This is a genomic window from Streptomyces sp. NPDC104371 (genome assembly GCF_055583785.1).
Genome location: NZ_JBVJNF010000008.1, coordinates 57672 through 113135, shown reverse-complemented (window position 1 = coordinate 113135; position 55464 = coordinate 57672). Strand labels below are relative to the sequence as shown.

Genomic DNA, 55464 nt, shown 5'->3' with positions numbered 1-55464 from the left:
ATCTGGACCTCGGGCGCCCATCTGGCCGACTACGTCCTGGGGTTGTTCCGGACCGGCGACGACAAGCACGGCGGTCTGACACAGTTCATCATCGAGCGGCCGACCGAGGGCCTGACGATCTCGCCGATCCCGTTCATCGACGGCGAGCCGCACTTCTGCCTGCTGACCTTCGAGGACGTGTTCGTCCCCGACACCCGGCGACTCGGCGAGGTCGGCTGGGGGTGGATGCAGAACCAGGAGGAGCTGGTCCTCGAACGCGGCGGTGTCGACCGGTGGATGTCGGCGATGCCCGTGCTCGAACGGTGGGTCCGACGCGAACTCGACTCGGACTCCACCCGGCTCAAGGACGACCTCGCGGGCATCGCCACCCGCTGCTGGGCCTTCCACGGCATGTCACTCGCGGTCGCCCGGATGGTGGACTCCGGTGAACTCCCCAAGACCGAGGCGGCGTTGGTCAAGGACATGGCCACCCGGTTCGAGCAGGAGTGCGTGGAGATCGTCGTACGGCATCTCGGGCGCATGCCCGACCCGACGTCCGAGGACCCCTTCGAGGTACTCCTCGCCACCGCGGTCCTGCACAAGCCGTCGTGGACCATCCGCGGCGGCACGACCGAGATCCTGCACAACCTCATCGCGAAGGAGCTGGGTCGATGAGCGACACCGCGAACCACACCGTGAACCACACCGCCGACACCGTCGCCGACCACGCCGCAGACAGCGCGAACGACGTCGAGGAGCTGGTGAACCGGCTCTTCGCGGACAAGGTCGGCCACAACTCGGTACTGGAGGCCGAGAGTTCGCCGTTGCCGCGCGATCTGTGGGACACCGTCGCGGGCCTCGGCCTGCCCGGGATCGGCATCGACGAGGCCGCGGGCGGGTCGGGCGGATCGCTCGCCGACGTCGTCACCCTGCTCACCGCCGCCGGGCGGCACGCCGTACCGCTGCCGTTGCTGGAGCACCACTTGGCGCTCTGGCTGGTCACGGTCTCGGGCGGGCAGGTCGAGGGGAGCGCCCCGTGGACGGTCGCGCCGCCGCCCGTGTCGCTGACCGTCGAGGGAACGACCGTCACCGGCACCTTGCGCGACGTGGCCTGGGGCGGTGCGGCGGAACGCGTCGTCGCACTGGCCGGGACCGGCCCGGAGGCGAAGGTACTGGTCCTCGATCCGGCCGACGCCGAAGTCACAGCCGGGCGCGATCTGGCGGGCCAGCCCCGCGACGTACTGACCTTCGACGGCGCCACCGCCGAGGTGCTGCCGAGCACGGTCGCGACGGATCAACTCGCCCAGCGCAGTGCGGTGTTGCGGGCCGCAATGATGGCCGGTGCGATGTCCGCCGTTCATGAACTGACGCAGCGTTACACCGCTGAGCGTGAGCAGTTCGGCCGACCGATCGGGACGTTCCAGTCGGTCAGGACGCATCTGGTCTTCCTCGCCCAGACGGCGGTGATGACACAGGTGAGCGTCGACCGTGCGGCGGCGGCCCTCGCGTCCGGACGCGACGCGTCCTTCGCCGCGTACGCCGCCAAGCTGCTGGCCGACCAGAACGCCGCCGTCAGCGTCAAGTCGGGCCACCAGGCACACGGCGCGATCGGCATGACCCGCGAGTACGCCTTGCAGGACTACACCTGTCGGCTCAACGCCTGGCGTGGCGACTGGGGTACCGAGCAGGCACTGGCCGACCGGATCGGCGCCGCGGTCATCGGCGCACGGGGCATCGCCACGATCGCCACGGACGAAGGGGTGCTGTCCGTATGCGTGAAGTGACCGCGAACGAGGCGTCCATGAGCAAGGTGACCCTGGAACTCGACGGCCATGTCGCCGTCGTGGAGATGCACGCTCCGCCCGCGAACTTCTTCGACCGCGAGATCCTCGCGGCGATCGCCGACGCCGGGGAACGCGCGACCGCCGAAGGCGCGCGGGCGATCGTCCTGTGCTCGGAGGGGCGGCACTTCTGTGCCGGCGCGCGACTGGCCGACGTCACCGGCACTCTCGATGCTCGCGCCTCTGCGGCGGCGGTCTACGAACAGGCCGTCCGTATCTTCCGGTTGGAGATCCCGGTGGTCGCGGCGGTGCAGGGCGCGGCCGTCGGCGGTGGGCTAGGGCTCGCCTGCGCCGCCGACTTCCGTGTCGCCGGGCCGAAGTCCCGCTTCGAGGCCAACTTCTCCCGGCTCGGCTTCCATTGCGGCTTCGCGCTCAGTCTGACCCTGCCGAGGATCGTCGGAGAGACCCGCGCCGAGCTGATGCTGTACACCGGCCGTTCGCTGAGCGGCGGGGAGGCCTACGCCGCCGGGCTGGCCGACCGGTTCGCGGAACTCGGCGAGGAGCGGGCCGTCGCCGTCGGACTCGCCCGCGAACTCGCGGGCGCCGCGCCGCTGGCGGTGCGCTCGATGCGCGCCACGATGCGCGCCGGACTGCTCGCACGACTGGAGGCGGCCCTCGAACACGAACTGCACGAGCAGGAGTGGCTCTGGCGCACCGAGGACGCCGCCACGGGGATCACGGCGTCCTTGGAGCGCCGCGACCCCGTGTTCCACGGACGCTGAGCTTCAGCGCACACCCTCAGGAGGACCAGATGATCCAGCGTGTGGTGATCAGCGGGCTCGCCGACGGCATGGGCCGCCGGACCGCTCTGTTGCTCGCCGATCAGGGCATGTCGATCGCGGGCTTCGACGTCGACGAGGCCGGGCTCGCGTCACTGCGGGCGGAACTCGACGCGAAGGGCACCGACCACCATCTGGTGCCTCTCGACATCCGGGACCGCGCGGGCGTACGGGCGTTCCGCGACGAGGTCCTGGAGAAGTGGGGGTACGTCGACACGGTCGTGTCCAACGTCGGCGTACCGTTCTTCGGGCCGTTCGAGGAGGTGGATCTCGACGCGGCCCTGCGCGCCTTCGAGATCAATGTGATCGGTGCCGCGGCCCTGTTCCAGTCCTTCCTGCCGGGTATGCGCGAACGCCGCCGGGGCAAGCTGGTCGCGGTCGCCTCACTGGTCGGGCGGATCCCTTTCCCGTTCGAGTCGATCTACTCCTCGACCAAGTTCGCCGTCGAGGGCATGGTGCAGTCGCTCAAGTTCGAGGTGGAGCCGTACGGCATCCGGGTCGCCCTCATCGAACCGGCCCAGGTGGCGACCGGCTTCGCGCAGAAGGCCCTCAAACTGCCAAAGAAGACGTCCCCTTACTACGAGCGCGCGATGCGCTTCGTCGAACGCGACAAGGAACTGGTCCAGAAGGCGCCCACCCCCGAGCAGGCGGCCACGAGGATCGCCGCCGTCGTCCTCGCGGACAAGCCGAAGCTCTTCAACCAGGTCGACACCATGAGTTCGCTCTTCTTCTTCCTCAACCAGCACTTGCCGACCAGGGTCCGCGACGCGATCCTGCTCAACCACATGGGGATCAGGGACCGTTGAGCCGCTGCCGGTACGCGCTTCGGAGCGGGTGACGCGAGGAGAGCGGTCTTCTTGCCGCTCTCGAGCTACAGCGTCAGGCGATACCGCCGTTGCTGTGCAGGACCTGGCCGTTCACCCAGCGTGCCGGTCCGGCGAGGAAGGCCGCGAGCTCGGCCATGTCCTCGGGGCTGCCCAGGCGTTCGAGCGGCGCGGCCTTGGTGAGACCATCGATGACCGACTGGTCCTTGCCCTCGAAGAGCAGCGGGGTACCCGTGGGACCGGGGGCGATCGCGTTGACGGTGATGTCCTTGCCGCGCAGCTCGCGGGCGAGTACCAGAGTGATCGCCTCCACAGCCGCCTTGCTCGTCACGTAGGCACCGTAGGCGGGGGTCTGTGTGCGGGTCATCGACGAGGAGAAGTTGATGATGGCGCCGCCTGCGCGCAACTGCCGGGCCGCCTGTCGGTCGACGACGAACGTGCCGCGGATGTTGGTGCGGTGGATCCGGTCGAGGTCGTTCAGGTCGAGGTTCGCGATCGGGCCGGGCCGCATGATGCCGGCGGTGTGTACCAGGACGTCGATGCCGTCGAATGCCAGATCGACTTCTTCGAAGGCCGCGGCCATCGCGTCCTCGTCGGCGACGTCACCGCCGACAGCGATCGCCCGGCCGCCGCATGACACGATCTCGTCGACCAGCCGGTTGGCCATGTCCTTGTTCTCGACATAGTGAACGCCGACGGAGAACTTGTCCTTCGCCAGTCGTCTGACGACAGCGCGGCCGATCCCACCGGAACCGCCGGTGACAAGGGCGACACGAGAGTAAGGGTTCTGGTCCATGGACTGTCTCCTCCTCGATGTCTTCGATGTCTTTGATGTCTTCGAACGTCCGATACCGGCCCGCACTCGGTCACGCGTCATGCCATGGAGTCAACTGCCGCGCCACTGTCGGCTGTTGTGTGTGAGATGTCCCAGGCCTGGGACATCTCCTCGAGGGCGTCGATATCCGATCCACAGACAGCCGACCGCAGAGCGTCGAACTTCTCCTCGCTCCACTGATAGATGTCCAGCGCGAGAAGCCGGTCGATGACCTCCGGCTCGAAGCGCTTCCGCACTTCCCGTGCCGGGCTTCCGGCCACCATGGTGTAAGGCGGCACGTCACGGGTCACTACGCTCTGCGCGGCGATCACGGCGCCCTCGCCAAGGGTCACACCAGGCATGATCATGGCGCGCATGCCGATCCAGACACCGTCCTTGATGACGGTGTCACCCTTTCCCTGATACGCGGCGGCGCGAATGTCACGGAAGGGGTAGAGACTGAACCAGTCCGCACGGTGAAGGTGATTGCCCCCCATGAGGATGACCACTTCGGCCCCGATGCATACGTAGTCGCCGATATACAACTGGTCGACGGTCCAGGCCGGTTCCGGGATGTTCGCTCGGCTGAAGGCATCGCCGTGGAGGTAACGCACCACGGAATCCTCGAAGCCGTCGGACCACGCGTGGCTGTAGTAGCTACGGGTCCCTCGCACATGGATGTTGGGATTGGTCACGGCCTCATGGAGGCTCTGCGGTCTCGACCAGTGATACCCGTTGGACATAGCGGCGCTACCTCAGGGCTTCGTTGATGATCAGGCACTAGTAGGTAGGGGTACCCGATCCCCGCGGACGCCTCCCGTTCCCTTTCCCATTCCACCCTAAGGAAGCAGCCGACGGCCTCGGGACCCTTCTCCTGGCGGCGTTCGCGACTGCTCTACCGGGCGGCCCCTTCCCCGCGGGCGACTGTCGCCGCCAGGCTTGAATCAACCCTTGCCAGACTGTTCGAATATCACCCCTATGGCCCCGGTGCATACGATCTGGAACAGTTCGAAGCATGACAACTGGCAGATGGAACACCGGAGTTGACCGCTCCGGACAGCCAAGATCAGCGGGCCGGTTACGTCGCCTGGCGGCAGTCCTCATCACCCTGCTGCTGTCCTGCGCCGGGGTGGCCGCGAGCAGTGGTGTGGCGCAGGCCGCGAACCCCGACAGCCATGTCGCGGCGACCTGGAACATGCAGGCGGGTCCGGACCGGTGGACCGGCGCGTACAACCTCGCCCGTACCCATGACGTCGTGGCCCTCCAGGAAGTGCCGCAGGGGCAGCCCGCCGGGTCGTACTACCAGGGCATGGTCAACGGCATCGAGCACTATCTCTGGGTGCAGGGCGACAACGGTCCGCTGCGGCATCTGTACATCCTGCGCACCACCACCCGCGACCTCGGGATGGTCACGGCGTGGCAGCCGGACAACGTCCTCGCCATCAACGGCGTCTACCGTCCCGCCCTCGGCGTGGTGAACCGCGCCGACGGCGTCCTGTTCGCCTCCGTCCACGCGGCCTCGGGCGGCGGGAACGACGCCGGATCCCTGCTGCGCCGGATCGCCCAGGCGGCGTTCTTCCAGGGCTTCCTGGACTGGGCCGCGCTGGGTGACTTCAACCGCGCCCCGCAGGATCTGCCCGCGCTCAATCTGCCCGCGGGCTCGCGGATCTACAACGGCGGACAGGCCACGCAGCAGTCCGGCAACGAGCTCGACTACATGGTCTCCGACATCGACACCGACCGCTGGCAGGCCACCGTGCTGCCCAACTACGGCAGCGACCACTGGCCCGTACGCTTCGGATCCCTCCAGGCAGCCGCCGGGCCCGCCGAGCTGACGATCCACGCGGACAACAGCGACCGGCTTCTGGACGTGTATCAGGGCGAGAGCGCCAACGGCACGCATGTGATCCAGTACCACGACAACGGCGGCGACAACCAGCGGTGGTATCTGCGCTGGCTGGGGATCCTCGGTGACACCGGCAAGCCGATGTACCGGATCGTGAGCAAGTCGAACGGCAAGTGCGTCGACGTCGCGAACGGCCAGGGCTCGCACGCGGGTGACTACCTGAACATCTGGGCGTGCCACCCCGTCACCGGCGAGCCCGGCAGCGGCGGCCCGCGCCGCGACACCCAGAACTTCACCCTGGAACATCCCAACCCGACGTTCCCGAACCTGACGGCCCTGCGGGACAACGCGACCGGGCTGTACGCGAACATCAACCACAACGAGACCGGCGACGGCACCTGGGTCATCCAGTGGCCCTACCAGCCGGGCTCCACCTGGCCGAACCCGGCGGCCAACGAGACCTTCTATCTGCACCCCCGGGAGTAGCTGGTGCCCCGGCGCTAGGCGACCGGCGCCGGGGTGTCCCGCAGGGTGACGTTGGCGTGGCTCTCCTGGAAGCTCTGCTCCGATACGAGGGTCAGCCGGGCCGTGGACCGGAACTCCGGCAGGGTGGTGGCGCCGCAGGAGACCATGGTGGTCCTGAGCTTGGCGATGGTCAGGGCAAGCCCTTCCTCCAGGTCACCCGCGTAGGGGACGTAGCCGTCCACGCCTTCCTCGAAGACCAGCTCCTGGCCTCCCTGTCCGTAGCGCTGCCAGTTACGGGCCCGGTTCGAGCCCTCGCCCCAGTACTCCTTGACGAAGCCGTCGCGGGTGGGCAGCTTCGCTCCCGCCGCCTGGTCGAAGCGGGCGAAGTAGCGCCCCATCATGACGAAGTCGGCTCCCATCGCCAGGGCCAGCGCCACGTGGTAGTCGTGCACCAGCCCGCCGTCGGAGCAGATCGGCACGTACTCGCCGGTACGTTCGCGGAAGGCGTCCCGGGCTGCCGCGACGTCGAGCACGGCGCTGGCCTGGCCGCGGCCGATGCCCTTCTGGTCGCGGGTGATGCAGATGGAGCCGCCGCCGACCCCGACCTTAACGAAGTCGGCCCCCGCCTCGGCTAGGAAGGTGAACGCCTCCCCGTCGACCACGTTGCCACCGCCGACCGGGATCTCCGGGTAGTGCTTCTTCACCCAGGTCAGCGCCTGCGCCTGCCAGTCGCTGTAGCCGTCGGAGGAGTCGAAGCAGAGCGCGTCCGCGCCCGCCGCCAGCAGGGCCGGGACACGGTCCTGGTAGTCGTGGGTGTTGATGCCCGCGCCCACGCGCAGGTGCTTGGCGGTGTCCACGAGTCGGTTCGGGAAGCGCTTGGAGTTCTTCACCTGGCGGACCGCCGCGACCTGGTCCTGGATCGGTTGGTTGTGGTGCAGGAAGCTGAGACCGCCGTTACGCGCGAGGGCGATCGCGAGATCGGGGGTGCTGACGGCCTGCATGATCGCCGAGGTGAAGGGGGACCGCAACTCGATCGCGGACTCCTCGCCCGCGGTGTACCGCACCAGGGGCGTGCGCAGGTCGACCGTGGCAGCCGAGCAGTCGGTCCGGGTCCGGTTCGGCAAGAGCAGGAACTCGTTGAACGTCCGTGAGACCTCGGCGATGATCTGTGCCACTCGTTCCTCCTGACCCGTCGGCCGGGGCCGACTGCCCCGCCGTGAGGATCGCCCCCCGTGTTCCAGAGGCCGGGCAGGCAGAGATCGGCACGGCGGCCGTGGAGGTGCCACGAGCCGCGGCAGAGCCCTGACCGGCCCGTGGATCGAACGGGTGCGGTCGGTGACCCCGCACCCTATCGGCCGACCCGTCCACCGCACGAATCGTCACCACCCCCAGAGGCGCACCCCCTTCCTGCTCTGGCGTCCGGTTCTCCGGCCGGGCAGGATCGGACCCATGTCCAGCCAACGTGAGATCGTGCTGCCGCCGAGCATTCGGTTGTCGGGAGACGGGTTGCTGCTGAGGGAGTGGGCCGAGGCCGACCTGTCGGCGCTGGTCGAGCTCTACGACGATCCCGAGATCGACCGGTGGACGCCGGTGCCCTCCCCGTTCGACTCCACGGCCGCGGGTGCATACCTGGCCAAGGCTCACGAGGGGCGTGCGGAAGGCCGTACGAAGGCGCAGTTGGCGATCACCACCGACGGTGAGCGGCCGCGGGGTGAGGTGATCCTCTTCCGCTGCCGACTCGACGCGCGGGACATCGAGTTGGCTTACGGTGTCGGCAGTCGGCACCGCCGCCAGGGCCTGGCCTCACGGGCCGTCAAGCTCGCGACGGACTACGCCTATCAGCACCTGGGGGCACGGCGAGTGCTGCTCCGTATCGAAGCGCGGAACTCCCCGAGCATGGCTGTCGCACGCGCAACTGGCTTCCAGCTCACCGACGATGAGCCTGTCACGCGCGAGGCCAAGGGACGCCAGGTGACACTGCACACCTGGTGCTGTCACCACGGCGGCGCGGACTCCGTTTCACCGTAAGCGACTTGACGGTGCCCGGTAGCTGGATCGGTGGACGGGGCACGCCGTCCGTGTCCGGGCACCCGGCACCGCTGTGGGGGCTCAACGCCGCTACAGGACCGGCAAGTCCGCGTGCGATACGCGGACTTGCCGGTCCTGGGACAACTAGGTGCTAGGCGCCGATGGCGGCTTCCAGCGGGCTGAGTGCGGCGGCCCGGCGGGCGGGCAGGGCGGCCGCGGCCGCGCCGACGGCGAGGGAGAGCAGGACCGTGAGGGCGAGCGTGCCCCAGGGGAGGGAGAAGGAGTACTGCGGGATGGCCCCGTTGGCCAGTCCGCTGACCTTCCATGCCCCGAACAGCCCGCCGACCAGCCCGAGCAGGGTGCCGAAGGCGGCGACGCAGACGGCCTCCAGACGGATCATGCCGCGGATGCCGGAGCGGTCCATGCCGATGGCACGCAGGACGCCGATCTCACGGGTGCGCTCCGAGACCGACATGGCGAGGGTGTTGACCATGCCGAGCGCGGAGATCAGTACGCCGATGGCGAGCAGACCGAACACCATGGTCATCAACTCACCGGCGGTGCCGGCCTGTTCCCGGACGAGCTGATCGCGGCTCTGGACCTTCAGCAGCGGGCTGTCGCTCACGGCGGCGCGCAGGCGCTTCTCCAGGTCCTTGGAGACCGTGCCGTCGGTGGTGCGGACCAGGACGCGCTGTACGGAGCCGCGCAGGTAGCTGTGCTTCTGCACTTCGGCGCGGTAGCCGAGGACGTCCTGGGCGGTGGGGTTGTCCTGGTAGACGCCGACAACGGTGTAGGGCTCGTCGCGGTCGCCGGTTCCGGGGCCGATGCTCGCCTTGAGCTGCTCGCCGGTGGTCAGGCGGTGGTCGCGGGCGTAGCTCTGGGAGACGGCGATCCTGCCGGGCCCGAGGTCCTTGGCGGAGCCGGTGAGGAAGTGGAGCCTCATCACGTCGTCCACGGTCTTCGGATCGACCCCGGAGATCGCCTTGCCGCCGGGAGTGATGACGGATTCCGCGACGGCGGAGGCGGTCCGTACACCGGGCACGTCGGCGACCCGCCGGACGGCGGCGGGGTCGATGGCGGTGGTGGAGTCGCGGGTGCTGATGACGTAGGTGGCGCTCAGCCCGGCGGCGGCCTGGGAGTCCAGGGCCTTGCTGGAGGAGTGGTCGATGGCGGCGAGGCCGGAGACCAGCGCAGTGCTGATCATCAGCGCGGCGGCGGTGGCGGCGGTACGGCGCGGATCGCGCAGGGTGTTCTCGCGGGCGAGGTCGCCCACGACGCCGAAGCGGGCGGTGAGACGGCCGAGCAGGCGGATCACCGGTCCGGCGAGCAGCGGGGCCAGCACGATCAGTCCGATCACGAGGATGCCGCACCCGAACAACGCGGTCTGCAGGTCGGCGTCGGTGGCACTGGTCGCGTCGCTCAGCGAGAACAGCAGGCCCGCGCCGAGGACGACCAGTACCAGGCCGACCGCGCCCCGGATCCGGGAGACCACGGCGGACGGCGGCTGCTCGGCCGTGCGCATCGCCTCGACAGGAGCGACCCGCGCCGCGCGGCGCGACGGCAGCCAGGCGGCGAGCACGGTGACGCCGACGCCCACGACGAGCGAGGCGAGGATCGTGGTCGGGCCGATCACCAGCGGCCCGCTGGGCAGCAGGTCGTCGGAGGTGTCCAGCACGCTCGGCAGCACGGTGGCCACCCCCAGACCCAGCACGAACCCGAGGACGGACGCGACGAGACCGACCAGGGCCGCCTCGGCGAGGACCGAGCGGACCACCTGGCGGCGGGTGGCGCCGATCGCCTGCAGCAGCGCGATCTCGCGGCTGCGGCGTGCCACGAGCATGGTGAAGGTGTTGACGATGAGGAACGTGCCGATGAACAGCGAGACCACGGCGAAGACCAGGGGCAGTCGCTCGTAGCTGTGGGTCGTGCTCGCGATGAAGACGGACTGTTGGTGGGCCAGGGCAGTACCGGTGGTGGCCTCAGCGTGGTCCTCCGGCAGCACGGCGGTGACCCGGTCGGACAGTTCGAACTCGCCGGTGCCCGGCGTGGCGGTCAGGTCGATCCCGTTGTAGTGCTCCGGGGCGGCGAACTGCTTCTGCGCGGTGGCCTTGTCGAACACCGCCAGGGTGCCGCCCGCGTTCACCCGGCTGTCCTCGGTGGTCACCAGGCCCACCAGGCGCATCTTGAGGACCGGTCCGTCATTGGCGAGCGTGACGGTGTCCCCCAGTCGGTAGCCCCCGGCTGCCGCGGTTCCGCGGTCCAGCGCGACCTCACCGCTGTCACGGGGGGCGCGGCCCGCGGTGAGCGGGTAGCGGCTGTCCTCGCCGTCGGCACCTGGAACGTAGGCGACACCGAACTTGCCCATCATGCTGTCGGCCCGCATCGGTGTGCCGTCCTTGGCGGACAGGGTGACCGAACCGTTCGCCGCCGGGCGCACGGAGGCGACGCCGGGAACGGCGGACAGCTTGCGTACCAGGGCGTCGTCCAGGGCACCGTACTGCTCCTCGGGGGAGGTTCCCGGAATGTATTTCGGGCTCACGCGCACGGCGGTGTCCGCGTAGGTGTGGGACATGGCGGCGCGGTAGGCGGCGGTGGTGGAGTCGGCGAAGACCAGGGAGCCGGTGATGAACGCGACCCCGAGGCAGACCGCGAGCACGGTCATGATCAGACGGGCCTTGTGCGCGAGGACGTTGCGCAGGGCTGTTCGCAGCATGGTGAGCTTTCGAAAGTATGAGAAGAGGTACGGGGAGGGGGAACGGCGGGCTGATGAGGAGTCAGCGCGTGCGGCCCTGGGCCTCGAACGCGAGCATCCGGTCGAGTACGCGGTCGGCGGTCGGGGCGTGCAGCTCGTCCACGAGTCGCCCGTCGGCGAGGAAGACCACACGGTCGGCGTGCGCGGCGGCGACCGGGTCGTGGGTCACCATCACCACGGTCTGGCCGAGTTCTCGCACCGAGTCGCGCAGGAACCCGAGGACTTCGACACCGGAGCGGGAGTCGAGGTTGCCGGTCGGCTCGTCGGCGAACACGATCTCCGGACGGGACACCAGGGCGCGGGCGACGGCGATGCGCTGCTGCTGGCCGCCGGAGAGCTGCGACGGACGGTGCGCGAGGCGCCCCACGAGCCCCACAGTGGCGACGACGGTGTCCAGCCATGCCGCGTCGGGCTGTCGACCGGCCAGGCGCAGCGGCAGCGTCATGTTCTCCAACGCGGTCAGGGTGGGCAGCAGGTTGAAGCCCTGGAAGACGAAGCCGACCTTCTCCCGCCGCAGTTGGGTGAGTTGACGGTCGTTCAGGGAGGCCAGTTCGACGTCGCCGATCCGGGCCGAACCCGAGGTCACCGGGTCCAGGCCCGCCATGCAGTGCATCAGCGTCGACTTGCCTGAGCCGGACGGACCCATGACCGCGGTGAACCGTGCCCGCGCGAACTCCACGGACACCGAGTCCAACGCGGTGACCTGGGTCTCGCCCCTCCCGTACACCTTGGTCAGGGCCGTGGCACGGGCCGCCGGTTCGGTGAGGGGGGCAGCCGGGGGAACGAGCGTCTGCGACATGAGTACTCCGTCTGGGGAACGACGGCCCGCGAGCGCCCCGCGGGCCGGAGGGACATTCCCATCCTCACGGCTCTCACCTGCGGAAACATCGACCTGGAGGCGGTCGTCGGGGTCTGCCGAAGGGGAGGGACGAGCTGTGTGGCCCTGCCCTTCGGCAGACCCCCGCGCCGACCCGTCTCTGCCTTTGGTCTGACTCGCGTCGCTCACTCAGGTACGGAAACCGGTCCGGGAGTCAGGGGCGCAGGCCTGCGCGGTGCGCGAGGAGGGCCGCCTGCACCCGGCTCGTCGATCCGGTCTTCTCCAGGATCGCGCCCACGTGTGTCTTCACCGTGCCGATGCCGATGGCCAGCCGTTCCGCGATGTCCTGATTCGACAGTCCCTCGCCGAGCATCGCCAGCACCTCCCGCTCGCGCCCGGTGAGCCGGGCGATCCGCTCGTCCTGCGGGGCCGAGCCGTCGGCATCCGCCGCGCCGCCGCGCAGCATCCGGGCGATCACCGACCCGGTGACCCCTGGGGAGAGCACCGCGTCACCGGCCGCCGCCGCCCGGACCGCGCTGATCAGCTCCTGCGGCCCCTCGTCCTTCAGCAGGAACCCCGAGGCGCCGTCCCGCAGCGCCCGCAGCACGTTCTCCTCGTCACCGAAGGTCGTCAGCATCACCACGCGCGGCGCCGGATCGAGCGCGAGCAGCGGCCGGATCGCGGCCAGCCCGTCGCACCCGGGCATCCGGATGTCCACCAGCGCCACATCCGGGTGGTGCGCGGCGGCCTCCTCGACCGCGCGGTGTCCGTCGGGAGCTTCGGCGACCACATCGATGCCGTCGGCGTGCCGCAGGATCAACCGCACCCCGTGCCGGATCATCGCCTCGTCGTCGGCGAGCAGGACACGGATCGGCCGGTTGGGCTCGGTCATGGGGTCTCCCAGGGCGGGGTGTCCCGTACGGACGGGACAGTGAAACGGTCGATGGAGATGAGGCGTTGTGAGGCATCGAAGCAGTAGCGGGTGACGGCGAAGACGCCGGGCCGGGGCCCGCGGCCGGCGGCCGGATAGACGCAGCCCACCGAGCCGACGGGCCGCGGCGGTTCGTGCCCGGTGGCCGCGGCGCGCGCAGCCGGGCTGTCGACGACTCCCTTCAGCTCCTGGTGCGTCATACCGAGGCGCGGCTGCTGAGGCGGGGCCACATGTCTGGGCTGGCTGTACACCAGGGCGATCGCGAACGCCAGCAGCACCCACAGCGCCGCCGCCCCGAGGGCGAACGTCAGCACCCCCGCGGTGCGCGGCTCGCGCGACAGCGCCGCCGTGTCGTCGACCGCCGTCTTGGAAGCCTGCGGGCCGCCGCCGAGCGGTCTCCTCGTGACGGCGTCGTCCGGTTCCGCCGGGATGGCCGCGACCACCTGGAATCCGCCGGTCGGCAGCGCGTCGGCCTCGAAGGTGCCGCCGAGCAGCTCGACCCGCTCGCGCAGGCCCGTCAGGCCGCGCCCCGTCCCGGCCTCGGACGGGGTGCCGGTCGAAGCGGGGGACGCGCCGTTGCGGACCGTCACCCGCACCGTCGGGTCGTCGTGCTCGACCCGCACGGTGACATGGGCGGCTGTCGCGTACCGGTGCACGTTCGTCAGGGTCTCCCGCACCACCCGGTGCACCGCGCGCCGTACCCGTGCCGGGCATTCGTCGAGGTCGGGGCCGCTCCATTCCAGCCGTACGCTGATTCCGCCGTCGCGGGACTCCGCGACCAGCGCCTCGACGTCGGCCCGGGTGCCGGTGGCGTCGGTGAACGCGTCCGGGCCGGTGTCCCCGCCGAGCGGGCCGAGCACCCCGAGGGCCTGCCGCAGTTCACGCATCGCGTCCCGGGTGGTCCGCCGGACCAGGACGGCCTCCTCGCGCAGTTCCGGCGCGGCGTGGTCGAGGGCGAGTTCCAGGCCGCCGGCGTGCAGCGAGATGAGACTGAGCCGATGGCCCACGAGGTCGTGCATCTCGGCGGCGATCCGGGCCCGTTCATGGGTACGGGCCTCGCTGTCCGCGAACCGGCGGGCCCGCTCGGCCGCGTCGCCCCGTTCGCGCAACGCGTGCAGCAGCCGGGCCTGCTGCCCGTACACCGTCCCGACCAGGCCGGGTACGACGACGGCGGTCACCGCCAGGGCCAGCCCGAGCTCCAGGCCGTACACGGCCGAGCCGGTGCCGATCGAGGGACCGGCCGCGATCGCGGATGCCGTGATCAGCAGGCTTCCGCCGCCGAGCAGCCGGGTGCGATGGCGCTGCCGGACGGTGTCGAGCGCCACCGTGTACGCGGTCGCCGCCGTCACCGGACCGACGACCGGCGCCGCCCCGGCGAGGACGGCGAGGATCAGGAGCGCGGTGTCGGGCCGACGCCGCCGCAACGGGAAGAGAGCGACGGCGACCGGGACCACGCACAGTTGCAACCCGGCGTGCGGCAGACTCCACAGCCGCTGGGCGACGGCGAACAGACACAGCGCGGCTACCGCCACACCGGCGGTCTCCGCGACGATCCGACCGACTACTCCCGGACGTGCGGGAGCGTCCGACCCGGGGTGGACGGAACGACGGAAACGGCTGATGAGAGGCACGTCGTCCAGTATTGACCGCGACGGACGCACGGGGCGTGGGCCTCAGGACCGATCCGCGACTCTGCCTTTCGGCAGAGCCCGGCGGATCACCCGGGCCCGGCATCTGTGCCCTCGGCACGGCCCCGGAGGCGGGTGACGGGAAGGCGAGGTTCGGCCAGGCGGCCCCGTCCTACCGGTGTTCGGCGGGACGGGGCCTGCGGGATCCGGGTAACAGCCGGGCCGAGGGCACATGGCCCCGGCTCACGCTCCGTGGATCAAGTCCTGCTGGTCGGGTACGACGGATCCGTCGTCGCGCAGGAGCGGGCCGAAGCCGCCCTCGGGGCGGTTCCAGGCGGCCGTGGCGCACGGGTAGGTGCCCTGCTTCCGCGGGAGCGGCTCGATGAACATGGGGTTGGCGACCCAGCGCCCGTCCGCGTTGTCGTAGGCGCGGCACATGATCTCGCTCTTGTTGCGGTTGAGGACGAGGTGTGCGCCGGTCGCGTCGTCGACGAAGGTCACGTCGGTGTCGGCGTCACCGCCACCGAGCGCGATCCGCTTGTCCCAACGCTGCTTCTCCCAGGCCGACTTCCCCTTGATGTGGAAGATCTCCTGGTTGATCCAGCAGCGCTTGCCGTCGATGTACGGGATGGCCTCGCCCTTGGTGACCGGGACACCGCCGCAGCCCTCGTTGTACAAGGTGATGCGGCCACGCTTGTCGAGGACGGAGCGGATGGCGATGGTGTGCTCGCGGTCGATGCCGACGCCCTGGGACCACACCTCGGTGACCGGTTCGGAGCCCGCGGAGACGATGTAGACGTCGAACCCGGCCTGTTGGAGCGTGCGGATCAGGTCGCGCTGCTGCTCGTAGTAGCGGACGTAGCCGGGGATGGTGTGCGTGCCCAGCTTCTGGGTGGCGCCGACGGGCGCGGCAAGAGCTTCCTTGCGGGCGGCAGCCGCGTACGACTCCAGTTCGGGGACGGTGTGCCCGGCGAAGAGCTGCGGGACCCAGGCGTACTGGGGCACGGTGTGCCGGTGGTCCCACTCACCGGAGAACGCGGCGGCGCCTCTCATCGTCTTGCCGGACTCACGGATGTTGAAGATCTCGTCCGTGCAGTCGGTGTCGGTGGAGGTGGGCAGCGGGGCGCCGACCGGGACGTCGGTGCCACAGGCGGTGGTGAGCGCCCGGTCGGCCTCGTCGGTCATCCACTTGCTGGAGTCCTTCCAGCGCGCGGGCCGGAGGATCTTGTCGTGGCGCAGTGCCCAGGCGATGGTCGCGTCGGTGACGTCGTTCTTGGAGACGGTGTTGTCCCAGTCGAACGCGGCGACGGGGCGCGGGCCGTGATGGCCGTCGCAGGTCCCGCGTTCGTCGATCATGCGCTGGAGTCTCGCCCGGTTCTCCCCGTACCAGGGCAGCTTCGTCGAGAGCTGCGGGCAGGCCCGGGAGGCGGTGGGGGCGGACGGTGCGGACGTGGCGGCGGCCGCAGGGGTGGTCAGGGTCGCGACCGCCATGAGGGTGGCAGCCGCGGCCGAAGTCCACGCGGCAACAAGTCTGTTACGCATGTGAGTGGACCGTACATCAACGTCCGGGGCCTGTTGAGGGTTCGCACACCGTGGCTTCTGTCACCGACCACCACACACGGCGGTGCGGGGGCTACAGGCGGGCTTTCATGCTCTCGCAGACTCCGTGCGCGCCCTTGATCTCGAAGTCGCCCTCGGCGCCGCGGAGTACGCCACGGTAGTGCCCGAAGAGCTGGAAGTAGTCGACGGCGAACAGGCCGAGGTTGTGCTTCACCTGTTTGCGGCCTTCCGGCTCGAAGACGACGTCGATACGGCCGTCTTGGGAGGCGATGTGCCAGGTGGCCGTCGGATCGGCGGACGCGGGCTCGAAGACGATGTCACTCAAGGGCTCACATCCGCTCGTGGTCCACAGGCAGGACTCCTCCGCTTCGCCCGGGAGTTCGGGCCGTGCGGCGAAGTTGGCTCCGACGACCGGGCCGACGTCTGTCGGGGTCGCGAAGGTGCCCCAGAGCCAGGTGGTCCGGTACGGAAGCAGGGAGCGGTGCTCGTCGAGTATCGCCAGGTCGCGGGTCGCGTCGAAGGCGATCTCGGTGTCCCCGACGCAGAGCACACCGGAGACGGGGAAGGCGGCCTTGTGGGTGTACATGCTTCCGCCCGGCAGCCGGGAACTCACCGAGAGCGGAGGGGTGGCCGCCGCGGCGTCGAGTTCGAGACGGCCTCGGACGGCCGGGGCCTTCGGCGTCGCGGCGATGTCGATGTCGATCCGGTGCCGGGCGGACGCGCGGGAGAACGTGCAGTCGATCCGGTAGCCGTCGCGCGCGAAGTGGCAGGCGTTGTCCAGGAGTTCGGCGGGGAGCGTGGGGCTGCCGCCGGACGCGGTGGCCGCGTGCTGGTGGAGCGTGCCGCGCGCCCGGTCGTAGGCGTAGATCTCGGAGCTGGCGAGGTAGTGCGCGTCCTGGATGATCAGGGAGGAGTACCAGTCGGGGTGCAGCAGCGTGAAGCCGACCCACTCCTTGAGGCGCAGGCTCTTCAGACGGCGGGTGAGTCCGGTGTACGCGTCGAGGGGGTCGGCGACGGCGGGACGGTCCGGCAGGCGACCCCAGTGGCGTATGCCGTCCTCGACCAGGCGGTGAGGGGTGGACATGGCGGGTAGTCTGCCGAGGGCATCGGCGCGGGTCAACAGACTGTCCGCAGCAGCCGCCTCGGCCGGTGGGCGAGGCCGAGCGGCGACGCACCGGGTGGCCGGGACCCGCCGCCGCGTTCTCACCCGGGCCTCGGCCTTCGGACGCCTCCGTTCCAAAGGGCGCGCAAGCGGTTGACGCCTCATCGACGCTCCCCTTTACTCGCGACGAATCCCCAGGAGAAGAGGGAGACACATGCGCACGAAGAGAGCGAGACAAGCGAACTCAGGCGCACTGGTCCTGGCCGCGGGCCTGCTCGCCGCGGCGTCCCTGGCGGGGCCCGCCTCCGCCGCGGAGCCGTCGTCGGTCACCTTGGGCGGCGTCGCCTACAACTTCACCACGGGCAAGCCCATCCCCCACGCCCGCGTCGCCGTCGAGGAGACGGGCGCCGCGGTGGAGACGGACGACAACGGCCGGTGGTCTCTCGACGTCCCGGCGGGCTCCGACGCCACCGTGCATATCACCAAGGTCGGCTGGTACCCGATGTACACGCAGACGTTCCAGAACGTGCGGCAGGGCATCCCCGACATCTTCCTCCAGACACCGGATCTCGCGACCACCGCCGGGCTGTGGGCGCTCGTCGCCGCCCAGCAGTGGAAGGACCCGTTCGAAGACGGCTGCGTGATCGTCTCCACGGTCGTGGACAAGCGCGCGGTGGGCATGACCTTCGAGGAGTTGGTGGGCTTCGTCCCGCACGGCGTCCCCGGCTCCACCGCCTCGGCCTCCCCCGCGCTGCCGAAGCCGCTGTACTTCAACGACCACGTGCTGCCCGACATCTCCTTGTCCCAGACCTCCACCGACGGCGGCGTGATGTGGACCAACGTGCCGACCGGCACCTACACCTTCAACGCCACGCACCCCACGGAGAAGTTCGCGCCCTTCACCGCGCAGTGCAAGGACCACCGCTTCATCAACGCCAGCCCCGCCCACGGTCTGCACGGCATGCCGTGACCCTCGGGGAGTTCCTCAGAGGATCTCCTTCTCAGACTCGACGACGACGCCGTACAGGTCGGCGATGGTGGCAAGGGCGCCGCGGTGCACCTGGTCGGCCGGGACGTCGGTGCCCATGACCGGGAGGGAGCGGGTCGCGCAGGCGTCGGCGACGACGGTGGGGCGGTAGCCGCCGAGGAAGGCGCCCTGCGCGGTGAACGCCACACACATGTGGGTCATCCAGCCCACGAGGACGACGTCCTGGCCCGCGCTGAGGTGGGCGGCCAGGTCCGTGCCGACGAACGCGTTCGGGACCTGCTTGACGACGACCGGCTCGCCGTCGACCGGCGCGACCTTCGGGTGGATCCGGCCGATCTCGGCACGGATGTCGTACGGGGTGCCCTCGCCGCCGTCATTGATGACGTGCACGACCTTCGCGCCCTCCTGGCGGGCCCTGGCCAGCAGGTGCGCGGCGGCGTCGAGGGACTGCTCCCAGCCGTCGAGTTCCATGACGCCCTGGGTGTAGGTGTTCTGCATGTCGATCAGGATCAGCGTCGAGCCGGCCAGCTTCGCGGGCGTCCGGTCGAAGCCGTTGAGTTCGCGCAGCGTGGTTCGGGACATGGGTGTACCGCCTTCGGGAGGTGAGTGGGGAGTGCGGCCCGAGCGGTCCGCCGGGCCATGTGTGTCACGCTATGACCCCGCCGCGGTGTCGGCAATGACGTCTGACCCGCAGATACCGACATGCCGACCGCAGCGGCCGTACAGACCGCCCTACCGACCTACCGACCTGCTGACCTGCTGACCTGCTGAACGCCCCTGGGGGACCCGTGCCGGACACCGCCCGACGTCTCGTCGTCATCGTGCTCTTCGACGGCGTCGACCTGCTCGACGTCACCGGGCCGCCGGAGGTGTTCTCGCTCGCCGGGCGCGAGGCCGAGGAGGCCGCGGGCTATCAAGTCCTGCTGACCGCCGAGACCTTGGGCCCCGTCACCACCGGCGCCGGGGTCCGTATCCTGCCCGACCTCACCTTCGAGGAGGCCGCCGGGCGCGGCATCAATACGCTCGTGGTGCCCGGAGCGGTGGAGATCGACGACGAGCGCCGCGTCCATGCCCTCGTCGACCCCTGCCTGGTCGCCTGGGTGAAGGTCCTCGCCGCTCGTGCGCACCGGATCGCCTCCGTGTGCGTGGGCGCGCATCTGCTCGCCGCCGCGGGTCTGCTCGACGGCAAGCGGGCCACCACCCACTGGTCGACGGCGCGGCAACTGGCCGCCGATCACCCGGCGGTGACGGTGGACGCCGACCCGATCTTCGTCCGCGAGGGCAATGTGTGGACCGGGGCCGGGATCAGCGCCTGCCTGGATCTGTCCCTCGCCCTGATCGCCGACGATCTCGGTGAGGCGGTCGCCCTGCGCGTGGCCCGGCAACTGGTCATGTACCTCAAACGCCCCAGTGGGCAGAGCCAGTTCAGCGTTCCGTTGGAACAGATCTCCACCACGCGCCGCATCGAGGACCTTCGCCACCACATCCTGCGCCACCTCGACGAACCGCTGACGGTCGTCGACCTCGCCGCGTACGCGCACGTCAGCGACCGCCATCTGACCCGGCTCTTCAAGACCGAGCTGGGCATGACCCCGCACGCCTACATCGGGTCCGTCCGTGTGGAGAAGGCCCGCCATGAACTGGAGTCCACGGACGCCACGTTGGAACGTATCGCCGCCGTCTGCGGTTTCGGCACGACGGACACCCTGGTACGGGCGTTCCGCCGCCGTCTGGACACGACACCGACGGAGTACCGGCGACGGTTCAGGGTGCCGGTGGCGCGCTGACCCCCTACAACCACCCTGGGAACCTGCCCGAGTTCAGGCCGACGGTGACCCGGTGCGCAGGTGGTCTTCGTGGACTCTCGCTGCCAGGTCGAGCTTGGTGAAGGCCGGGCGGCCGACCTGCTGGTACTTCTCCTTCACCTGGTCCAGGTACCACTTGGCCGTGTGCGGGCTGATACGGGCCCGGCGGGCCGTCGCCTTGAGGGTCAGGCCCGAGGCGTAGTCGAGCAGCACCTGAAGCTCGCGCGGGGTGAGCCGGGGCCGTTGCGGTCGGTCGTCGTGGGCCAGGGCGAAGGCCATCTCGGGCGAGTGCACGGACCGGCCCGCCGCGACCTCGCCGATCACGTCCACCAGCCGGTCGAGCGGGTGGTCCTTCGTCAGGAAGCCGGCCGCGCCCGCCGTGATGGTGTCCACCACGGCGGCCGGCGCGGCCAGCGTGCTGATCACCAGGACCAGGGGCCCGGCGGCGCGCAGCTTGGTGACGTTCGACTCGGGCGCCGAGCCGTCCTTGAGGAGCAGATCGAGCAGCACCACGTCCGCCTGGCGGCCCGGCCCGGCGAGCAGTTCGTCCACCGTGGCGGAGCAGCCGAGCACGCGTAACTGCGGGACCCGCTCCAGCCAGGAGGACAGGCCCTCCAGCAGCATCCGGTCGTCGTCCACCGCCGCGACCCGTATCGCACCACAGGGCTCGTCCGTCATGCGGGCCACCTCAGCTCCACCAGGGTGCCCTCGCCCGGGGCACTGTCCACCTCGGCGGTACCGCCGATCTCCCGCATGCGGGTGTGGATCGACTGCCGCAGGCCCGTTCCCTTGGCGGCGGTCGGTCCGAGGTCGAAGCCGCAGCCGTCGTCCACCACGGTGACGGTGATCCCGCCGCCGCTCCCGGTGGCGGTCAGATGGGCCGTCGACGTACCGGCGTGGTGCCGGACGTTGTTCAGCGCCTCGGTCACGGCGGCGGCCAGCGAACGGGCCACCGGCGCGGGCAGCGCGGGAAGCGCGTGATACCGGGCGTTCACGGTGAGGCCGATGCCTTCGGCGGCGGACACCGCCTGCTCCAGCGCCTCGCCCGCCGCGATGTCGCCGCCCTGCCCGTCCTCCTCGTCCGAGCGCTGGATCAGCCGCCGCAGATACGAGGCTTCGCGGGCGCAGCGCTCGCGGAACGGCGCCGCGGTGGGATCGACGCGCTGCTGGGCGATCGCGGTGAGGGTCGCCAGTACGGTGTCGTGCAACGCCCGGTGCTGGGCGGTCCGTTCGGCGCGGCGGGCCCGCGCGGCCTCGGCTCGTACCGCCCGCTCCTGGGCTTCGTCGAGCAGGACGCCCTGGCGGTACAGGTAGCGCCAGAAGACGTGGGCCAGCACCGCGGAGGAGACCAGCGAGACCAGGTGTCCGCCGAGCGAGCGCGCCGTACCCGCCTGCACACAGCAGGCCGTGTGCACGGCCATGACCAGGCCGACCGCGCCCACCGCCGCGCGCTGTTCTCCCCCGGCCGCCGCCGCGGCGGTCGCCGAGCTGCCGAGCAGCATCACCCAGGAGCTCGGCTGGGCGATCGGCGCGCTGTCGGTCAGCAGCGCGAGGACGGGAACCAGGCAGCCGGCCACCAGGACGTCGCACCAGAGCAGGTACCGGGCGAAGACGCCCTGCCGGTACCCGGAGAGATACAGGGCGACGCTGCTCGCCAGCGCGGCCCCGAACAGCAGCAGGCCGACCCCTCCGCCGGCCGCCGCGGCCACACCACCGGCCAGATGGCTGGCCCGGTACAGGCCGGTGGCCAAGAGCATGAACCGCCGGGCCCGCTGTTGCCCTGATCCCAATGAAGCCCCCCTGGCAACATGAGTCAACAGGGGACAAGTTGCTCTCTGAACCCCTCCGCCGTCAAGATCCGTTATGCGTCGGTTTCCTGAGATCTCCGAACGGCCGTGCCTCGGTGAGCAGTTGATGCTCGGCGAGGTGGGAGTAGAGCCGGTCGGAGCGGAGCAGTTCGTCATGGTCGCCGACCGCCCGGACGGTTCCGGACTGCACCACGGCGATCCGGGCGGCGTCACGCACCGTGGAGAGCCGGTGGGCGACGGCGAGGACGGGCATACGGGCGGCGAGTTCCTGCACCACGGAGCGCAGCGCCGCCTCGTTGACCGCGTCGAGCTGCGAGGTCGCCTCGTCGAGCAGCAGCAGCCGGGGGCGGCGCAGCAGCGCTCGGGCGATGGCGATCCGCTGCCGCTCACCGCCGGAGAGGGAGACGCCGCGGTACTGCACGGGAGCGTCCAGGTCCCCGCCGAGGCGGTCCAGCAGGCCGTCGAGCCGGGTGCGCGTCAGGACCTCGTACAGCTCCGCGTCGGTGGCCCGTTCGGTGGCGTAGGCGAGGTTCTCCCGCAGGGAGCCCGCCATGACCGGGGCGTCCTGTTCCACGTAGCCGATGGCCGACCGCAGCTCGTGCAGGTTCCAGGCGCGCAGCTCCGTGCCGTCCAGCAGGACGGAACCCGCGTCCGGATCCCAGAAGCGTTCGATGAGGTTGAGCGCGGTGCTCTTGCCCGCGCCGGACGGTCCGACCAGCGCGGTCAGGCCCACCGCCGGTACGGCCAGGGAGAAGTCGCGCAGGACCGGGTCGGAGCCGCCGGGGTAGCGGAACGAGACCCGGTCGAAGACCACGGCCGCCTCGCCCCGCCAGGGGGCAACGACCGTACGGGGCACGGCGGGTGAGCGTGGCGGCTCCGGCGAGAGCCGGGTGATCTCGCGGATGCGTTGCAGCGCAGCGCGCCCGGTCTGCGCGAACGCGGCGACCGCGACCAGCGACATCACGGGCTCGCTGAGGTAGAAGACGTAGAGCAGGAAGGCCACCAGGGTGGCGACCGGGATCGCGCCGTAGGAGACCCGCAGCGCGCCGACGCCGAGCACCACGAGGAAGACCAGGTGCACGGCCAGCATGGCCACCGCGCCCGCGGTGGAGTCCCAGCGCGCCCGGATCACCCCGTGCCGGTACGCCTGCTCCGCCGCGGCGGAGACCCGCCGGGCCTCCACCTCCTCCGTACCGCAGGCCTTGACCGTGGTGAAGGCGGCCAGCGAGCGGTCCAGTACGGCGCCCATGTCGCCGATCGAGTTCTGTGCGCCGATCGACGCCCGGCGGATCCGCGGCATGACCAGGCCGAGCATGCCCAGCAGCAGGGCGATGGCCAGCACGCTGGCCCCCAGCAGGACCGGGTCCAGGACGGCCATCAGGGTCAGCGCGCCGACCGTCATGATCACGCCGGTGACCGCCTGCACCAGCGTCTGCTGCACCACCTGGCGCAGCAGTGTCGTGTCGCCGGTGACCCGGGCCATCAGGTCGCCGGGGGTGGCGCGGCGGAAGGCGGTCATCGGCAGGCGCAGGACATGGGCCGTCAGTTGCCTGCGGGCGGTCAGGACGGCGCCCTCGGCGGCCGAGCTGAGCTGGTAGTTGCCGAACGCCGAGCAGGCCGCTCCGGCCAGGACCAGAGCGACCAGCGCCACGAGGGGCCACGCGGCATCGCGCAGCGGGGTCGTACCGCCCAACAGGTGCCGCACGACGAGTGGTTGTACGAGACCCACGGCACCGGAGAGGACCAGCAGCAGACCGGCCGTCAGCAGCCGTCGGCGCTCGGGGGCCACGTAGCGGCGCAGCTCGGTCAGGGCTTCGCGGAGCCGCAGGTCGGTGGCGGTCTCGTCGGCCGGAGCCGGCCCGGTGTCGACCATCCGGATGTGCCCTTCCCCTTGTGCGTATCGTGGAGCCGCGCGGCATCCGGCAGATGAGGACTGCCGGATGCCGCGCGGGGCTGCTCGACCTGTTCGACCGCCGGTCAGGCGATCTGGCAACCGGAGGAGCACTCGCTGTAGATACTGATGAAGCTGCCGATGGTCGTAACCGCGAGGGCCTCGACGGTCCCCTCGATCTCGGGCAGACCTTGCAGGGCGAGAACGGCGTTCATATCGAGTCCGTCCCTTCCGCCGCGGGTCACGCCGGGCGGCAACTGCTGGAGCAGGATCCGTAGAGGCTGATCAGGCTGCCGAGGTTGGAGAAGCCGGGGGTCTCGAAGGCCTCGGTGGTCTCTTCCAGGGCCTGGAGGGCGATGACGGCGTTCATGTCGTGTCCTTCCTTTCGTGTCGTGCTGTCGGGTTGTGCATGCGTGTCGCGCTCGCATGCTTCGTGCTTCGTGCTTCGTGCTTCGTGCTTCGTGCTTCGTGTTGCGACTCTCCGTCGTCTCGCCGGCGTGCGAGGGACGGTGCCGGTTCCCGGGGTGCCGGGACCGGAGTTCAATGGGTGTGGCGGAGCAGGGAGTTCAGTAGGTGGCGGGACCGGTGCTCATGGGGTGGCGGGGAACGGGAGCATCCGTACCTCGGGCCCGTCGAGCACCCGCGTGAGCGCGAGCAGCACGCCCGCGCTGCCGGAGGCGAGGTCCGAGGTGTACCGCTCCTGGCCGCCCGCGAGCACGCGCAGCCCGCTGGGGTGCCGGATCGTGTACTTCGCGAGACCGGTGGCGATCCGGAGCGCCATGTCCCGCTCGCCCGGGTCGCCGCTGTGGTGGGCGTGCTCGGCCAGGGTGAACGCCCAGCCCGCGACGCCGAGATAGAGGCCGGGTTCGGCCGCACAGGTGAGGCGGCACATGGTCAGTACTCGGGGCAGCGCGGCGGTGCAGCGCTCGTCGCCGGTCGCGGCGGCCAGCCGGGAGAGCGCGGTGGCCACCCCTGCCGAACCGATCGACAGATAGGGCAGGTTGCGGACCCCGGACTCGTCCCGGAAGAGCAGCCCGTCCGCGCCGCCGTCCGCCGCCCGGTCGAGTTCGGCGTGCATCAGCCGGACGGCACCCTCCAAGTAGCGCCGCTCGCCGGTGTATTCACCGAGCGCGGTCAGGAAGAGGACGGTGCCGGACAGACCGGTGGCCAGGCCCGGCACTCCGGCGTCGGCCAGGACGACGTCGCGGTGCCTGCCGATGAAGGTGTCGCCGAGCTTGGTGGCGGTGACCAGCCGCTGGTCGCCGCCGTAGCGGGCGTGGAAGTCCAGGTGGGTCAGGCCGATACCGGAGGCGCCGTTGCCGAGATGGGCGGAGGCGAGCGCGAGCGGATGCCGCAGCGAGGCGTGCAGGAGCCGCTCGGCCTCCTCGGCCAGGCCCAGTTCGGCCAGTACCCAGGCCAGGCCCGCGGTGCCGACCTGGAGCCCCGGTGCCAGCAGGTCGACGTTCGCCAGCGCGTCGCGGCGGAACCGGGCCACCACCTCCTCGGGGATCGGCGCGCCCGCCTGGTGCAGGGCGTGCAGTACGCCCGCGGTGCCGTGCTCCAGGCAGTGGGTGTTCACCGCGTAGCCGCGGGGCGGGGGCGGGAAGAGCCAGTCCGGGCCGTCCGGTCTGGCCATCGCGAGCAGCCCAGCGGTGATGCCGTCGCGCAGTGCGGCGAGCGCGCGCTCGGGGTGCTCGTCCAGCTCGGCGGCGGTGGGAATTTCGTAGGTGCTCTCGATCTCCGGGGCCGCGCTGCCGTGGTATCTGGTGGCGGTGCGCCAGATGAACTCCGGTACCGGGACCTCCTGTTCGAGGTCCCTGCGGTACAGCTCCGCCCGGCCGCGCGGGTCGCGCTCCAGCGGCTGGCTGAGCGGGAACAGCGCGCACAGGGCCAGGCCGGACAGACCGTACTCGTCTCTGTCGACGCCCGCCTCGCGCAGGGCCCGGGGCGGTGTGTAGCCCGGTGTGCCGAGCGGGGACGGCTCTTCGGTGAGCAGCGTCGCGGTCTCGAAGTCGATGAGCCGGACGTCCAGGTCGTCCAGTACGACGACGTTGCCGTGGCTGAGGTCGCCGAACCGCAGGCCGATCGCGTGCAGTTGGTCGATCCGGTTCCGTACGCCCGCCAGGATCCGTTCCGCGTCGGCGAGATACGCCGTGTGGCGCTCGGCGGCCACACCGATTCGGCCCATCACGGTGTTTCCCGCGACCCAGTGCAGGAAGCCGGTGCCCTCGACGAACTCGGTGACCAGGAAGTCGTGTTCCCACTCGGTGAAGTAGTCGACCGGCTCGGGGCAGAGACCGGCGGCCCGGTCGTGGATCAGGCGCAGCATCGCGTGTTCCTTGCGCAGCCGGTCCCTCGCGTCGGTGTCGTCCCCGATGAGCCCGTTGTGGGCGCGGGCCTCCTTGATGAACACCGTCCGGCCCGTGTGGGTGTCGGTGGCGCGGTAGGTGCCCCCGCCGTTGCTGTGCCGGATCACCTTGGTGATCTCGAAGCGGCCGTTGAGCAGGATCGGGCCAGCGTGCGGCTCGGGCGGCGTGCCGAACGGGTCCTCGACACCGGCGGGCAGTACGAACTGCGCGGAGCGCACGTCCGGGACGTCGTTGCCCTGTCCGTCCTTCACCAAGTGCAGTCGGGTGCCGTCGAGTTGGACAAGGCTGCGGTTCAGGAAGGCGCCGTAGCGGTAGTAGACCACTCCGGTGTCGCCGTAGCGCCGGTCGGAGAGGACGTACGGGCCGACCTCGTCCTTCAGTTCGAGCGCGAGCCGGTCCATCAGCCGCCGCGCGCTCTCGGCGTCCGGCGGGTACACCGCGCAGAACTTCCCCGCCTGCGATCGCGCCGCGTGCTTGTGGTGCATGGTCTCGAAGAACAGCCGGTTCGCCAGGTGCTTGAAGGCCAGGCCCTCTTCGAAGCAGATCCGCGCGACCGTGTCGAGCGTGAAGTGCAGCCGGGAGAGGGTGGTGGAGACATGCACCTTCCACCCTTGCTCCACGATCACCGGCTCGGCGGGCTGCCAGTGCAGCCACACCCCGTCGGCCGTCCCCTGCCAGCCGTCCGGCACCACGTCGGGCCGGTAGCGCTCGCCCACCTCGGGGGCCCGCTCCAGCGGAACGTAGAACTCCCGGTCCGCCAGCGTCAGCCAGAAGTCGAGCACCGCCACCTCCCATGGATTCCGCTCCGGAAATCCGCTTCCCGGGGCCGAGATGACGTTATGGGGAAGGTGAGGAACACCTGTACCCCCCTCTTCTGGGGGGTTTCGGGGCGGCGCGCGCGGGACACGACTTCCCGTACTGTGCACGGCATATCCCGAACTGTGCGCGGCCTGTCCCGTACCGAGCGCGGCGGCTCTCTCAGTGACCGCTCGGCGGCTCGAAGCAACCCGTCTCGGGGTAGGGGCCGTTGGCCTTCGCCTCGAAGTTGGACTCCTGGACGAAGCCGGAGGCGCATGCGTCGTCGTGCACACGGACAGCCACCTCCGCGCCCGGCAGCCGGGTGTAGCCACCGTTCTCGTAGTGCTGAGGCAAGGGGCGGACGATCAGGGGCTGGGTCGTGCTGTCCTCGGAGAAGCCCGCTTGCTCAAGTGCCTGACGCACAGAGGCGATGTCCAGCTTGTGCTGCTTCCACAGCTTCTCCAGCACCGGTCGGATGCGGTCGGCCACACGGTAGGCGTCACGAGCGTGCTCGGGCTTCATCTCGCCCGCCTGCCGGTAGGCGTTGTTCTCGTGATAGTGCGGCGCCCCGTCCCCGGCGCCGGGTTCAACGTAGGGCGGAGCAGGGGCAGTTGCGGAGGGTGAACCTGAAGTCGTCGACACGGAGGGTCGGGAGGGCCCGCTCGCTCCCGCGCGGGTGTCGCCGCAACCGGCCGTCAGTATGGCAACCGACAAGCACACGGCTGTACTTGCCAGGCCTCTTCGTATCCCCGTGGGCATCGTCATGGCCCGATCCTGTCATGCGGACATCCCTGGAACGCCTGTGGGGAACATCAACTCCCACCCTCCCATGAGCAAGTCGGGAGTGTTGAAGCAGCGTACTGAAGGCCAGTGACGGGGGCGTTCATGACCGGTCTCTCCGAAATCTCCGCTGAACTCGCCGCCTACTTCTCGCCGGCGGCCGAGACCTTGGGCGCCGCCCTGGTGGCGAGGGCCGCGCAGCGCATCGCGGACGGGTCGACGGAGTGGGGCCAGGGCTGCTTCCGCAGGCTCTTCCGTCGAGGCGGCGGCGAGGACACCGCGCTCGCCATGCCCGAGGGGCGCAGCGAACAGCGCGCCGACCACCTGCTCGGCGCGCTCTCCCCCGAGGACAGACAACGGCTTGCCGAGGCCCTCACGGTATGGCTCGGCGAACAGCGGGACCGCCGCCCGGACGAGGCCCGCCTTGCGGAGCTCATGGCAGCCGCCCCGGCGCCCGCCCGTACGTACCATGTCACGGCCCACGGCCCGAACTCCGCCGCCATCGGCTCTGTCGGGGACGGCGCCACCTTCCACTTCGGCGGCGGCGGTCGTCACACGGACGGAACATGAGCACCACCGGCCCCGGTGCGGGCGGGAACTCCGAGACACACCGGAACTCCGGGACGCACCACGTCAGTTCGCATGGCGTCGGCTCGTCCTCGTTCGGCTCGGTCGGTGACAACGCCACGTTCACCTGGGAATTCAAGCGGCCGTTGAGGCATGTCGCCTGGCTCTGTGTCGGCAGCACCACGGCGACGATCACCGCCGTCACTCCGGGCATCACCCCGAACGCGATGAAGGTGGCCGCACGGTCGAAGGTCGACTTCGACCTCGGCGGGCGCGAGGGAGCGGTCCGGTTCGCGGTCCATGTGCGGCCGGAGACAGGCTGTTCCATGCGTCTGGCGCAGGCCCGCGGAACGCTGCACAACAACTGAACCGAGACGACTGTGAGGACCGTTCATGAACAGAGCACGGCACCGTTCCCGCGCGATCCGCGTCGGGGCCGCCGTGGCAGCCTTGGCGGGGGTCGCGCTGGTCGGCTGCTCCTCGGAGCCTCAGTCGCTGTTGGCCGAAGGGATCGAGGTCGGCGCCAAGAGCGATCAGCCGGGCACGAGTTACTCACCTCACGACGGCAAGTTCGAAGGCCTGGACGTCACAGTCGCCCGGGAAGTGCTCCGCAGGGTGGGGGTGGAGTCCCCGGATTTCGAAGCCGTTCTGTCCGAGGACCGGGCCCGCGCGCTGCACAAGGATGATGTCCAACTCGTCGCGGCCACCTACACGATCACGGCGGACAGGATGGCGCCGACGTCCGCACACGGAGACGGGCTCGACTTCGTGGGCCCCTACGCGTCCACCCAACAGGGCATCCTCGTACGAGCGGAGGACGCCGGACGCTACACGAGCCTGGACAGTCTCGCGGGGAAGCACGTCTGCGTCTGGAGAGGCACCACCTCCAAGACGGAGCTGGAGCCCCTCGTCCCCACGCGCACCCGCAACGAGGCCAGGCCCACCGACGCCGACATCGACCGCTACTCCTGCCGCGACGAGCCGGGGAACGCGTCGGTGAACGACTGACAGCCGTCCCGGCACCGGGCGGTGCCGAGCGCGGTCAACGGGGCCGGTCGATGTGTCGGGTCGCCTGTGCCGTGAGGGTCCGGTACGCGATCTTGCCCGTGGGGCCGAGGGGCATCTCCGTGAGCGTCAACAGGTGTTCGGGGTGTTTGCGGCGGGACAGGCCGCGGGCTGACAGGTGGGTGGTGAGGTCGGTCAGGGCGGGGGCGGGGGTGCCGGGGGTCGGGCGGATACAGGCGCACAGTCGTTCGCCGAGGTCCGGGTCGGGCACCGGGACGCACGCCGCCTCCGCGACGGCGGGATGGCTGCTCAGTTCGTGTTCGACCTCGGCGAGGCTGATGTTGAGGCCGCCGCGTACGACGATGCGCTTGAGGCGGCCGAGGACGTGCAGTCGGCCGTGCTCGTCCAGTCGGCCGAGGTCGCCCGTGCGGACCCAGCCGTCGGCGGTGCGGTAACGCGCGTCCAGGGCGGGCGAGTTGACGTAGCACAGGGGCGTCATGGGGCCCAACGCCTCGATCTGGCCGCTGTGTCCGGGGGGCAGTGGGGTGCCGTCGGGGCCGGTGATCCGGATGCTCGCGACCGCCGGGTCGGGGGTGCCGACGCTGTCGCCCGGCGGGTGACTCTCCCCCGCCGTATGGCAGTTCACGCCGTCCGAGGAACCGTAGACGGTCACCACCGGGCGGCCGAGGCGTCGGCGGCAGGCCTGTGCGACGGCCGGGGGCAGAGCGGCGCCGCTGGAGACGACGGCGCGCAACGACGAGGTGTCCTCGCCGGGTCGGGCCGGAAGGTCGGCGATCCGCCGCAGCATGGTGGGGACCGCGAACAGATGCGTGGGGCGGTGTTCGGCGATCAGCCGCAGCGCGCCCGCCGGGTCGAACCCCGAGGACACGATGAGGGTTCCGCCGAGCGCGGCGAGGGTGACCGGTGTGCCGAGGGAGCCGAAGGAGGAGGCCAGCGGGACGAGGACGAGGTGGCGGGGCGGCACCTCGGGGTCCGGGTGCAGGGACCGGACGTAGCGGGCCCGGCCGCCGGCCAGGGCATGATGGCTGTAGGCGACCATCTTCGGCTCGGTCTCGGATCCGGACGACACCAGGATGCGGGCGGGGCCGTACGGGTCGACCGACCGGGGCCGCCAGGGGTGCCCGGTCCGCGGTGCGTGCAGACCCGACGCGCGATTGTCGCCCGGTCCCGGTACGAACACCGCGTCCAGGTCGGCGAGTTCGGAGACGGCCTCGATCTGCCGGGCCGAGGCGAGGACCGCTCCGCGGGCCCGGCAGCGGGCGAGAAGGGCGCGGGTGTCACGGTCGTCGGTGCTCGGCGGAAGCGGGAGGGTCACCGCGCCGATCGCGTACACGGCGAGTTCCGCGGCCACCGCGTCGCGTCCGTCGGGCAGCCGCAGCGCCACCACGTCCTCGCCCGTGAGGCCCGCCCGCGTGAACAGGGCGGCGATACGGCGGACTTCGACGTCCAGGGCCGCGTAGGACAGGGTCCCGGTGTCGTCCACCACGGCGGCGCGGTCCGGGTGTTCCCGGACTCGGGCGGTGAACAGCGTGTACAGATCGGCGTCCGGGCACAGGCCCGCCGTCACCCAGGCCTGTCGCCGGGCGCGGGGCACGAGGTCGGGGAAGGGCACTCCGGCGCGCGAGGTCCATACCGGTTCTCCGTCCCGGACCACGGGGAGAGTGGCGAGGGCGGTTGTCATGCGAACTCCCAGGGCGCGTACGGGCGGGCGTGTCCGGTGACCGGGTCCGGTGGGGCGATGGCCGGTCGGAAGGCGGGGTCGTGTGCCAGGGCGGCCAGGTCGGTGTGGACGGGGGTGGCGGTCAGGCCTGCCTCCGCCAGTCGGCGCGTCCACTCCTTCGTGGTGCGAAACTTCGCGTCGGTGCGGTCGAACAGGTCGCGCACCACCTCGGGTCGGGCCCGTGACTCGGGGCCGAGGTACAGATGGCCGTCGGCGGTGGCCAGTGGCCGGTCCAGGAGCGTCCAGTGGACTCGGCGCGCGGGTCGGGGGATCAGCGCGGCCGCGGAGACCAGGCTGGAGTCGACGCGGCTGCCGCACCCGGTCTGCACCCGAGCCGCCAGCGCGGCCAACACGCCCTGGGCGCAGACCAGTCCGCCGAGCACGTCGGTGAGGGTCATCAGGGAGGGGGCCGGGGGTTCGTCGGCCGGGCGTACCGCGGCGGCGAGTCCGCTGTGCACCTGGGCGAGGTAGTCGGTGCCCAGGGGTGGCCGTTCGCCGAGGGTGTCACCGAAGCCGGACGCCCACGCGTACACCAGGCCGGGGCGCAGGTCGTCGGAGTCCAGACCGAGCCGACCCGCCTTGCCGGGAGCCCAGTTGTGCAGGAAGACATCGGCCGCGGCGGCGAGTTCGCGTACGGTGTCCCGGCCCTGCGCGGTGGTGAGGTCGGCCTCGATCACGCGCTTGCCCGCGTTGAGAGCCGTGAACCGGGCCGAGGTGCCGTGCGCCAGCGGAGGCAGCCAGCGCATCGGGTCCCCGCCGGGAGGCTCGACGCGGATCACCTCGGCGCCCAGCATCCGTAGGACATGCCCGGCGAGCGGGCCCTGCACCCGGCGCGTGGACTCCACCACCCGCAGGCCGGTCAGGGGGAGGGTGGCATCGGGCGGGCGGGGCGAGGGTAGGGCGGTGGCCGGGTGCGCCGGGGCGGGGGTGAGCCGCCAGGGTGCCGGGTGGACGGCCGGGGCGGGGTCGCGGCCGATGGTGAGGAGGCTGACACCGCTGTGGTGGGCGGCGGCTCGCAGGTCCGCCGACGTCCGGCGCCGGGCGGCCCGCCGCAGTGCGTCGGGCAGCGGGCAGACGGCCGTGGCGAACCGCTGCTGGAAGGGCAGCCAGCCACGACCGGCGAGTGCGGCGGGCACCCCGAGCCGGGCCCAGAACTCCCGCCAGGCCGACGGGTCCAGGGTCTCGATCTCCACGCGGGCGCCGTCCGAGGTGACCAGGGTCGCCAGCCCGGCCGCCGTCACCTCGGACGGCTCCGGTCCGAGGCCTTCGTCAGCGGTCGCCGCGGCGAGGTACTGGCCGAGCGCCAGCAGCGCCCCTTGGGCCACCGAGGTCCGTACCTCGTCCAGGTCCAGTCCGCGAGCCCGCCCGATTGCGGCGGCGGTGGCCCCCTGGGCCGCGAGCACCCCCGCCACCACCGAGGCGTAGTCGACCGCCAGCGGGGCGGGGCCGCCCATGGCCCGGCCGTGGACGTGCATGAGACCACAGGCGGCCTGTACGGCACGCTCGTCCGGCAGATCCCTGTCGACCGGGCCCGCCCAGTCGATGGTGTGCCGCACCACCACGGGCTGTGCGGTGTGCCGTAACAACCGGTCGGCGACGGTCATGGCGACCTCGGGGGGTGCGGCGGTACGGAGGTCCGGTGTCACCTGTGCCCCTTGCCGGGACGGCGGCCCTGCACCGAGTAGAAGACGCTGGAGGCGGCGCGGAACGACGGGTCGCGCATCAACTGCCGTACCCGGTCCAGGTCTTCGTCGGTCATGCCCTGCTCGACCAGTCGGCCCCGGAGGTTGCGCGTGTGGTTCGACTGAAGTCCGAGGCCGGGGTCCTCGGCGTGGCGTACGTCGATGTTCAGATGAACGTCGATGGCCGTGAGCCCCGCCGCGCGCAGGGCGGACGGCACTCTGCGGCCCCAGTGCGGGTCGCCGCCCGCGGCGCGCAGGGCGGCTGCCTTGGCGCGCAGGAACCGGACGTACAGCTCTTCGGCTGCCGCGTCCGGGGTCAGCAGCGGCGGCTCGTAGGAGGCGTCGATCTCGTCGATCTGCAGCACGCCGCCGGGCCGCAGGGCGCGTACGAGTCCGCGCAGGACGGCGTCGCGGGAGGGCACGTGCTGGAGCACCAGGCGCGCCACCACCAGGTCGTAGGCCTCCTCCGGCAGCGGGTCGCGGGCCACGTCCAGGGCGGCGACCTCGAGGTTCGGGCCGGGTGCGAGGTCGCGGATGTCGCGGTCGGTGGCGAGCACCGAGCCGCCGGGGGCGACCCGGTCCGCGAGCCAGCGCGCGACGCTGCCACCGCCCGCGCCGATCTCCAGGCAGTGCCAGCCGGGGGCGACCCCGGCGGCGGCAAGGCGGGGCAGGGTCACCGGGTCGTAGGCGGCTTCCAGGCAGCGGTGCTGGTCGCGGCTGTGCGCGGTGCCGTTGCCGAAGACGGCGCGCGCGGGAACCGGCGGTGCCATGAAGGGTGCTCCTTACGTCAGGGGGTGACCGATGACGGTGCACATCAGGTGACGGATCGTCAGGTCCAGCGGCCGGTACCCGCGAGCGCGGACCCCGTGAGCCGCCGTGCCAGGGTGGCGCGGCGGACCTTGCCGGTGCCGGTGCGGGGCACATCGTCCCAGGTGAGGACGGCCGGGTCACGCAAGCTCGGCAGTCCGTACACGGCCTGTTTCCAGGCGTCCGGGTCCAGTCGGCCGTCGGCCGTGACCACGACGGGCAGCGGGTCGCCGTCCGGGACGCCGAGGACCACGCATTCGAGGGCCTGGGGCAGCCGCTGCTCCAGCGCGTCCTCGGTCCGCAGACAGCTCATGCCGGGGAGGCTGTCGACCTCGCGGTCCAGGACACTGACGCTGCCGTCGCGGTGCAGTACCCCCAGGTCGCCCGTCGACCACCACTCGCCGACCCGTTTGGCGTTCCAGCGTGCGTCCTCGGCGACGTAGCCGAGGGCGAGGGCCGCGGTGCGGACGAGGAGCAGTCCGGGGCGGCCTCGCGGCACCGGGCGCAGGGTGTCCGGGTCCACCGCGCGCAGCCGGGTCCGGCCCGGCACCGGGCGGCCCAGCAGGCGCGCCGTGGACTCCGCGTCCGGGGCGAGCGCGGAGCGCCGGGTGTGGAAGCGGAAGGTCAGCGGTCCGGTCTCGGTCTGGCCCCAGCCCTGCATCCACAGCGGACGGGGGTGCTGGCTGGCGGTCAGATACGCGCGCAGGGCGGGCGGATGGACGGCGTCGTAGGTGCTGATGTACAGACGGACGCGGCGGAACGCGGTGTCGAGCCGGGTGGTGAGCGGGCGCAGCCGGACGAACCCGGCGGGGGTCGCCTCGGCGACGGTGGGCGGGTGGGCGCGCAGCAGCGGATCGGCGGAGTCCGGGTCGTCCCCGCTGAGCACCACGATCTCGGCGGGCGCGGCCGAGAGCACCACCGCCGTCCAGCAGAAGGTGCGTCCGTGGGCGTACGCGCTGGCGTTGAGCAGGACGTCGTCCGGGCGGATGCCGATGCCGGGGTAGCGCACGGCCTCGAAGCGGGCCAGCTTGTCCACGAGGGTCCGCGTGGAGTGGATCACGAGTTTGGGCAGCCCGGTCGTGCCCGAGGTGTGGTGGATGACAAGGGGTTCGTCGGCGGGGCGTCGTACGGGCGGGCAGGGGCGGGTGGCGTCGAGCGCGGCGAGGTGGACCGCGCCGGGTGCGTGGGCGTCGAGGGTGATGCAGAGCGGGGCCGGTGCGCCCGCCGCGAGGTCGCGGCAGCGGGTCAGCAGCGCGGTGGTGGTGACGAGCGCGGCCGGTCGCAGCCGTTCGAGCAGGGTGACCAGGTCCTTCGTGTCCAGCCCGGCGGACAGTTGTGCGGGCACGGCGCCGACGCGGACCGCGGCGCAGGCGAGCAGGTCGTAGTCCCAGTGGTTGTCCTTCACGATCGCCACGCGGTCTCCGGGCCGTACTCCGGCGTCGGCCAGCCGGGCGGCGGTGGCGCGGACCAGGTGGGCGAGTTCCGTGACGGTCCAGCGGGTTCCGGCCCGCGGGGCGATGTCGAAGGGCCGGTCGAGGTGGACCACGGTGCGGGTGCCCGCTGCCGCCGCCTCGTCGAACAAGGTGCCCATGTCATGCGGTCGCAATGGTCTCCTCCGCTCGGTCGGGGCCGGTCGGCCGGGGCCGTCCCAGCCTGCTCAGGACGCGGGACGCGGCCAGCGCGCCCGCCCGGACGGCGCCTTCGGACGCCGGCCGGAGCATCACCCAGTCACCGGCGTACTCCACCGCGCGCACCGGCCGGGCGAGGAACCCGGCGCGTTCTCTGAGGGCCTCCGGTGTGGCTTCGGGCAGGCCGTGGCGGAACGCGTGCGCGAAGTGGTGGCGGCGGGCGGCGCCGATGCCCGGGACGTAGCGTTCCGCCGCGCGGACCAGCAGGTCGGCGGCCTCGTCCGGGGCGGCGTCCAGCAGTTCGGGAACGCGGCGCGGCCCGGCGACCAGGGTGATCAGCCCTTGTCCGGCGGGGGCCCGGCGGGGGTCCTTGGCGTGGTCGACGACGACGCCGGAGAGCGTCTGTTCCTCCGCGTCCGGGGTGAGCAGGATGTGCACCGGGCGCCGGGCGGGCGGGGCGAGCGGGCGGTCCAGCAGACAACTGACCTTCAGCATGGGGGTGAAGGTGCAGGCGGTGAGGAACGGCCGTTCGTCGGCGGGGGCTTCGGGGCGCAGGGCCGCCGCGACGGGGGCGGGTACGGCGAGCACCGCGGCCCGCGCCGTGACCTCGCCGTCGTCGAACCGCAGGACGGCGTGCCCGCCCGCGTCGACGACCTCGCGCACGGCGCGGCCGGTGACGACCTCGGTGTCGGCGGCGAGCCGGCGGGCGAGGAAGTCCATGCCGTCCCGGTAGGTGCGCCAGGCGGACGGGGCACCGGCCTCCAGCAGCAGGCTGATCAGGGGGGCGGCGGCGGAGCGCGCGGTGTCCCAGCCGAAGAAGCATCCGGCGACCGGCTGGAAGAGGTAGTCGTGCAGGTCGCGGTGGTAGCGCGCGGTCGCCTCCCGGACGGTGGCGGCGCCCAGCGGACTGTGTTCGGGGCGGTCGCCGTCGAACCCGGCGCGGCGGCGGCCGGTCCAGGCGGAGAAGGCGGCCAGGTCGAGCCGGGCGCGGGCGGACAGCCCGGCACCGGTGAGGACGGCCGTGCCTTCCCCGAGGCCGAGGTGGGCGCGCCCGCCGCGCCAGACGGCCACGCCGCCGCCGACCCGGGGCACGTCCGCCGCGGTGACGCCCAGGCGGCGCAGCAGTTGCCAGGTCGCGCGGTAGCCGCGGGAGGCGACCTGTTCGGCGCCCGTGTCCACCGTCCAGCCTTCGTGGCGCAGGGTGCGCATCCGGCCGCCCACGTCCGGGAGTTGCTCGTATACCCGGACGGAGAGCCCGGCGCGGCGCAGTTCGTGGGCGGCGGTCAGTCCGGCGACGCCCGCGCCGATGACCGCGACGTCCAGTTCGGGTGTCATCGGGTCGCCTCCCATCCGGCGAGGAGGCCCGCGACGGTCATCAGCACCACGCTGAGCCGGTGCACCGCGAAGCCCGTGCGGCGGGCGGTCATGATGTCGCCGCGGACGAACCCGGTCACGTACTGCCGGGTCCGCAGCGCGGTGGCGGGGAGCATCAGCGGCGCGAACCACCAGGGGGCCGTGCCGGTGAGCGAGGCGAGGGCGCCGATGAGGAACTCCGTGGCCGACAGGGCTCCGATGAACACGGCGTTGCCCCGTTCCGAGACCAGGGCGGCGACGGTGGGGCGGCCCACGGCCCGGTCTCCGGCGACGTCGTTGGTGTTGGAGTAGACACCGAACATCAGCGGGCCGAATCCGAACAGCACCGCCTGGACCATGAGGAAGCCGGAGAACTCCCCTGTCAGCAGGCCGTAGGGGGCGATCACCAGCACGGCGCCCAGGGCGACGAGGAACCCCTCCTGGAACCCGTGGTAGCTGATCTTCAGACCGTACGAGTACTGCAACGAGACCACGAACAGCGCGCCCACGGCCACGAGCGCCCACAGCGGGCGGTGGGGGGCGATCGCGACGGCGACCGTCCACAGCACCGCCCCGGCCGCCGCGCTGGCCCAGGCGAAGCGCAGCGCCTGAGGCACGGTCAGTGCCCCGGCGACCAGGGGCTTGCGTGCCTTGCTGCGCAGAGGGTTGTCGGGGCCGTAGTTGGCGAGGTCGCTGCCGTCGCGGAACCCGGTGACGTCGTCCAGGGCGACCATCGCCATGAGCACGGCGATCTCCCCGATGAGGAACAGCGCCAGCACCAGTGCGCTACGGGCGGTGAACGCGTCGACCGGGAACAGGGTGGCGGCCAGGGCGAGGAAGATGCCGAGGTAGTAGTCGTACACGTCCAGCTTGCCGAGCCGCGCGTAGACGCGCAGTCTGCCGGGGCCGTGGGCGGTGGCCGCGGCATGGGTGGCCGCGATGCTGTCGGTCATGGAGGCCTTTTCGAAGGGTGTCTGCGTGAAGTGGGCCGCGTTCGCGTGAGGTGCGTCCGCGTCCGGAGGCGCCGCGGTCCGCCGCGTGGTGGTCCGGGCGGGCGGCCGTGGGTCAGCGGTGTCCGGTGGCGAAGGCGCACACGAGGTCGGCGACCCGGACGACCTGAGTGTCCGTCAGCAAGTGGTGCACCGGCAGCGCGAGATGGCGGCGGGCCGCCTCTTCGGCGCCCGGCCAGCGCGCACCGGGCGGCGCATAGGAAGCGAACGCGCCCTGGGCGGGCAGGGGTTGCGGATAGTAGACGTGGGTGGCCACCCCGTGCTCGGCCAGGTGGGCGGCGAGCGCTTCGCGGGCGTCGGCGAGGACCGTGTACACGTAGAAGCACCGGCCGTCCTGGTCGGACGGTGGCGGGGTCACACCGCGGTCGGTCAGCGGGGCGAAGCGCTCGGTGTAGTACGCGGCGATCTCCGCCCGGCGGGCGAGGCGCGCCGGGAAGCCCGCGTAGCGGTGGGTCTGGAAGGCGGCCTGGATCTCGTCGAAGCGGCTGTTGACGCCGACGGCGTGGTGGACGAAGCGCCGCCCCGCGTGCTGGCCGTGGTTGCGCAGCATCCGTACCCGCTCGCCCAGTGCCGGGTCGCGGGTGATGACCACGCCTCCCTCGCCGGGCATACCGCACGTCTTGACCTGGACGAAGGAGTAGACGCCCGCCTCGCCCCACAGCCCGGCCGGGACACCGCGCAGCACGCCGCCCTGGGCCACCGCCGAGTCCTCCGGCAGGCGCAGTCCGTGCCGCTCGGCCAGTGCGGCGAAGCGGGGCATGTCGGCCATCACGGAGAACATGTGGGCCGGCAGCACGGCCTTGGTCCGCTCGGTGACGAGGCGTTCGGCCGCGTCGGGGTCCATGGTCATGGTGTCGGGCCGGATATCGGCGAAGACGGGGGTGGCACCGACGGCGATGACCGAGGAGGCGAGGGGCGCGCAGCCGAAGGCGGGCACGATCACCTCGTCGCCGGGGCCGATGTCCATGGCCCACAGGATCAGGGAGAGCGCCGAGGTGCCACTGGAGCAGGCGACCACGTCGGCGGCGCCGAGATCCGCGCGCAGGAGTTCCTCGAAGGCGGCCGTACGCGCGCCCAGGATGAAGCGTTGCTCCGGGTCGAGGCCCACCTCGCGGAGCAGGCCGATCAGCGCGGGGCGGTCGGCTTCGAAGAGGGTGGGCGGGAAGAAGGGGACGTCGGTGGGGGGCGATGCGGTCATGCGGTGGTCCTCGTCGTGGCGAGGAAGGCGCCGATGGTGTCGCAGACGCGGTCCAGGTCGCCGGGGTCGAGATCGGGGTGGAAAGGCAGGGCCAGGGCGTGCCCGGCCGCCTTCTCCGCGTGCGGGAACTCGCCGGGCCGGTGGCCCAGGTGACCGAAGACGGGCTGGTGGGGCAGCGGCAGCGGGTAGTAGACCTCGGTGCCGATGCCTTGTCCGTCGAGGTGGGCGACCAGTGCGTCCCGGTGCTCGGTCTCGATCAGGTAGACGTAGTACACGTCGCGGTCGTCGTGCGCGTCGCCGTCGTCGTACGTCTCGCGGGCGCCGTCGCCGTACGCCTCGCCGTCGTACACATCGCGGTCGTCGCGCATCTCGCGGTCGTCCGGTCTCCGCGCGGTGGTTCGGGGCAGGGGCAGGCGGCGGATCCCGGGGACGTCCCGCAGTCGGGCGGTGTAGGCGGCGGCCAGTTCGGCGCGGCGCGCGATGTGCTCCTCCAGGACGGCCAGTTTGGCGAGCAGGACGGCCGCCTGGATGTCGTCCATCTTGCTGTTGGCGCCCGGCAGCGCGCTCTCGGTGGAGATGGCCGGGAAGTTGTTCAGCGTCCGGCCGGTCCTGCCGTGGTGACGCAGGGCCGCGACGGTCTCCGCCACCCGTGGGTCGTCGGTGAGGACGGCTCCGGCGTCGCCGAGCGCGCCGAGGGTCTTGGAGGGGAAGAAGGACAGGACGCCGCCGACGCCGTGCAGGCCCGCGTGAACTCCGCCGCGACGCATACCGATCGCCTCGGCGCTGTCCTCGACGACCGTCAGGCCGTGCCGTCGGGCGACGGCGGTGAGGGCCGCCATGTCGGCCATCGTGTGGAACAGATGGACCGGCATCACGAACCGGCTCCGCGAGGTGACGGCGGCGTCGAGCGCCGCGGGGTCCATCGCGTAGGTCTCCGGGTCGATGTCGACGAACTGCGGCTGCCCGCCCGCGAGGACGACGGCCGAGGCGGTGGCGAAGAACGAGTACGCGGGCACCAGGACCCCGTCGTCGGGGCGCAACCCGCAGGCGCGCAGCAGCAGTACGAGGGCGTCGGTACCGCTGTTGACGCCGATCACATGCCGGGCTCCGGTGTAGCGCGCGAGCGCCGACTCGAGCTGTCCGACCTGTTTCCCATGGCTGAATTTGCCGCTGCGGAATACGTCGTCCACCGCGCTTTCGATGGACGGCCACAATTGTTCGAAAGTCCTTCTCTGGGAGAAGAAGGGAATCGGCCCGGCTGTCCCCGACGCGCTCGGTAATACGCCCCCGACCCGCGCTCGAATCTGTCCACTGGAAGGCAATGCCTCACCCGCCCCGTCGTTTCTGTGGAGAGGCCGACAACGCTAGTCGCACCACCCCGATGAACGAGAAGGGAAAGGATCATCTTCACACTTTATGGGTAACGCAGTTCCGGATCACTTGACCCTTTCCCCGTAAGGCGGCAATAGTCGTGCGGCGCACCGGAGTTGTACGGGACGCGACGCGAACCACGCGTTCCGCTCCCGGCGTTCGCGCACTCCGCCACCCCTTCCCTCGCTCCCAGGAGGCCCCGTGCTGCAGCCCCTCGTGGTCGGGCTCGGCCGCTCCGGATCCGGACTGCATCTGCGGGCGCTCGCCCGACTGGCCCGGCGGACCGCGGCCACGGGTGATCCGCTCGTCGCCCTGCCCGCGGTCGGCTGCGACCCGCGCGCCGAGGCGCTGCGTGCCGAGGCACTGCGGACCGCGGGCGCGCCCGGTGAGGTCACGGCCGTCACCACGCTGGAACAGGCCCTGGCCCAGGTGAACCCCGCCACGGCGGTGGCGCATGTGTGCACCCCGCCCCGGCTGCGTCACGAGGTGATCGCGCGACTGGCCGGACACGGCGTCCGCCGACTGATCGTGGAGAAGCCCCTGGCGGCCTCCGCGGAGGAGCTCAACGCCCTGATCCGCCTCCGCGAGCAGGCGGATCTCGACGTGGTGGTCGTGGCGCACTGGACCAGCTCCCGCCTCGCCGACCGGCTGCGCCGGCTGGTCCGCGGCGCACGGCTCGGCCCCCTCCGCCGTATCACCGTGGACCAGCACAAGCCCCGCTTCCTGCGGTCGCTCACCACCGAGGGACATCCGAGCGCCCTGGACGTGGAGATCCCCCACTCCCTGGGGCTCGCGCTCGATCTGGCCGGTCCGGCCGACCTGCGCGCCGCGCGCTGCTGGGACCTGCGCTGCGAGAACCGTACGCTCCCTCATCTCGGCGGCGCCCACGTCGAGTTGGAGCACCGCTCCGGGGTGACGACCGTGCTGCGGTCCGACCTCGGCGCGCCCGTCAGACAGCGCAGCGTCGTCTGCGAGTTCGAACGCGGCACAGCCACCGCGCACTTCCCGTTGAGCGAGGACGACGACCACGCCCAACTCGTCGTCGCCTCCCCCGACCACGCTACGGCTCCCCCGCCGGACGGTGAGTACGACGCCGGGCACCACGTCTTCCGTGACGACGCCCTGACCGCGTTCTTCGAGGGCGCCTACCGCGACTTCGCCTCAGGAACGCCGAACGCCGCGAACTTCCCGCTCGCCTGCGCGGCCGCCCGCCTGCTGTGCACGGCCCGCGAGCACTGCGCCGTCGAAGCGCCGACCCCCGCCGGGAGCCGCTGACATGCCCGCACAGGACACCGCCGCACAACGCATCGCCGGGCACGGCGACTTCGGGCCGCTGGCCGGGATCGGGGACGAGGCGGCGCCCGGCGTCGACGGCCAACTGGCCGCCCTGCACCGCCTGGGCTGGACCACCGTCGAACTGCGCGCCATCGACGGCACGGCACTGGCCGACCTCTCCCCCACCGCCTTCGCCACGCTCACCCGGCAACTGACGGACGCCGACGTCACCGTGACGGCCGTGGCGTCCCGGATCGGCAACTGGTCCCGCCCCATCACGGGCGACATCGGCCTGGACCTCACCGAACTCGACGTACTCGCCGAGCGCTGCGCCGCCCTCGGCTGCCGACTCGTACGGATCATGTCGTACCCGAACGACGGCCTGCCGCAAGAGGATTGGGCCGACCGCGTGCTGGCCCGCACCGCCGTCCTCGCGGACCGCGCCGAGCGAGCGGGACTGGTGCTGGTACACGAGAACTGCGCGGGCTGGGCCGGGGACCGGGCCGACCGCGCGCTCCGACTGCTGCGCGCCGTCGACAGCCCGGCGCTGCGCCTGCTGTTCGACACCGGCAACGGCGTCCCGTACGGCTACGACGCCCCGGACATGCTCCGCGACCTCGCCCCCTATGTCGCCCACGTCCACATCAAGGACGCCGTACGCCTGCCGGACGGCTCCACCGCCTACACCCTGCCCGGCGAGGGCGAGGCCGGGGTGGCCCGCTGTCTGCGGATCCTGGCCGCCCACGGTTACACCGGGGCGCTCTCCCTCGAACCGCACCTCGCCGTGCGCCCCCACGAGGGACTGACCCGGGCCGGTGAGGACGCCGCCGATCTGTTCGTACGGGCCGGTCGGGCGCTGGCCGCGCTGCTGGATGCCGAACTCCCCACTGTCGAACGGCCCGTCGGCGGCCCGGCGTGAGCGGTCTGTTCACCGGCCGGTACCGCGCGCTGCTGCTGGACCTCCTGCGCCTGCCGAGCGTCAACCCGCTGGAGGCCGGTCCTGACGATCCGCCGTCCCGGCTGCCCCGGATCCTGGAGCGCTACGCGGCGGTCGCCGCCGACGCCGGGTTCCGTACGGTCCGCCTCGCCGCTCCGCCCGCCGCCTGCCTGGACCGCCCCGGCGTCCCGGCCACCGTCCGCGCCGCCGCCCGCGATCCGCGCTTCCTCGCCGGTCAGCCCAGTCTGCTGCTACGGCTGGGACCCGAGCGCCCGCGCGCGCGGACGGTGATGTTCAACGTCCATCTGGACACCGTCGCCGGACACACCCCGCCGGTCTTCGACGGTGTGCGGTTCACCGGCCGGGGCGCGGTCGACGCCAAGGGACCGGCCGTCGCCCTGCTCGCCGGGCTGGAGGCCGCCGCGGCCCACCCCGCCGTCGGACGGGAGGTCACCGTGCTCGTCCAGGCCGTCGCCGGGGAGGAGGGCGGCGCCCTGGGCACCTACGGCACACGACCGCTGCTGGAGGCCGGGCATCACGGGCGGCTCAACGTGTTCTGCGAGCCCACCGGTCTGCGCGCGCTGCCCCGGGCCACCGCCGCCATGACCGCGCGGATCACCGTCGACGGGCAGGACGCGGTGGACGACCGTCCGGACGCCGGGCACAACGCCACCGTGCTGCTCGGGTTCCTCGCCCAGCACCTCGCCGCCCGCCTGGACCGGGCCGTGCCCGGCACGCGCGTGTGTGTCGGCGGGCTGCACACCGGCCGCGTCCACAACCGCGTCCACGGCACGGGCACGCTGCTGCTGAACCTGTCGTACCGCCGCACCGCCGACGGCGCCGAGCTGGAGACCGCGGTGCCCCGGCAGCTCGCCGACGGCCTCGCCCGCTTCACCGAACGCTTCGGCGCCACCCGGGAGTTCGCCCGCACCGCACGTGACGCGGCCCACCTCACCGGGCTCACCTGGGACAAGCGGGGACTGCCCGCCCTGGACAACCGCGACCCGTGGGCCGAGGCGCTCCTGGCCCGCGCGGGAGCCCGGCCCGCGGCCGACGACCCCGGCTTCACCTGCGACGCCGTCTGGGCCGCGGGGCTGGACGGCGCGTTCACCGCTGTACTGGGCCCCGGCTCCCTCGCCGCCAACCACGCCCACGCGCCAGGTGAGTTCATCGACCTCGCCGACCTGGAGGACTTCGCCGGTGTGGTCCAGCGACTCGTCATGTCCTTCGCCGAAGAGAACCGATCCCCTCTCCCACAAGAGACCCGCAAGAGACCCGGAAGGAACCCGGATGACGGCATCCCCCGCCCACCGAGCGGCAGTTGAGCACACCCCCGTCCTCGTCGACCACGCGGAGCTGCACACCGCGCTCACCGTCCTGTTCGCCGACCGCGGCATCCCGGCCGCGCGGGCCCGGCTCGCCGCGGACGCCCTCTGCCACGGCGATCTGACCGGCCTCGACTCCCATGGTCTGTTCAACCTCGGCCGTCTCTACCTGCCGTTGCTCGCCTCGGGTCGCTGCGACCCCCGCGCCGAGCCGCGGACCCTCACCGACCTGGGCGCCTGCGCGGTCGTCGACGCCCGCCGCGCGCTGGGGCTGTGGGCCGCCGCCGAGGCCATGGACGACGCCGTGGCGCGGGCCGAACGGTACGGTGTCGGCCTGGTCTCGGTCCGTGGGGCGACCCACTTCGGGTGCGCGGGCTTCCACGCCGTCCGGGCCGCGCGGGCCGGGATGATCGGCGTGGTCGCGAGCAACTGCGGCGGCCAGCGCATCGCACGACCCCCGGGCGGCGCGGTGGCGATGCTCGGCACCAACCCGCTCAGCGTCGCGGCGCCCGCTCTCGACGGGCACCCGTTCCTGCTGGACATGAGCACCACCGTCGCGCCCACCGGCAAGGTCCGCGTCGCCGCGAGCCGCGACACCCCGGTGCCCGCGGGCTGGCTGGAGGACACGACGGGCGCCCCGGTGACCGACCCGTCCGCCTTCGACCGCGGCGAGGCCTTCCTGCGCTGGCTGGGCGGAAGCGCCGAGACCGGCGTCCACAAGGGCTACGGGCTCGGCATCGCCGTCGAGTTGCTGGCCGCCGTGGTCTCCGGCTCGGCGGTCGGACCCGCGCCCGCGGCGCTGGACGGAGACGGCCGGCCGCACGGCAGCGACGACGACATCGGCTTCTTCCTGCTCGCCATCGCGCCGGAGGTACTGCGCCCCGGCGCGGACGTGGCCGACGCGACCCGGTCCCTGTTCGGCTCGCTCGTCGACTGCCCGCCGCTGCGCGAGGGCGAACCGGTGCGCTATCCGGGCTGGTGGGAGGCGGAACTCTCGGCCGAGCGGCGCCGCGACGGCATCCCTCTGCCCCCGCGCCTGTACGACGAGCTGACCGCCCTCGGTCTCCTCGACGGCACCGGGAGCCGCCGATGACCCGGCCCCTGCGCCTCGGGGTCGTCGGCCTCGGCGCCATCTCCGCCTACTATCTCGCCGCCGCCGAGCGGCTGCCGGATTGGGAGCTGACCGCGGTGTGCGACGCCCGCGCACAGACCCTGGAGCGGTTCCCCGGACCGGCGGCGCGCTTTCGCGACCATCGGGCCCTGCTGGCCGAAGCGCGGCCGGACGCGCTGGTCGTGGCGGTCCCCAACGACGTTCATCTGCCGATCTGCCGGGACGCGTTGTCTGCCGGTGTCCCGGTGTGCGTGGAGAAGCCGCTCGCCCTGACCGCGGCCGAGGGACGGCTGCTGGTGGAGCTGGCGCGGCGCCATGAGGTCCCGCTGATGACGGCATTCCACCGCCGGTACAACACCGCCGTCCGCGACCTCGCGCGCCGGACGGCCGACCGGGAGATCCGTTCGGTCCGCGTCCGCTACTGGGAACGTATCGAGGACCATCTCGGCGGCGAGGACTGGTACTTGGACCCGGCCCGCTGCGGCGGCGGATGTGTCGCCGACAACGGCCCCAACGCCCTCGATCTGGTACGGCTGTTGCTCGGCGATCTCACCCTGACCGACTGCGAGATCCAGCGCGACGGCCTCGGCATCGACCGCCGGGCGGTGCTCCGCCTGCGCGGCGGCACCGGAGCGACGGCGTCGGTCGAGCTGGACTGGTCGTATTCCGGTGAACGCAAGGACATCGAGGTGGAGTTGGCCGACGGGAAGGTGCTGAGCGCCGACATGCTGGCCGGACACACCGCCTTCAAGGCGTCGTTGTGGCACGAGTACGAGGCGATTCTCGGAGAGTTCGCCGCTCTCACGGATGGCCGGACCCCGGCCGGTCCGGGGGCGCACGGCGGCTTGCAGGCGCTGGAGTTGGTGGAGGCGGCCTATCTGCGGGCCCTGCCCGCGACCGGTACGACTTCGGCTGATGCGACGGTGACGGACGCGGGCCGGTGAACCCTGCGGAGGACGGCCCCAAGCGTGTGGTGCGCGGCGCGCTGGTCAAGGTGCTGGTGCATCGGCGCACGGACCGCGGTATGCGGCTGGAGGAACACGCGGCGCGCTGCGTACGCGGCGGCGAGGTGCACGAGTTGGTCAGCACCGACCAGTGGGAACCCCGCCCCGGCGCCCGGATCGACCGGGTGGGCTTCCTGGGCTTCGTCGAGCTGGAGTGCGGTGGTGTGATCGACCGGGGTGACGTGGTGCGGATCGGGGACACCGTGGTCGGCACCGTGCTCGGGTACGACGCCTGCCATCTGCCGAACCACTACAACATCCTGATCCACGCCGAGCGTCCGGTCAGCGGCCGGGACCTCGAGCTTCGGCCGGAGGCCACGGTCACCTTCACTCAGGGGCGGGCCTAGAAGGAGTACACGGCACCGGGTGGCGCCACCGATCACGAGCACGGCGGCGCCACCCGGGTCACCAGGGGCGGTCCGAAAGGTCAGCCGAGGAGTTCGACCTCGAGCTGACCGAAGTGGAACTCCCGTACGCACTGGAGGAGTTCGTCCTCGGAGAGCTGGCCGTCGTCGTTCTTGTCGACCTTCTGGAACGCCTCACCGGCCTGGGAGAGCGGTACGCCGACGGCGTTCAGCCAGGCCTGGAACTCGCGGGCGTTGATCTGGCCGTCGTGGTCGTCGTCACACAGGTGGATGAGCGCCTTCACGATGGGCGACAGGGCGCGGTTGAAGCTCGCCTCACCCTCCTTGAACAGCATGTCCCCCGTGGCGTCGAGGAACTGCTGCCGGCTGATGGCGCCACCGGCCTTGACCCCGGCCTTCTCGGCCAGGTACTCGTACAGCCCCGTGAACGCGCCCTGGAGTTCCTGCACTTCGGGCGAGTCGGCGCTCTTGCCGAGGTTCTGGGCGATCCGCGCGGCCTCGTTCTGGAAGTCGGTGGCGTCGAGGACGCCGTTGCCGTCGGTGTCCCACTTGTCGAAGCGCTTCACCAGGCGGTCGTTGGCGAGGGCGTTGCTCATGTGGTGCTCCTTGTCTCGGATGATGCGTAGCGAGGACTGACTACGGCGCCTGGGCAGGGCCGCAACCGCGCAGGGCGGTGCCGTGCGCGGGCTCAGGGGACCGGCGGTGGGCCGGCCGAGGGGGTGCCGGACAGCACCGGCGGGAGGGTGAAAGGTCAGAGATCAGAGAAGGGTGAGAGGTCAGAGAAGAGTGACTCTGCTGCCCACGACGTTGCCGCGGGTGTCCAGCAGGGCGCAGCGGGCCTGGCCCAGTGCTTCTCTCGCGTAACAGGCGTGGTCTTGCAGCAGGATGGCCACATCGGCCTCGGCCATGGCGTCCCGCAAGTGCTCGACGCGGGGCAGCGCTCGGCCGTCGACGGTGAACTCGGTGGCGTAAGGGTCGTGGTAGCGCACGTCGGCACCGGCGGCGAGGAGTCCCGCGGCGACCTGGCGTGCCGGTGTCTCGCGGACATCGGCCACATCGGGCTTGTACGTGACGCCGAGCAGCAGGACCCGGGCGCCCTCGGGGTGGCCGCGCACCTCGGTGAGCAGGGTCAGCGCGCGGTCCACGACATGGTCTGGCATACGGCTCAGTACGTCCTGGGCGGCGGCCAGTGTGCGGAAGGTGAAGCCCTGGGACTCCGCGCGGGCGGCGAGGTAGCGGGGATCGACAGGGATGCAGTGCCCACCGACGCCGGGGCCGGGGCTGAACGGTGCGAAGCCGAAGGGTTTCGACGCGGCGCAGTGCAGCACGTCCCAGATGTCGATGCCGGTCTCGTGGCAGAACAGGGCCACCTCGTCGACCAGGGCGATGTTGACGTAACGGTAGGTGTTCTCCAGGAGCTTGGCCATCTCCGCCTCGCGTGTGCCGCGGGCGACGACGAGGTGGTCCACGAACCGGGAGTAGAACGCGACGGCGTGTTTGGCGCACAGGGCGGTGCAACCGCTCACGATCTTCGGGGTGTTGCGGATGGTCCAGGTCGCGTTGCCGGGGTCGATGCGCTGGGGTGAGAACGCCAGGTGGAAGTCCTCGCCCGCCCGCAGCCCGCTGCCGCGCTCCAGCAAGGGGCGTACGACGTCCTCGGTGGTGCCCGGATAGCTGGTGGACTCCAGGACGACGAGCGTGCCGGGGCGCAGCCGGGCGGCGACGGCCTCGGCGGCGTGCTCGACCGCGGACAGGTCGGGTAAGCCCTTCTCGGTGAGCCCGGTGGGGACGCAGATCACCACGGTCTGCGCGCCGTCCAGGACCGCGGGGTCGTCCGTGGCGTGGAAGCCCGCGTCCAGCATGGCCGTGACCTCGGCGTCGCCGACCCCGCCGACGTGTGAACGGCCCTTGGACAGGCCGTTCACCACCGTGGCGGACACGTCGTATCCCGCGGTCGTCAGGCCGGCCGAGACCGCGGCCCGGGAGAGCGGCAGTCCGACATGCCCCAGCCCCATGACGACGAGTTCGACGGCCATGTGTGAAGGTTCTCCAGGGTGTGGAAGCGGATGCGAGACGAACGAGGCGGGGCTCAAGCGGAGAAGCTGCCGCTGCCGGGCGCCACGTGTGAGCCGTATCCGGGCGGCACGACGAGACCGGGCGTCAGACAGAAGGGGTCGGCGTACACCGTGACCGGCTTGTCGCTGCGGTTCATCAACACATGTGCGTCCAGGGGGAGTTTCCGGCACCCCTGCGGGTCGTGATAGACGGTCAACGGCGTCAGTTCCGTCCTGAACACCACCACGTCGCCCCGTTCCGCGGCGGCGGCGGTGCCGGAAACGGCACTTACCGCGAGCAGAGCACTGACCGCGGCCAGCAGGGCGATTCGAGTACGGCGCATCTAATACTCCCTCTCGGTGGCGTCGTTGAGTTGATTATCTTCAGGTGGAACACCGGATAAGCCCGCGATCTCCGACAAGCACCTGAACCGGCGACATGGTTAAGCAAAGTTGACGCCAGCCCTGGTCAACGCTTTCGGTATGCGTGAACCAAGCGGCCGTCCTGACACACGGGATAGGACCCCGTTGCCAGATGGCACCCTCGGCCTCATGGGCGGCCCGCGGCCCCCGGCTCGCGTCGCTGGCCGCGCTCGCGCGCGGACTCTTCCCGTGTGTTCACTCCACAGGTGTGCCCACCCGTAGTCGGTTGCCGTAGGGGTCGCGTAGTTCGATCTCGCGTGCCCATGGGGCGTCCTCCGGCCGGACTCCGAACTCGTCGGCGAGGGCGTCGACATCGCGGACGCGGAGGTACACCAACGTGTCGGGGCGGGCGTCGCCTTGATGCTCCGACAAGAACAACTTCACCCGGCCACGGGCTACTTCGACAAACGCGGGAAGGCCCGGCTCGAAGCGGTGTTCCGACTGCTTGGCGAAGCCCAGACGCCCGTACCACTCGACCGCCACCGCGGCGTCCTTGACGTGCAGAATCGGGATGACTTCCTCGTCCATGCGGCTCATCATCCCAGGGCCGGGTGGGTGCGGGTGTGCCGGAAGAACGCGGCCAGGGCGATGGCCGACAGTGCGGCGAGCCAGGCGAGGCTGTTGGCCAGCGGGGTGACGGTGAGGCGGTGGGTGAAGCCTGCCTGGAGGGCGGTCTGGAGGGAGCCGTAGCTGGGCAGCAGCGTGATCAACGCGTTGTTGGCGGTGGTCGCGGCGACGGGCTCCTGGGGCGCGAGGTCGATGATGCTGATCATGATGATGGCGACCATGCCTTCGACCTCGCCGGGCAGGAACAGCGACAGGAACAGTCCCATGGCCCCGTAGATCAAGGACGCGGCGAGCACGGCGAGGAGGAGCAGGCCGGGCTGGAGCGGCCGCCAGTACAGCAGCATCCAGCCCACCGCGTAGGCGCTGACCACCGTGGCGGTGGCGAGCAGGGCGGTGAGTTTGGCCGCCAGCAGCGCGCCGCGCGGGTAGCCTGCCGCGGTCAGCCGCCGGTCGAAGGCACTGGTGCGGCGGGCGGCGCTGAACATCCAGAACCCGACCAGCAACGACACGGCGTTGAGGGACCCGCTGATCATGGTGATCTTGTCACCGCCCGCGTGCAGGATCTCCCCGCTGGCGCGCAGCCGGAACGGGAAGAGGTCGGGGGTGGCGACGTTCTTGGCCACCGTGATCCACAGGGGCACGAAGACGGCCAGCAGGATCAGGGCGAGGCGGTTCTTCGCCAGGGCCAGCAGGCTGTAACCGGCGGCGGTGCGGTAGGCGCTCACTCCTGTGCTCCCTTAGCCGGGGCCAGGTGGAGTCGGCCGTCGCCGAGTCGGTACAGGGCGTCCAGGCGCTGGGTGTCGTAGGCCAGGTGGGAGACGATCACCACGGTGCGACCCACTTCCCTCAGGCGGTGGGCGATGTCCCAGAAGCTCATGTACGTCTCCCAGTCGAAGCCCTGGTAGGGCTCGTCCAGCAGCAGCACCTCCGGATCGTGCATCAGCGCCACGATCAGGTTGAGCTTCTGCCGGGTCCCGCCGCTGAGTGTCTTGACCGGCTGCCGGTCATAGGGGGTGAGCCCGAGTTCCCGGAACAGGCTCTCGGCCCGGTCCAGGCCGGGCAGCCGGTAGGCGATCTGGAACAGGCGCAGATGCTGACGCGGCGTCAGTTCCTCGTCCAGCACCGGGTACTGAGGGCAGTAGCCGAGGGTGCCGTCGATGTGGACGGCACCCGCGTCCGCGCGGAGGTCGCCGCTGAGGATGCGCAGCAACGTGGTCTTGCCCGTGCCGTTCTCTCCGACGACGCCCACCAACTGTCCGTGGCCGACGCGCAGGCTCACATCGCGCAGGACGACCCGCGAACCGTACCTCTTGGCCACATGCTCCACCGTCAGGACCATGGCCTGTGACTCCCTCACCGACCCGGCGGCCCGGACCCGAGCGTGTCCGGGCCCACGAGGCGCGGCAACGAAGACTACCCCTGGGAGTACGCCGAATCCGGCTCCACCACTCCGGGCGCACCCGCGAGAACGCCGACCCGGCCTCGTTCTCGTGGGAGCCATCGGCCCCGATAGGGTTTCGCCCATGCGTGATCTTGGGGTGGGCTTCGGCTACTTGGTGAAGGGGCAGCGTTGGGCTGCCGGGCACGGCAGAGCGTACGGCTTCGGGTTGTTGCCCGGACTGATCACCCTTGTGCTCTACGCGGCGGCGCTCGTGGCCCTTGCCCTGTTCGGCGACGACTTCGTCACCTGGGCCACCCCCTTCGCCGACGACTGGTCGTCGCCCTGGGGCGGCCTGTTCCGCGGGTTCCTGGTCGCCGTCCTCTTCGCGCTCGCGCTGCTCCTGGCCGTACTCACCTTCACGGCGGTCACCCTCCTCGTCGGACAGCCCTTCTACGAGTCACTGTCGGAGCGGGTGGACCGCTCGGTGTCCCCGGACGGCAGCGCCCCGCAGTCCCCGCACTCCCTCGGGCGCGAGCTGTGGATCTCGGCCCGTGACAGTCTCCGTGTCGTCGTCCGGGCGGCGCTCTGGGGAGTGCTGCTCTTCGCGCTCGGGTTCCTCCCCTTCGTCGGCCAGACCGTGATCCCGGTACTCGGGTTCTTCGTCACCGGGTTCTTCCTGTCCGAGGAGCTGACCGCGGTCGCGCTCCAGCGCCGCGGGGTCGAACTGCGCGAGCGCCTCGCGCTGTTGCGCGCCCGCAAGACCCTGGCCTGGGGCTTCGGCACCCCGCTCGGAGTGGCCTTCCTCGTTCCGTTCGTCGCGGTCTTCCTGATGCCGGGCGCCGTCGCGGGCGCCACCCTCATGGCACGCGACCTGCTGGGCGAGGACATGGCCGAGGACACCACGGAGGACACGGCGCGGGACATCGCCGGAGGCGAGGGCGGCCCCCGCGCCGACAACCACGCACAGGGGGCCACCGCATGACCGACGTGACCTCTACGGCCCCGAGGTCTGCCGCTGTCGAGGACGCGCCCGCGTCACCGGTCAGGCTCGGTCGCACAACGCGTGGTCGATCAATGTGTTGGTCGCCTTGTTGAGTGTGGTGAGGTCCGGCAGGCCCGATGTGCTGGTGAGGGAGACGGTGACGGCGCGGCGGCCGTCGGCGGTGACGGCGGGGCGGGTGTAGACACCGATCCCGTCGCCTTCGTGTGCGTAGGAGTAGCCCCCGCAGGACAGCGGGATCTTGCGCAGCCCGAGGCCGTAGTCGCCCAGGGGCTGTTCCTCGACGTCCTCGGGGTCGTCGGTGCGTGCGACCGTCTCGCGCATCTCGCGCCACTGCTCCTTCGGCAGGAGTTCGCCGTCGGTGAGAGCGCGGAAGAAGGTGTTGAGGTCCTCGGTGGTGCTGACGACGCCGGAGTCGGCGGTGTGCTGGTAGCTGTTGTCGGTGATGTCCAGTGAGGTGCCTGGTGCGGCGTCGAGAGTGACGCGTACGTGCGGTTCGGGCAGGAACGGGTTGGCTCCGGGTATCACGGTGTGACGCAGGCCCAGGGGCGCGATGACGCGGTGCTCGACCAGTTCGCGCCAGTCCGCGCCGCCCGCCTTCCGCGCGATCATCGCGGCCAGCAGGTAGTTGGTGTTGGAGTAGGCCCAGCGAGTGGGGCCGCCGGGCCGCGGGACGAAGAGGGGCTGGTGCCGCATCGCGAGGGCGACGAGTTCGGCGGGCGGGGTGTCGTTGTAGCGGTTGGCGTCGAACTCCTGGAGCTTCTCCCGCAGTTCGGGGTCGGCGGTGTAGTCGAACAGACCGCTGGACTGGCGCAGCAGGTCCCGTACGGTGATACGCCGCCCGTCGTTGCCGTTGCCCGCCACCACGCCGGGCAGCCAGTGCTCGACGGAGTCGTCGAGCGACAGCCGCTTCTCGGCGGCCAGTTGGAGGACCACGGTGGCGACGAAGGTCTTGGTGGTGCTCGCGATACGGAACTCCGCGCCCCAGGGCACGGGCGCCGTCGAACCGGCGGCGGCAGTACCGGCTCTGGCCCGCAGCGGACCGCCCGGTGTATCGACCCGTGCCACCACGTTCACGTCTCCTCCGCCCGCCTGCCGTACGGCGGCGACGTCACGCCGCAACTGGGCGGCGGAGTAGCCGCTCGAGTCCGACCGGGCCGAGGCGGTCGGTGCGAGGGCCGCTGCCGCCAGCGAGCCGATGACCAGCAGGGCGGTGGTGGTGAGCGAGGTCTTGCCGACCGACTGTGCGCGTGTGGCCATGAGCCGTCTCCTTGAGCTGCTTCGTCAACGCGATCGTTGATCAGTCAAGTCGACGTCGGCGCGCGGGAACATACGGGAGACCACCAGGCCGAGGTGGGGAAATCCCCCTCTCCGCACGGCTGTCCGGCGGAGTGGAGGTGGAGCCCCAACCCCGGCCTTACGCAGGGGAGTTGTGGCCCGGCTGATCAGCTCGGGAAGTAGTCGCTCAGTACGCAGCCGTCGACGCGCGCCTTCTCCGTCCGGTAGCCGCTCGGCGGTGAGAAGTCCGGGTCGCAGGTCAAGAAGGCCAGTTCGGAGGGGGAGATGGCCTTGATCTGGTCGCTGCCGACGGGGACGACCGCAAAGTCCTTGCCGATGGCGAAGCGTTCGTCGGCCTTCTTGGTCGCGGCCTGGAACTTGCCCATGTCCGAGACCAGGAGCAGGGCTATGGGGTGCGTGAAGTCCTTGCAGGAGGTGAAGAGGTCGATGTAGCGGGCGAGACTGTCCATGTCCGACGCATGGGGCAGCTCTCCGCCGAAGCCCTGCTCGGTCACGCCGTCGCTGTCGGCCGGGGTGAGCCAACCCGGACTGCTGACCGAGGACTTGGGGCTGTCGACGGAGCCGGCGGAGGTGTCGTCGCCGCCACACCCCGTCGACGCCGCCGGCCCTAACGACTTCGGCCGAGCTTCTCTGATCTCCCCTGGGGTGACGCGGGTGCGGTGGCCTGAAGTGATCGAAGGACAGGGCGCGTTGGTCACCGCCGAGGGCGGCGATGGTCACTGGTGTCCGCCGCGGCGACCGCGAGCACCCGGTCCAGTGGCTCGCTCTCACCATGGAACAGCTCTCTGCCCCGGGCGATCCGCAGTTCCCGCTCCGCTCCCGGTCGGGTGAGTCGGGTCAGGTCGGCCAGTAGTTCGGCCTCGTCCTCGGCCAGGTCGGAGACACCGAGTCCGGCCATACGCCGGGCGCCTTGGGCGAAGTGACCCGGCAGCGGCCGGTGGCTGACCACCGGGAGCCCGGCGGCCAGCGCCTGGACGGCGGTCAGCCCTCCGGCGTTGTCCACCAGCGCCCGCGTGGCCCCCATCAGGCCCGGCATGTCCTCCTGCCAGCCGAGCGCCAGGGTGCCGGGGACCCTGGCCAGCGACGTACGCAGCCGGTCGTTACGGCCGCACAGCACCACGGGCAGATACCCGTGGCCCGCGAGGAGGCGGGCGGTGGTGTGCGGTCGGGACGCGATTCCCCAAGCCCCGGCGGACATCAGGACCGGTGTCCTGCCGGGGTACTTCCGCGCGAAGACCTGACCCCACCGCGCGGCCCCGGGAGCGGGCACGGTGAAGCGCGGGGCGACCACCGGGCCGGTGACATCGGCGGGCCGACCGGTGGCCCGGCGCGCCTCCTGGGCGGCCTGCTCCGTGAGGCACAGGAAGTGGTCGTTGCCGGGGTGCAGCCAGTGCCGGTGGGTGCCGAACTCGATCACGTAGACCACGCTCGGCACCGGCAGCAGCCCGCTCGCCCTGAGGTGGCCGGTGAGCTGGGCGGCGAGGTGGAAGACGGGGACCACGACGTCCACCCGGTCCCGCTCGACCAGCTCGCGCAGCCGGTCCCCGGCGAGCCGCGCCAGCGGAACACCGCTGGGGCGCGGCCCCCGTCCGGGGCGCAGGAACGCGTGGTAGATCGCGCCGTAGGTCCAGGGTGCGTGCCGTACCGAGACCTGGTAGCCGCGCCGCAGCCATCTGCCGAGGCTGCGGGGCAGCAGCGAGAGGACGTCCACCGTGCTCGCCCGGTGGCCGTGTTCACCCGCCCGGCGGACGAGTTCGGCGGCCACCGTGTCATGACCGGCCCCCATGCTCGCGCTGACGACCAGCAGGCGCGCACCCGGCATGCCGGGGCTCGTGGTGGCGCCGGGCACCTCGGTCATGGCTCGCGCGGGGAGCAGGGGAGGGGAGAGAACGATCGCATATCAGACGCTATGACCCCCATCGTGTTCCGTAAACGGGGCCATACGGTTGGTTGCGCGTCCGGGGGTGTCCGCCACTCACTTCGACCAGGCCCCGCGCCGGTCTTCCTCGGGCGTCCGGTCGACGTCGCGCCGAGGAAGACCGGCTCACGCACGGCGCCGGTGTCCGCCGGGTCTCGCTACCAGCCGGCCTTCACTCCGTCGTAGGCCTTACGGCAGTCGGCATTGGTGGCCTCCGCGGCGAGCTTCTGCATGGAGTTGCGCCACACCTTCTTGGCCACCTTCTCCAACTCCCTTGTCTGGGAGGGGACGTTCGGCGCGTACTTCTTGAGCGTCGCGATGGACGAGGCGGTGAACTTGTGGCACGCGGGTCCGGCGGCGTTCCGGTAGCCGGTGTCCAAGTCCGTCGCCACCGCCTGGCCGTTCTTGGTGGCCCAGGTGTTCCAGGCCGCGCACGCTGTCTGCGTGAAGGCGGCCTGGTCGGCCTCGCTCAGGTTCGCGACCTCGTTCAGCATGGTGTTCTTGACCTTGTCGGGGACCGTGAAGTCCTTGACGGGGAACTTGTCGAAGGTCTGGAGCAGCGCCTCCTGGCACGCGGGCGGCAGCGGGGCCGCCTGTGCGGAGGCGGGGAAGGCCAGCGCGGAGGCGGACAGGAGGAC

53 protein-coding genes (2 of these 53 running past the window's edge) are annotated in these 55464 nt (G+C 71.4%); 18 read left to right on the top strand and 35 right to left on the bottom strand.

All coding sequences use genetic code 11. The features are described 5' to 3' along the window. The 4 genes in view from ACZ60T_RS24355 to ACZ60T_RS24340 are tightly spaced (at most 29 nt apart) and all read left to right on the top strand, a layout consistent with a single transcriptional unit that may run on beyond the window. A protein-coding gene (locus ACZ60T_RS24355; RefSeq protein WP_469667799.1) for an acyl-CoA dehydrogenase family protein crosses the window boundary here: on the top strand, nucleotides 1–654 show its 3' portion. It extends 483 nt beyond the left edge of the window; only the last 654 of its 1137 coding nucleotides appear in the window; the start codon falls outside the window, past its left edge; it ends in the stop codon at nucleotides 652–654. Then, nucleotides 651–1763: an acyl-CoA dehydrogenase family protein gene (locus tag ACZ60T_RS24350; RefSeq protein WP_469667797.1), complete on the top strand. Its 1113-nt coding sequence runs from the start codon at nucleotides 651–653 to the stop codon at nucleotides 1761–1763. Before ACZ60T_RS24355 ends, ACZ60T_RS24350 begins: the two co-directional genes overlap by 4 nt. Continuing rightward, complete coding sequence (locus tag ACZ60T_RS24345; RefSeq protein ID WP_469667796.1) at nucleotides 1751–2542, top strand: enoyl-CoA hydratase/isomerase family protein; 792 nt, start codon at nucleotides 1751–1753, stop codon at nucleotides 2540–2542. The genes ACZ60T_RS24350 and ACZ60T_RS24345 overlap by 13 nt, the downstream gene beginning before the upstream one ends. Nucleotides 2543–2571: 29 nt before the next feature. Continuing rightward, nucleotides 2572–3405, top strand: a complete 834-nt coding sequence (locus ACZ60T_RS24340) for an SDR family NAD(P)-dependent oxidoreductase (protein WP_469667794.1) — start codon at nucleotides 2572–2574, stop codon at nucleotides 3403–3405. 73 nt (nucleotides 3406–3478) lie between these two features. Here ACZ60T_RS24340 and ACZ60T_RS24335 read toward each other — a convergent pair whose 3' ends face one another. Continuing rightward, on the bottom strand, nucleotides 3479–4219 hold the full coding sequence (locus ACZ60T_RS24335; RefSeq protein WP_469667792.1) for an SDR family oxidoreductase: 741 nt from the start codon (nucleotides 4217–4219) through the stop codon (nucleotides 3479–3481). Between the two features lie 77 nt (nucleotides 4220–4296). Next, nucleotides 4297–4932 (bottom strand): CatB-related O-acetyltransferase, encoded by a 636-nt coding sequence (locus ACZ60T_RS24330; RefSeq protein WP_365625433.1) that lies wholly within the window; start codon nucleotides 4930–4932, stop codon nucleotides 4297–4299. Nucleotides 4933–5252: 320 nt separating this feature from the next. Here ACZ60T_RS24330 and ACZ60T_RS24325 point away from each other — a divergent pair, with 320 nt between their 5' ends. Continuing rightward, on the top strand, nucleotides 5253–6569 hold the full coding sequence (locus tag ACZ60T_RS24325) for an RICIN domain-containing protein (protein ID WP_365625430.1): 1317 nt from the start codon (nucleotides 5253–5255) through the stop codon (nucleotides 6567–6569). A gap of 14 nt (nucleotides 6570–6583) precedes the next feature. Here the strand turns inward: ACZ60T_RS24325 and ACZ60T_RS24320 are convergent, their stop codons facing one another. Next, nucleotides 6584–7723 (bottom strand): IMP dehydrogenase, encoded by a 1140-nt coding sequence (locus ACZ60T_RS24320; protein ID WP_469667790.1) that lies wholly within the window; start codon nucleotides 7721–7723, stop codon nucleotides 6584–6586. A gap of 274 nt (nucleotides 7724–7997) precedes the next feature. Here ACZ60T_RS24320 and ACZ60T_RS24315 point away from each other — a divergent pair, with 274 nt between their 5' ends. Next, the gene (locus ACZ60T_RS24315; RefSeq protein ID WP_469667789.1) at nucleotides 7998–8576 is read left to right on the top strand and encodes a GNAT family N-acetyltransferase; all 579 of its coding nucleotides are present in this window, start codon (nucleotides 7998–8000) and stop codon (nucleotides 8574–8576) included. A gap of 151 nt (nucleotides 8577–8727) precedes the next feature. On the opposite strand, the gene ACZ60T_RS24310 is transcribed toward ACZ60T_RS24315, so the two are convergent. The 6 genes from ACZ60T_RS24310 to ACZ60T_RS24285 form a co-directional block, all read right to left on the bottom strand. Beyond that, entirely contained in the window at nucleotides 8728–11289 is a 2562-nt protein-coding gene (locus ACZ60T_RS24310; RefSeq protein WP_469667788.1) for an ABC transporter permease, read from the bottom strand. A gap of 61 nt (nucleotides 11290–11350) precedes the next feature. Continuing rightward, nucleotides 11351–12127 carry an ABC transporter ATP-binding protein gene (locus ACZ60T_RS24305; RefSeq protein ID WP_469667787.1) on the bottom strand — a complete coding sequence of 259 codons (777 nt, stop codon included), beginning with the start codon at nucleotides 12125–12127 and terminating at the stop codon, nucleotides 11351–11353. 232 nt (nucleotides 12128–12359) lie between these two features. Beyond that, nucleotides 12360–13037 carry a response regulator transcription factor gene (locus ACZ60T_RS24300; protein ID WP_365625415.1) on the bottom strand — a complete coding sequence of 226 codons (678 nt, stop codon included), beginning with the start codon at nucleotides 13035–13037 and terminating at the stop codon, nucleotides 12360–12362. Beyond that, nucleotides 13034–14608 (bottom strand): sensor histidine kinase, encoded by a 1575-nt coding sequence (locus ACZ60T_RS24295; RefSeq protein WP_469667786.1) that lies wholly within the window; start codon nucleotides 14606–14608, stop codon nucleotides 13034–13036. Before ACZ60T_RS24295 ends, ACZ60T_RS24300 begins: the two co-directional genes overlap by 4 nt. Nucleotides 14609–14947: 339 nt before the next feature. Further along, the gene (locus ACZ60T_RS24290; RefSeq protein WP_469667784.1) at nucleotides 14948–16246 is read right to left on the bottom strand and encodes an HAD family hydrolase; all 1299 of its coding nucleotides are present in this window, start codon (nucleotides 16244–16246) and stop codon (nucleotides 14948–14950) included. A gap of 91 nt (nucleotides 16247–16337) precedes the next feature. Beyond that, nucleotides 16338–17348, bottom strand: a complete 1011-nt coding sequence (locus ACZ60T_RS24285; RefSeq protein WP_469667783.1) for a DUF2804 domain-containing protein — start codon at nucleotides 17346–17348, stop codon at nucleotides 16338–16340. A 232-nt stretch (nucleotides 17349–17580) separates the two neighbouring features. Here ACZ60T_RS24285 and ACZ60T_RS24280 point away from each other — a divergent pair, with 232 nt between their 5' ends. After that, nucleotides 17581–18336 (top strand): peptidase associated/transthyretin-like domain-containing protein, encoded by a 756-nt coding sequence (locus tag ACZ60T_RS24280; RefSeq protein WP_469667782.1) that lies wholly within the window; start codon nucleotides 17581–17583, stop codon nucleotides 18334–18336. A 15-nt stretch (nucleotides 18337–18351) separates the two neighbouring features. Here the strand turns inward: ACZ60T_RS24280 and ACZ60T_RS24275 are convergent, their stop codons facing one another. Beyond that, nucleotides 18352–18936, bottom strand: a complete 585-nt coding sequence (locus ACZ60T_RS24275; protein WP_469667780.1) for a cysteine hydrolase family protein — start codon at nucleotides 18934–18936, stop codon at nucleotides 18352–18354. A gap of 206 nt (nucleotides 18937–19142) precedes the next feature. On the opposite strand from ACZ60T_RS24275, the gene ACZ60T_RS24270 reads away from it, so the two are divergent. After that, the gene (locus ACZ60T_RS24270; protein ID WP_469667779.1) at nucleotides 19143–20141 is read left to right on the top strand and encodes a GlxA family transcriptional regulator; all 999 of its coding nucleotides are present in this window, start codon (nucleotides 19143–19145) and stop codon (nucleotides 20139–20141) included. A gap of 33 nt (nucleotides 20142–20174) precedes the next feature. Here the strand turns inward: ACZ60T_RS24270 and ACZ60T_RS24265 are convergent, their stop codons facing one another. The 7 genes from ACZ60T_RS24265 to ACZ60T_RS24235 all read right to left on the bottom strand — a co-directional run bounded on the left by ACZ60T_RS24265 (nucleotide 20175) and on the right by ACZ60T_RS24235 (nucleotide 27547). Then, nucleotides 20175–20837, bottom strand: a complete 663-nt coding sequence (locus ACZ60T_RS24265; RefSeq protein WP_469667778.1) for a response regulator — start codon at nucleotides 20835–20837, stop codon at nucleotides 20175–20177. Beyond that, the gene (locus tag ACZ60T_RS24260) at nucleotides 20834–21916 is read right to left on the bottom strand and encodes a sensor histidine kinase (RefSeq protein WP_469667777.1); all 1083 of its coding nucleotides are present in this window, start codon (nucleotides 21914–21916) and stop codon (nucleotides 20834–20836) included. The genes ACZ60T_RS24265 and ACZ60T_RS24260 overlap by 4 nt, the downstream gene beginning before the upstream one ends. Nucleotides 21917–22010: 94 nt before the next feature. Continuing rightward, nucleotides 22011–23840, bottom strand: coding sequence for an ABC transporter ATP-binding protein (locus tag ACZ60T_RS24255; RefSeq protein WP_469667775.1), 1830 nt, complete (start codon nucleotides 23838–23840; stop codon nucleotides 22011–22013). Nucleotides 23841–23944: 104 nt separating this feature from the next. Then, complete coding sequence (locus ACZ60T_RS24250; protein WP_365625385.1) at nucleotides 23945–24073, bottom strand: hypothetical protein; 129 nt, start codon at nucleotides 24071–24073, stop codon at nucleotides 23945–23947. A gap of 26 nt (nucleotides 24074–24099) precedes the next feature. Then, complete coding sequence (locus ACZ60T_RS24245) at nucleotides 24100–24228, bottom strand: class III lanthipeptide (RefSeq protein WP_365625382.1); 129 nt, start codon at nucleotides 24226–24228, stop codon at nucleotides 24100–24102. Nucleotides 24229–24447: 219 nt separating this feature from the next. Beyond that, a complete protein-coding gene (lanKC, locus tag ACZ60T_RS24240) occupies nucleotides 24448–27009 on the bottom strand; it encodes a class III lanthionine synthetase LanKC (RefSeq protein ID WP_469667774.1) in 2562 nt (853 codons plus the stop codon). Between the two features lie 196 nt (nucleotides 27010–27205). Then, on the bottom strand, nucleotides 27206–27547 hold the full coding sequence (locus ACZ60T_RS24235) for a hypothetical protein (RefSeq protein ID WP_469667773.1): 342 nt from the start codon (nucleotides 27545–27547) through the stop codon (nucleotides 27206–27208). A gap of 363 nt (nucleotides 27548–27910) precedes the next feature. On the opposite strand from ACZ60T_RS24235, the gene ACZ60T_RS24230 reads away from it, so the two are divergent. Genes ACZ60T_RS24230 through ACZ60T_RS24220 form a run of 3 tightly spaced genes read left to right on the top strand, consistent with a single transcriptional unit; the run spans nucleotide 27911 to nucleotide 29380 of the window. Beyond that, nucleotides 27911–28375, top strand: coding sequence for a hypothetical protein (locus tag ACZ60T_RS24230; RefSeq protein WP_469667772.1), 465 nt, complete (start codon nucleotides 27911–27913; stop codon nucleotides 28373–28375). Next, nucleotides 28372–28740, top strand: a complete 369-nt coding sequence (locus tag ACZ60T_RS24225; protein ID WP_469667771.1) for a hypothetical protein — start codon at nucleotides 28372–28374, stop codon at nucleotides 28738–28740. Before ACZ60T_RS24230 ends, ACZ60T_RS24225 begins: the two co-directional genes overlap by 4 nt. A 25-nt stretch (nucleotides 28741–28765) precedes the next feature. Further along, nucleotides 28766–29380, top strand: coding sequence for a transporter substrate-binding domain-containing protein (locus tag ACZ60T_RS24220; RefSeq protein ID WP_469667770.1), 615 nt, complete (start codon nucleotides 28766–28768; stop codon nucleotides 29378–29380). Nucleotides 29381–29414: 34 nt separating this feature from the next. On the opposite strand, the gene ACZ60T_RS24215 is transcribed toward ACZ60T_RS24220, so the two are convergent. The 8 genes from ACZ60T_RS24215 to ACZ60T_RS24180 all read right to left on the bottom strand — a co-directional run bounded on the left by ACZ60T_RS24215 (nucleotide 29415) and on the right by ACZ60T_RS24180 (nucleotide 39986). Continuing rightward, nucleotides 29415–31079: a class I adenylate-forming enzyme family protein gene (locus tag ACZ60T_RS24215; RefSeq protein WP_469667769.1), complete on the bottom strand. Its 1665-nt coding sequence runs from the start codon at nucleotides 31077–31079 to the stop codon at nucleotides 29415–29417. Next, nucleotides 31076–32764 (bottom strand): CoA transferase, encoded by a 1689-nt coding sequence (locus ACZ60T_RS24210; protein ID WP_469667768.1) that lies wholly within the window; start codon nucleotides 32762–32764, stop codon nucleotides 31076–31078. Before ACZ60T_RS24210 ends, ACZ60T_RS24215 begins: the two co-directional genes overlap by 4 nt. Then, entirely contained in the window at nucleotides 32761–33570 is an 810-nt protein-coding gene (locus ACZ60T_RS24205) for a class I SAM-dependent methyltransferase (RefSeq protein ID WP_365625358.1), read from the bottom strand. The genes ACZ60T_RS24210 and ACZ60T_RS24205 overlap by 4 nt, the downstream gene beginning before the upstream one ends. Nucleotides 33571–33629: 59 nt before the next feature. Next, complete coding sequence (locus ACZ60T_RS24200) at nucleotides 33630–35198, bottom strand: class I adenylate-forming enzyme family protein (protein WP_469667767.1); 1569 nt, start codon at nucleotides 35196–35198, stop codon at nucleotides 33630–33632. A gap of 1 nt (nucleotide 35199) precedes the next feature. Further along, complete coding sequence (locus tag ACZ60T_RS24195) at nucleotides 35200–36570, bottom strand: protoporphyrinogen/coproporphyrinogen oxidase (RefSeq protein WP_469667766.1); 1371 nt, start codon at nucleotides 36568–36570, stop codon at nucleotides 35200–35202. Next, nucleotides 36567–37541 (bottom strand): UbiA family prenyltransferase, encoded by a 975-nt coding sequence (locus tag ACZ60T_RS24190; RefSeq protein WP_469667765.1) that lies wholly within the window; start codon nucleotides 37539–37541, stop codon nucleotides 36567–36569. The genes ACZ60T_RS24195 and ACZ60T_RS24190 overlap by 4 nt, the downstream gene beginning before the upstream one ends. A 112-nt stretch (nucleotides 37542–37653) precedes the next feature. Continuing rightward, nucleotides 37654–38796, bottom strand: coding sequence for a DegT/DnrJ/EryC1/StrS family aminotransferase (locus tag ACZ60T_RS24185; protein WP_469667764.1), 1143 nt, complete (start codon nucleotides 38794–38796; stop codon nucleotides 37654–37656). Beyond that, on the bottom strand, nucleotides 38793–39986 hold the full coding sequence (locus tag ACZ60T_RS24180; RefSeq protein ID WP_469667763.1) for a DegT/DnrJ/EryC1/StrS family aminotransferase: 1194 nt from the start codon (nucleotides 39984–39986) through the stop codon (nucleotides 38793–38795). The genes ACZ60T_RS24185 and ACZ60T_RS24180 overlap by 4 nt, the downstream gene beginning before the upstream one ends. A gap of 382 nt (nucleotides 39987–40368) precedes the next feature. On the opposite strand from ACZ60T_RS24180, the gene ACZ60T_RS24175 reads away from it, so the two are divergent. Genes ACZ60T_RS24175 through ACZ60T_RS24150 form a run of 6 tightly spaced genes read left to right on the top strand, consistent with a single transcriptional unit; the run spans nucleotide 40369 to nucleotide 46166 of the window. Beyond that, nucleotides 40369–41442: a Gfo/Idh/MocA family oxidoreductase gene (locus tag ACZ60T_RS24175; protein ID WP_469667762.1), complete on the top strand. Its 1074-nt coding sequence runs from the start codon at nucleotides 40369–40371 to the stop codon at nucleotides 41440–41442. Nucleotide 41443: 1 nt separating this feature from the next. After that, nucleotides 41444–42361 carry a sugar phosphate isomerase/epimerase family protein gene (locus tag ACZ60T_RS24170; protein WP_469667761.1) on the top strand — a complete coding sequence of 306 codons (918 nt, stop codon included), beginning with the start codon at nucleotides 41444–41446 and terminating at the stop codon, nucleotides 42359–42361. Next, on the top strand, nucleotides 42358–43704 hold the full coding sequence (locus ACZ60T_RS24165; RefSeq protein WP_469667760.1) for a M20/M25/M40 family metallo-hydrolase: 1347 nt from the start codon (nucleotides 42358–42360) through the stop codon (nucleotides 43702–43704). The genes ACZ60T_RS24170 and ACZ60T_RS24165 overlap by 4 nt, the downstream gene beginning before the upstream one ends. Beyond that, nucleotides 43670–44797: an Ldh family oxidoreductase gene (locus tag ACZ60T_RS24160; protein WP_469667759.1), complete on the top strand. Its 1128-nt coding sequence runs from the start codon at nucleotides 43670–43672 to the stop codon at nucleotides 44795–44797. The genes ACZ60T_RS24165 and ACZ60T_RS24160 overlap by 35 nt, the downstream gene beginning before the upstream one ends. After that, nucleotides 44794–45759 carry a Gfo/Idh/MocA family protein gene (locus ACZ60T_RS24155; protein ID WP_469667757.1) on the top strand — a complete coding sequence of 322 codons (966 nt, stop codon included), beginning with the start codon at nucleotides 44794–44796 and terminating at the stop codon, nucleotides 45757–45759. Before ACZ60T_RS24160 ends, ACZ60T_RS24155 begins: the two co-directional genes overlap by 4 nt. Next, nucleotides 45756–46166 carry a DUF6917 domain-containing protein gene (locus ACZ60T_RS24150; protein WP_469667755.1) on the top strand — a complete coding sequence of 137 codons (411 nt, stop codon included), beginning with the start codon at nucleotides 45756–45758 and terminating at the stop codon, nucleotides 46164–46166. Before ACZ60T_RS24155 ends, ACZ60T_RS24150 begins: the two co-directional genes overlap by 4 nt. An 80-nt stretch (nucleotides 46167–46246) precedes the next feature. On the opposite strand, the gene ACZ60T_RS24145 is transcribed toward ACZ60T_RS24150, so the two are convergent. From ACZ60T_RS24145 to ACZ60T_RS24120, 6 genes are all read right to left on the bottom strand, one after another. Further along, nucleotides 46247–46780 (bottom strand): EF-hand domain-containing protein, encoded by a 534-nt coding sequence (locus tag ACZ60T_RS24145; protein WP_365625321.1) that lies wholly within the window; start codon nucleotides 46778–46780, stop codon nucleotides 46247–46249. 180 nt (nucleotides 46781–46960) lie between these two features. After that, on the bottom strand, nucleotides 46961–48220 hold the full coding sequence (locus ACZ60T_RS24140) for a nucleotide sugar dehydrogenase (RefSeq protein WP_469667754.1): 1260 nt from the start codon (nucleotides 48218–48220) through the stop codon (nucleotides 46961–46963). A 53-nt stretch (nucleotides 48221–48273) separates the two neighbouring features. After that, nucleotides 48274–48582, bottom strand: a complete 309-nt coding sequence (locus ACZ60T_RS24135) for a hypothetical protein (protein WP_469667753.1) — start codon at nucleotides 48580–48582, stop codon at nucleotides 48274–48276. Nucleotides 48583–48856: 274 nt separating this feature from the next. Then, nucleotides 48857–49189, bottom strand: a complete 333-nt coding sequence (locus tag ACZ60T_RS24130) for a glyoxalase superfamily protein (protein ID WP_365625312.1) — start codon at nucleotides 49187–49189, stop codon at nucleotides 48857–48859. An 8-nt stretch (nucleotides 49190–49197) separates the two neighbouring features. Further along, nucleotides 49198–49953, bottom strand: a complete 756-nt coding sequence (locus ACZ60T_RS24125; protein ID WP_365625309.1) for a hypothetical protein — start codon at nucleotides 49951–49953, stop codon at nucleotides 49198–49200. Beyond that, entirely contained in the window at nucleotides 49950–50567 is a 618-nt protein-coding gene (locus ACZ60T_RS24120; RefSeq protein ID WP_469667752.1) for an ABC transporter ATP-binding protein, read from the bottom strand. Before ACZ60T_RS24120 ends, ACZ60T_RS24125 begins: the two co-directional genes overlap by 4 nt. A gap of 184 nt (nucleotides 50568–50751) precedes the next feature. On the opposite strand from ACZ60T_RS24120, the gene ACZ60T_RS24115 reads away from it, so the two are divergent. Continuing rightward, a complete protein-coding gene (locus ACZ60T_RS24115; protein WP_469667751.1) occupies nucleotides 50752–51591 on the top strand; it encodes an EI24 domain-containing protein in 840 nt (279 codons plus the stop codon). A 60-nt stretch (nucleotides 51592–51651) separates the two neighbouring features. On the opposite strand, the gene ACZ60T_RS24110 is transcribed toward ACZ60T_RS24115, so the two are convergent. From ACZ60T_RS24110 to ACZ60T_RS24095, 4 genes are all read right to left on the bottom strand, one after another. Next, nucleotides 51652–52869 (bottom strand): serine hydrolase domain-containing protein, encoded by a 1218-nt coding sequence (locus tag ACZ60T_RS24110; protein WP_469667750.1) that lies wholly within the window; start codon nucleotides 52867–52869, stop codon nucleotides 51652–51654. Between the two features lie 185 nt (nucleotides 52870–53054). Beyond that, nucleotides 53055–53402 carry a hypothetical protein gene (locus ACZ60T_RS24105; RefSeq protein ID WP_469667749.1) on the bottom strand — a complete coding sequence of 116 codons (348 nt, stop codon included), beginning with the start codon at nucleotides 53400–53402 and terminating at the stop codon, nucleotides 53055–53057. 200 nt (nucleotides 53403–53602) lie between these two features. Then, nucleotides 53603–54766, bottom strand: a complete 1164-nt coding sequence (locus tag ACZ60T_RS24100; protein ID WP_469667748.1) for an MGDG synthase family glycosyltransferase — start codon at nucleotides 54764–54766, stop codon at nucleotides 53603–53605. 218 nt (nucleotides 54767–54984) lie between these two features. Then, nucleotides 54985–55464, bottom strand: partial view of a hypothetical protein gene (locus ACZ60T_RS24095; RefSeq protein ID WP_365625294.1) — the 3' portion only. The gene runs 42 nt beyond the window's last position; only the last 480 of its 522 coding nucleotides appear in the window; the start codon falls outside the window, past its right edge — the gene reads right to left on this strand; its stop codon occupies nucleotides 54985–54987.

Excerpts from the sequence above, each read along its gene's own strand:
- ACZ60T_RS24350 (WP_469667797.1), top strand. The coding sequence starts at position 651 with ATGAGCGACACCGCGAACCACACCGTGAACCACACCGCCGACACCGTC.
- ACZ60T_RS24345 (WP_469667796.1), top strand. The coding sequence starts at position 1,751 with ATGCGTGAAGTGACCGCGAACGAGGCGTCCATGAGCAAGGTGACCCTG.
- ACZ60T_RS24340 (WP_469667794.1), top strand. The coding sequence starts at position 2,572 with ATGATCCAGCGTGTGGTGATCAGCGGGCTCGCCGACGGCATGGGCCGC.
- ACZ60T_RS24335 (WP_469667792.1), bottom strand. The coding sequence starts at position 4,219 with ATGGACCAGAACCCTTACTCTCGTGTCGCCCTTGTCACCGGCGGTTCC.
- ACZ60T_RS24325 (WP_365625430.1), top strand. The coding sequence starts at position 5,253 with ATGACAACTGGCAGATGGAACACCGGAGTTGACCGCTCCGGACAGCCA.
- ACZ60T_RS24315 (WP_469667789.1), top strand. The coding sequence starts at position 7,998 with ATGTCCAGCCAACGTGAGATCGTGCTGCCGCCGAGCATTCGGTTGTCG.
- ACZ60T_RS24310 (WP_469667788.1), bottom strand. The coding sequence starts at position 11,289 with ATGCTGCGAACAGCCCTGCGCAACGTCCTCGCGCACAAGGCCCGTCTG.
- ACZ60T_RS24305 (WP_469667787.1), bottom strand. The coding sequence starts at position 12,127 with ATGTCGCAGACGCTCGTTCCCCCGGCTGCCCCCCTCACCGAACCGGCG.
- ACZ60T_RS24300 (WP_365625415.1), bottom strand. The coding sequence starts at position 13,037 with ATGACCGAGCCCAACCGGCCGATCCGTGTCCTGCTCGCCGACGACGAG.
- ACZ60T_RS24290 (WP_469667784.1), bottom strand. The coding sequence starts at position 16,246 with ATGCGTAACAGACTTGTTGCCGCGTGGACTTCGGCCGCGGCTGCCACC.
- ACZ60T_RS24285 (WP_469667783.1), bottom strand. The coding sequence starts at position 17,348 with ATGTCCACCCCTCACCGCCTGGTCGAGGACGGCATACGCCACTGGGGT.
- ACZ60T_RS24280 (WP_469667782.1), top strand. The coding sequence starts at position 17,581 with ATGCGCACGAAGAGAGCGAGACAAGCGAACTCAGGCGCACTGGTCCTG.
- ACZ60T_RS24275 (WP_469667780.1), bottom strand. The coding sequence starts at position 18,936 with ATGTCCCGAACCACGCTGCGCGAACTCAACGGCTTCGACCGGACGCCC.
- ACZ60T_RS24265 (WP_469667778.1), bottom strand. The coding sequence starts at position 20,837 with ATGACGGACGAGCCCTGTGGTGCGATACGGGTCGCGGCGGTGGACGAC.
- ACZ60T_RS24260 (WP_469667777.1), bottom strand. The coding sequence starts at position 21,916 with ATGCTCTTGGCCACCGGCCTGTACCGGGCCAGCCATCTGGCCGGTGGT.
- ACZ60T_RS24255 (WP_469667775.1), bottom strand. The coding sequence starts at position 23,840 with ATGGTCGACACCGGGCCGGCTCCGGCCGACGAGACCGCCACCGACCTG.
- ACZ60T_RS24250 (WP_365625385.1), bottom strand. The coding sequence starts at position 24,073 with ATGAACGCCGTTCTCGCCCTGCAAGGTCTGCCCGAGATCGAGGGGACC.
- ACZ60T_RS24245 (WP_365625382.1), bottom strand. The coding sequence starts at position 24,228 with ATGAACGCCGTCATCGCCCTCCAGGCCCTGGAAGAGACCACCGAGGCC.
- ACZ60T_RS24235 (WP_469667773.1), bottom strand. The coding sequence starts at position 27,547 with ATGAAGCCCGAGCACGCTCGTGACGCCTACCGTGTGGCCGACCGCATC.
- ACZ60T_RS24230 (WP_469667772.1), top strand. The coding sequence starts at position 27,911 with ATGACCGGTCTCTCCGAAATCTCCGCTGAACTCGCCGCCTACTTCTCG.
- ACZ60T_RS24225 (WP_469667771.1), top strand. The coding sequence starts at position 28,372 with ATGAGCACCACCGGCCCCGGTGCGGGCGGGAACTCCGAGACACACCGG.
- ACZ60T_RS24220 (WP_469667770.1), top strand. The coding sequence starts at position 28,766 with ATGAACAGAGCACGGCACCGTTCCCGCGCGATCCGCGTCGGGGCCGCC.
- ACZ60T_RS24215 (WP_469667769.1), bottom strand. The coding sequence starts at position 31,079 with ATGACAACCGCCCTCGCCACTCTCCCCGTGGTCCGGGACGGAGAACCG.
- ACZ60T_RS24205 (WP_365625358.1), bottom strand. The coding sequence starts at position 33,570 with ATGGCACCGCCGGTTCCCGCGCGCGCCGTCTTCGGCAACGGCACCGCG.
- ACZ60T_RS24200 (WP_469667767.1), bottom strand. The coding sequence starts at position 35,198 with ATGGGCACCTTGTTCGACGAGGCGGCGGCAGCGGGCACCCGCACCGTG.
- ACZ60T_RS24195 (WP_469667766.1), bottom strand. The coding sequence starts at position 36,570 with ATGACACCCGAACTGGACGTCGCGGTCATCGGCGCGGGCGTCGCCGGA.
- ACZ60T_RS24190 (WP_469667765.1), bottom strand. The coding sequence starts at position 37,541 with ATGACCGACAGCATCGCGGCCACCCATGCCGCGGCCACCGCCCACGGC.
- ACZ60T_RS24185 (WP_469667764.1), bottom strand. The coding sequence starts at position 38,796 with ATGACCGCATCGCCCCCCACCGACGTCCCCTTCTTCCCGCCCACCCTC.
- ACZ60T_RS24170 (WP_469667761.1), top strand. The coding sequence starts at position 41,444 with ATGCCCGCACAGGACACCGCCGCACAACGCATCGCCGGGCACGGCGAC.
- ACZ60T_RS24160 (WP_469667759.1), top strand. The coding sequence starts at position 43,670 with ATGACGGCATCCCCCGCCCACCGAGCGGCAGTTGAGCACACCCCCGTC.
- ACZ60T_RS24155 (WP_469667757.1), top strand. The coding sequence starts at position 44,794 with ATGACCCGGCCCCTGCGCCTCGGGGTCGTCGGCCTCGGCGCCATCTCC.
- ACZ60T_RS24145 (WP_365625321.1), bottom strand. The coding sequence starts at position 46,780 with ATGAGCAACGCCCTCGCCAACGACCGCCTGGTGAAGCGCTTCGACAAG.
- ACZ60T_RS24140 (WP_469667754.1), bottom strand. The coding sequence starts at position 48,220 with ATGGCCGTCGAACTCGTCGTCATGGGGCTGGGGCATGTCGGACTGCCG.
- ACZ60T_RS24135 (WP_469667753.1), bottom strand. The coding sequence starts at position 48,582 with ATGCGCCGTACTCGAATCGCCCTGCTGGCCGCGGTCAGTGCTCTGCTC.
- ACZ60T_RS24130 (WP_365625312.1), bottom strand. The coding sequence starts at position 49,189 with ATGGACGAGGAAGTCATCCCGATTCTGCACGTCAAGGACGCCGCGGTG.
- ACZ60T_RS24120 (WP_469667752.1), bottom strand. The coding sequence starts at position 50,567 with ATGGTCCTGACGGTGGAGCATGTGGCCAAGAGGTACGGTTCGCGGGTC.
- ACZ60T_RS24115 (WP_469667751.1), top strand. The coding sequence starts at position 50,752 with ATGCGTGATCTTGGGGTGGGCTTCGGCTACTTGGTGAAGGGGCAGCGT.
- ACZ60T_RS24110 (WP_469667750.1), bottom strand. The coding sequence starts at position 52,869 with ATGGCCACACGCGCACAGTCGGTCGGCAAGACCTCGCTCACCACCACC.
- ACZ60T_RS24100 (WP_469667748.1), bottom strand. The coding sequence starts at position 54,766 with ATGACCGAGGTGCCCGGCGCCACCACGAGCCCCGGCATGCCGGGTGCG.